Raw genomic sequence first — 47056 nt, 5'->3', positions numbered from 1 at the left:
TTTTACAAGCCCAAAATTCACACAGATTTTCTGGATGCAGGTTCTAAAATTAGTATGGATCACCGTGGGCGTGCCTACGATAATATATTCATAGAAAAGGCTCTGGCGAACCATAAAATATGAGGATATATATCCTAAGGCTTACGAGACACCAAAAGAAGCACGTATCGGAATTCATAACTATATAAAATTTTATAATCACGAGCGTCCACACTCACGCTTAAAATACCGCACACCGGAAGAAATATACCGGGATAGGTAATTATCCTGTTTCTCCCTCTTGTGTAGTATAAGTGCAGATATATGAGCTGTAAAGGGTTCCTTCGGAAGCTGCTTTGCAGCACACCCTTGACAGTTCATATATCCACACTTGGTGGGTAACTAAGGGAGAAAGGGATGGAATAATCTCTTCCGAAATCCAACTTAATTTTTTTGAAAAATTGTCTTGACAAATGGGTTCACTTTAATGTCTGGGGTAGACTTTTTCGATTTTTCTTAGTTTAACCAAAATCTAAACAGGAGGTATCTCTCTGCATCTTTGCTATTTCACCAACATATCAGGGTAAATGAATACTCGCAAAGAAAGGAAAGACTACTGATATAGCCTCTTTCATCCACCAAGTTCATCGGCACATATGACAATTATATCTTTAACTCTTTATTTAAGCTCAATGTAAATATCTTATAAACTTTAAAATATAGTAAAATCAGATTCTTTTTTATTTCTATTTATAATTTTTAAAGCATATTTTACAAATGGATTTTTAGCTTTAGTTATACGTGCATTGTTATGACATGCTTTTACACAAGCCATACAAACAATACACTCATCTTTATTGGTTTGAAGATCAGAATCTATACAGGCTTTCGGACATTTTTTTATACATATGCCGCATTGACTGCATAGTTCTTGTTTTGTTTGAGGAACGGTAAAAAATCTTTTTCCGGTATGTAAGGGTTTTTTATCAGCGATTTGATCAACAAACTTATCAAACAAACTTATATGTTGATTGCTTGGTACAATATCTATTGTATTCAGTTTGTTTCTAAGAGCTTTCCCAAATAAAATTGCTGTATTAAGATCATCTGCATTAGGCCTATTTATCGCAACAGGTATTTTTGTTGTTGAAAATGAATGTTCTCCAACAAAATTTCCATAACCTATAACTTTCCCGTTGTTTTTTCTTACTATAGAAATAATCTCCCGTTTTGCGAACAAAATAGCTGCATTTCCATATAATAAAGCTGTTGCGACAGGTTTATCATTGAAATCAATACATTTAATGTAATTTCTAAAATCTTTATATAAAAAACCTCCATAAACAGGGGCTCCTAAAATAATTAAATCATCTTCGTCAGTATTTACAGGTTCTTTTTTTAAAATTATATTACTTTTTGTTAAATCAATATAATCCACTTTTTTAGGTTCAATTCCTTTGACTATAGATTTAATTATTTTTTTAGTTGTTCCGGTAGGCGAGAAATAAATTGCTTTTATTTTTGGATAAAAATTCACTTGAGTATTTGATATATTGTTATTTAAAGAAATTTCTATGTTTTGAGTATTATTAAAGTGCTTAATATTATTCATATCCATTTGCTCCTTTTTCAGCAATTTAAAAAAGCTGCTATTTATATAATCAGGTAAATGTCTTATTCTATAACTTAGAAGATTAATTATTTTACATTAATAACTCCCTGCGTTAAACATGAATTATTTGTGAAAGAGTAGAAAAGAGCATATTTATCTGATACACTATATCATTATAGCCTTTACACGGCATGATTTACAAATTAAATCTTATCAATACGGATAAGGTCTTTTATATATGGAGGTATTTTTGTATGGACAGCAATATAAAAATACTCGTCGTAGATGACGAGGCGAAAATGAGAAAGCTGGTAAAAGATTTCCTTTCAATTAAAGGATTTACAGTAATTGAAGCTGCTGACGGAGAAGAGGCTCTTGAGATTTTTTATAAAGATAAAGACATAAAGCTTATTTTACTTGATGTAATGATGCCCAGAATGGACGGCTGGGAGACACTTAGAGCTATAAGGGAACATTCATCACTGCCGATTATCATGCTTACTGCAAGAAGTGAGGAAAGAGATGAGCTTTTAGGTTTTAATCTCGGAGTTGATGAGTATATAACTAAGCCCTTTAGTCCAAAGATACTTGTTGCAAGGGTTGAGGCGATACTTAGAAGAAGCAGTCTGGGACAGGAGGAAAAGATAGCCTCAGGCGGGATAGAAATTGATAAAACGGCACATCAGGTAACGATAGACGGTAAACCTGTGGATTTAAGCTATAAAGAGTTTGAACTCCTGACATATTTTATAGAGAATAAGGGAATAGCGCTTTCAAGAGAAAAGATACTTAATAATGTGTGGAACTATGATTATTTCGGAGATGCCAGAACCATAGATACTCATGTTAAAAAGTTAAGGTCTAAAATGGGAGAGAAAGGTGAGTATATAAGAACCATATGGGGAATGGGATATAAATTTGATCCTGATGCATAGCTATATGGATCTTAATATCCTAATTTTGGTTTTTTAGTAAAATATTATGCTTAAACATTCCATAAGATTCAAACTGACCGGGGTATTCTTTATAATTATAGTATTTATGCTGATTTCGATCTGTATCATAAATTCATTCGGGCTTGAGATGTTCTACAGAATGGAAAAGGTCAAGGAAATTCAGAATGCTTATGAGAGCATAAATACGGAGGTTATGGATATATTATATGGAAGAGACGGCAGTGATGCACAAAGCCGGGATTTAAAAAACAGTAAAGAGATATCAAAGAGTGTACAGGATGAGGATGAGGATGAACAGGAAACAAATCAGGACGAAAAAAATACTACTATCGTATATTCAAAAAAACTCAGCGAAATATTGGTTGAATACTCAAACAGGTACAATATAAGCATAATAGTAGTCGATCCTAACGACAAGACTCTTGTATCTACTGAAAGGTATGGAGAGCTTATAATGAAGAGGATCAAGGCGGATTTTATAGGCAATGGAGATAGTCCGGGTATTGAAAAAATCTGTGAAAATGAACGCTATGGAATTATACTTAACGATTCCGAGGAGAATAACTCATCATATATAGAGTTTCTCGGCTACTGTAGTGATGAAAACATACAAAGTGATGCAAGGATACAGGTTATGATGTCAACACCTATTGCAAACCTTAAGACAAGTGTGCTTCTTTCAAATAAATTTCTGCTTTATATAGGAATATTTGCTTCACTATACGGTATGGCGGCAGTATTTTTATTGATGAGGAGAGTTACAAAGCCCATACTTGAGCTGGCTGATATTTCAGAAAAGATATGTTTGCTTGATTTTAATGCAAGGTATGATGGCAGATATGAAGATGAGATAGGTATACTTGGCAGAAATATGAACCTTATGTCGGGAAAACTTAAACATACTATAGATGAGCTTATGCAGGCAAATGTAAGGCTTCAGGCAGAACTTGCACATAAGGAGCAGGTTGATGAGATGAGGCGGGATTTCATAGCAAATGTTTCACATGAGCTTAAAACTCCGATAGCTCTGATACAGGGATATGCAGAGGGGCTTAGTGTGGGGCTGTGTGAAGATGAGGAAAGCAGGAAGTATTACACTGATGTGATAATGGATGAAGCCTCAAAGATGAACCTTATGGTTAAACAACTCCTTACACTTAGTGCACTTGAATCAGGTACGGCAACTCCCGATATAACTGAATTTGATATGAATGAGCTTGTAGAGGGGGTTATGGCTTCAACGAAAATACTTCTCGGTGAAAAAAAGGTAAATATCAATATAATATATACAGGTAATGCATTTGTAAAAGCGGATGAATTTAAAATTGAAGAGGTGCTTACAAATTATGTCAGCAATGCGATAAATCATGTAGATGCCGGGGGATATATAGAAGTAAAAGTTGAAAAATTTCCGGGAAGAGTGAAGGTGTCTGTATTTAACACAGGCGGAAGTATACCTGAAGATGATATTGAACATATTTGGGAAAAATTTTACAAGGTTGATAAGGCACATTCAAGAGGATACGGCGGCAGCGGAATAGGACTTTCAATAGTAAAGGCGATAATAGAAGCACATGGCGGAAGCTATGGTGTAAGAAACAGAGATAATGGAGTCGAATTCTGGTTTGAGCTTGGGACTTTAGATTTAACAAAGCAATGATTAAGCATTTTGTATGTAAAATCACATGAATTTTAGAATATTGATATGTGATTTTTTGTATATAAATATAGAGTTGAAAATAATAACTAAATCAGCCTTTCCTTAAGAGTAAAAATAAGTAACAATGGTAATTATGCATATTTAAAAACGATAATTATTACTGAGATTATACATAAAGATGAATTTAACAAAATTTAAATTTAAAGCTTGCATATAGACGGATTATATGGTAAATTTTCTATGGTATAAAATTAAATTTTAAACAGTTTAAAAGCGTGAATGTTTTAATGCTTATACTGTTTTTATGCTAATTAATATATTAAATTTTATTTTAAAAGGAGAATTTGTTATGTCATTAATTAACAAAGAGGTTTCAGATTTTAAGGTACAGGCTTTCCATAACAACGGATTTAAAGAAGTATCAAAGGCTGATATTTTAGGAAAATGGAGCGTATTTTTCTTCTATCCCGCCGACTTTACATTTGTATGTCCTACGGAGCTTGAAGATCTCCAGAATATGTATGACGGTTTTAGTAAAGCCGGTTGTGAGGTGTTTGGAGTTTCATGTGATACACATTTTGTACATAAGGCATGGCATGATAACTCAGAGAGAATCGGAAAGATTACATATCCCCTTCTTGCTGATCCTACACATGTTCTTTCACGTGATTTTGAAGTATATATTGAACAGGCAGGTATGTCTGAAAGGGGAACATTTATAGTAAATCCTGAAGGAAAGATAGTTGCTTACGAGGTTACTGCCGGTAATGTAGGACGTAATGCAGAGGAGCTTTTCAGAAAACTTCAGGCATGTCAGTTTGTTCATGAACATGGTGATGAAGTATGCCCTGCAAAATGGACACCAGGTGCAAAGACACTTAAGCCAAGTCTTGACCTTGTAGGAAAACTTTAAAGAAAAAATGATTTAAGCGTTGTTTTATTTTTATAAGAGTATGTGTATGTATATGTACAAAACCGGATAGGAATAGTGCAGCGTATCTGAGATTTTCGTACGGGAAACACTGAGCAGTGTTTCCCTAAACTATAATATGAGCTTTATGCGAGTGATTATAAATCGGATTTTTTCTAATCCCGCATATTTAAATGATTTTATGGAGGTTTAATTTTAGGTGGAAAAGGACAAAACTCTTGATATTTTTTATGATGTAGTTATAATAGGCGGCGGTCCTGCCGGACTGACTGCTGCTATTTACCTTGCAAGGGCATGTTACAGAGTGCTTGTTGTAGAAAAGGAAAAATTTGGCGGTCAGATAACAATTACCTCTGAGGTTGTAAATTATCCGGGTATAGAGCATACAAACGGCAGTGAATTGACTGAGACCATGCGCCGTCAGGCTCAGAATTTCGGTGCGGAATTTAAACTGGCTGAGGTAATTTCGATAAATGCAAATGCTGATGTAAAGGAAGTTAAAACATCATCAGGAACCTTTAAATGTTTCGGTATACTTATTGCTACGGGCGCAAGACCCAGAATGCTCGGCTTTGAGGGAGAAGCACGGTTTAGAGGGCATGGTGTTGCGTATTGTGCAACATGTGATGGAGAGTTTTTTACAGGAAAAGATGTATTTGTGGTAGGTGGAGGATTTGCCGCTGCTGAGGAGGGGGTATTCCTTACAAAATATGCAAAACATGTATATATACTGGTAAGAAAGCCTGACTTTTCATGTGCCAAGGCTGTAGCGGATCATGCAAAAAATCATGAGAAAATTACGGTACTTACAAATACTGAGGTTGTAAGGGCAGAAGGAGACAGCCTTTTAAGAAGCATAACCTATAAAAACAATATAACCGGCGAGGAGACTGTATATAAGGCTGCTGATGGTGATACTTTCGGCATATTTGTATTTGCAGGATACGAGCCTGCGACTGAGCTTGTAAAAGATATTGTGGAGCTTGATAAAAGCGGTTATATAGTTACTGACAGAAATCAAAAGACAAGTACAGACGGAGTATATGCGGCAGGAGATGTCTGCATCAAAGCTTTAAGGCAGGTGGTTACAGCTGTCGGAGATGGCGCACTTGCTGCAACTGAACTTGAAAAATATGCTTCAAGGCTTCAGAAAGAAACGGGTATTTCTCCTATACGTCCTGTACAGTCAGATAAAAGCACACACGGCACCGTACCGTCAGAAAACAGTTCAAAAACCGATGCCGCTAATGGTAATTCAGGTTTATTCAGCCCCGATATGCTTGCACAGCTTGAGGCGGTGTTTGAAAAAATGTCAGGCAATGTAGTCCTTAGGCTTTGTCTTGATGAAAGACCTGTATCTTCCGAGCTTAAAGAATATATGGAAAGCCTCGCTGCATTGACTGATAAGATAAGTATAAGCTATGAGGATGAGGTTAAATCCGTTACAGATGCCGCTCCCTTTGTAAAAATAATCTCTCCGGACGGCTCTGACAGCGGACTTGCTTTTCATGGAGTTCCGGGAGGGCATGAGTTTACTTCATTTATACTTGGAATTTATAATGTTTCAGGACCTGGGCAGGCTGTTCCTGAAGATGTGCTCTTAAAAATCAAATCAATTAATAAAAAGACTGCTATAAAGATCATGGTATCACTTACATGTTCGGTTTGCCCCGACCTTGTTGTTGCCGCACAGAGGATAGCGGCTTTAAATCCCTTGATAAGTGCTGATATATATGACATAAATCATTTTGAGGAATTAAAAGATAAATATCAGATAATGAGCGTTCCGTGCATGGTAATAAACGACGGTGCTCCTGTGTTTGGAAAGAAGGATATACAGCAGATAATTGAGCTTATATAGCATATGTAAAAATTCCTGAATTTAAACAATTCCTATTCCGGAAATTGCCGGACCGGGAATTGTTTTTTTGTTTAAAATGGCATTAGTTTAAAACATAATATTATTAATAATTAATAAGCTGTAATTTACCTTTATATCGATATGATATTGTTTTTAATTATAGGTGTAAGTGTAACGATTTTCTTACGAAATTATAATAATAAAAGTAAATTTATTGAAGTTATTATTAATGAATGGTAAAATATATGCTATTAAGGTATAACATTTAAGCATAGTATTTATACCTTATGTTTAAATGTTTAAATATTCCGAAACCCGAAGCATTAACACAGCCGGGATAATATATGAAACTGCGCCTTTTTTATAATATAGTTAAAATAAGCTTAAAAAAACAGGCGGGATATTTAAATGCTATATTTATAACAAATTTATATTTTGGAGAATTACTGGATTTATGAATAATAAAAAATTTAAAAACAAAAAAAATACGAAGGTAAAAAATAAATTTATATTGAACAGGGCGGCATCATATGTACTTGCCTCGGCAATGGTTATAGTTTCGCAGCCTTTTATCCCGAGCGATCTGGTAAAAATATATGCGTATGCCGAAAAATCAGCTATTGTAAATGCAAGCTCGCTTAATATACGCTCTGAGGCTTCATCCTCAAGTTCAAAAGTTGCTTCACTGAGGGCGGGAACCGAAGTTATAATAACCGATGAAACTACAGGCTCTGACGGCAGCAAATGGTATAAGGTAAGATTTGGTGAAGGTGCTGAGGCAAAAACGGGATATGCACTGAGCACATATATAAATACGACATCTTCAAGTGCTTCATATACAAGGAGTGAAGATTTTGAAAAAGCCTTAGATGCACAGGGTTTTCCGGAGGATTATAAGGAAGCTCTCAGAAAATTGCATGCACAGTATCCTAACTGGGTATTTAAGGCACAGAAGGTAGATATAGACTGGCAGACTGCGGTTGAGAATGAAAGTGTGGTAGGAAGAAATCTTGTCAGTAAAAACAGTGTTTCTTCATGGAAATCAACTGCTGAGGGGGCATATAACTGGAGTAATTCCACATGGCCGGGATTTGACTCAAGTGCGTGGGTGGCTGCAAGCGGCGATATAATACGTTATTATATGGATCCCAGAAATTTCCTTGATCCTGTAAATGTATTTCAGTTTTTAAATCAGGGATATAATGAAAACAAGTATGATGTTGAGGGTATTGAAGCTATGGTCAGAGGAACTTATCTTGAAAGCCGTGCTTCAAACTCGCAGGTTCTTAATGCAAAACGTGATATATCATCTTCAGCTTCATCAGGCAGTCAGTCTCCTGCAGTAAATACGGAAAAAGAGAAGAAGGATTCCAACGTAAGCCTTACGGCGCCGGTTGCACAACAGCCTGAGAAAAAAGAGACTCCAAAGGCTGATAAATCCGTACAGTCTGAAAGCAGTTTTTCAGGCGTAAGTCTTACGCCGCCTACCGCTTCGGCATCAGGCAATACAGATGAACCGCAAAACGGAAGCGGCAGTGAAAAAACTGAAGAAACACAAAACGCTTCAACTGATGCAAATGATCCTGTATCTGAGAAATCTTCAAGTATTAAGCTTGAAGCACCTGCCAAAGATGCGGCATTACAGGAAAAATTGGGTTACGGTCCTATATCAGGCAGTCTTGCCGCAGGTGATACGGCAGGTCCGTCAAATGGTGAAAAAACATCATTTTCAGAAATTAACTCACAAAACGGTCCCGGAATATGGCTTGACAGTGAGAATGGAAACAATGCGAGATCTTCGGGGATAGACAAGAATGCAAAAAGTTCTGATAATAAAACCAATGAGGATACAAATTATACGCCTATAGAAGGCAATAAAACATATGTAGATATAATACTTGAGGCAGCGGTGGTATCGGGAGTAAATCCCTATGTACTTACTTCAATGCTTATACAGGAGCAGGGAAGAGAAGGCAAGAGCGGTCTGATAAGCGGAAATACCGAGCCTTATAAGGGGATATATAATTATTTTAATGTGCAGGCTTATGAGGCGGCAGGCATGTCTCCTACACAGCGTGGACTCTGGTGGGCTTCACAGTCGGGAAGCTATTCAAGACCTTGGAACAGCAGAGACAAGGCTATAATAGGAGGGGCGATATTTTATGGAGATAATTATGTAAAGGCAAATCAGGATACATTTTATTTAAAGAAATTTAATGTACTTGGAACAAACCTTTATAAACACCAGTATATGACTAATATTGAAGGCGGAGCTGATGAAGGTGCAAGGCTTTCACAGGCATATTCGGACAGTCTTAAAAACGGTGAACTTGTATTTTCAATACCGGTTTATAAAAATATGCCTTCTGAGAGGGCGAAGCTGCCAAATGGCGACGGCAGTCCGAACAATAAGCTGTCAAGCCTGAGTGTTGAAGGTTATAGTCTTACCCCTTCATTCAGCAAAGATATAGAAAAGTATGATATTATAGTTTCGCAGTCAATAACCTCGATTAATATAGGTGCTCAGGCGGTTGATGCAAAGGCTTCTATAAGCGGTACCGGAACGGTTGACTTAAGCGGCGGCAATAATTCATTTAATATAGAAGTCAAAGCTGAAAACGGAACTGTAAGAAATTATGTAATAAACGTTGTAAGACAAGGTGGAGGACAGGCTTCAAAAAGTACAGGTACGCAGGAAAACAGTCCTAAGAAGGGCTCAAATGATACTTCCCTTACTGCACCCAATTCAAACAATAGTACCGGCGATACAAAAAGTAAAAATTCCGCTTCTGTTGGTGAGGGGGTAGCACCTTCAGATTCAAAAGGGATATCAACAGACAGACCTAAGCTTGTATCACCGGGAGGAGATGGAAATTAATGATATTCTTAAAAGGTAGGCATAAATTAACAGGGCTGAGATGCTGTTTTTTAACTATTATGCTGGTTTTAGTATTCAGCATAGTAAAAACTGCCTCTATAGTTTCATATGCACTTGATACAAAAATTTCATTTTCGGACCCTTCGGCGGTTTTAGGCAATGAAATAAATGTAACTATGAAGGTAAGTGCGGTTGATGAGGGCGGAAAACTTGGGAAAGCGGACATAATGCTTTCTTATGATCCTGATTCAATTGAGTTTATAAGCGGAGATAATGCTCAGGGCGGTGCGGGGTCCGTAAAGGTGAGTGCGGCTTCTGCGAGCGGAAATGATTCGGAATGGGTATTTAATTTAAAATTTAAAACTTTAAAAGCAGGTGAATCTGATATAAAGATAAGCACATGGGAAATACAGGATCTTGATGCTAAACCTGCCAGTTTAAGCCATGAGGGAAGTGCAAAAGTTACGATTGCGGCTGCAGCGGAAAGCTCGGCAAATGCTGATCTGGCTTCTCTAGGTATATATCCCGGCATACTTTCACCTGCATTTTCACCTGAGATTACACAGTACAGTGCACAGGTGGGCGGTGAAGTTAATAATGTAGCGATAAGTGCACCTGCGGCAGATGCCAATGCAGTGATAAGTGTAAGCGGCGGTGATAACCTTGTACTTGGTGAAAATAAGATCGAATGTAAGGTTACTGCACAGGATGGCTCAACAGTAAAGGTTTATACAATAACCGTTACGAAGACAGAAGGTTTTTCAACACCTGTTGCCGACGGTCAGGGTAATGTTGGTGCGGAGCTTTCAAGTGAGAAGGCTGTGGTAGGAGGTCAGACTTACAGCGTAGCTTCTTCATTTGATGCCTCACTTTTACCTGAAGGCTATACGGTAGGCAGATATGTATATAATGGCAGAGATGTGGCAGCAGGCAGGACTGAAGTCAGTGATATAATAGTAATGTATCTTATAGCTGATGACGGTTCAGGAGGACTTTTTGCCTATGATGAAAAAAGTGGGAACTGGTCGCAATTTGCCGTTCTTACATCATCTGCAAAGAAAATAACTGTAGTACCTCTGCCTCAGGGAGTACAGGTACCTCAAGGATTTAAAGAGGTTTCCTTTGAAACCGGAGGTAATGATGCAAAAACAAAAATATCAGGATGGGTATGGGCAAGTTCAGCAGAGCCTGAATATTATATAGTATATGCAATGAACACTGACGGAGAAAAAAGCTTTTACAGATTTGATGTAAAAGAGAAAAATTTCCAGAGGTATTTCAGCGACCCTGCAATAGAAAATGCAGTACCTCAGAGTGAATATGACAGTATGGCAGGAAAATACAATGAACTGCTAAAAGACTATAATATAAGAGGAATTGCTTTAATAGCACTTATAATCCTGCTTGTAATTATTATAGTGGTGTTATTTATAAAAAGAAGGAAGTCTGTATCCGATAATGATTATACCCAAAATGCCGGCTCAGGTACCGGAGGCATGGCGGCAGCCGGAAATGTACAGACAAAGGGAAACATAAATTCCGATAAAGCTGACACTGCCGGAGCAGGGACTTCTAATCCGGATAAAGCGGGTACTGCCGGAGCAAAAGTACAAAATAATACTATGCAGACACAGAGCAGTGCGAGGGTTAAGGTTATAAAGAGAGAAGATATTGAAAGCAAGGCTCAGGATATGAAAGAGACAAAAGCTCCTTTGGATATACAAAATCAAAAAGATAATTGTAATAAAGAGAATATATCGGATAAAAGCTCTAAAGATATACTTAAAACTGCAGTAGAAAGTCGGGTAAACAGTGTTAAAGCTTCGGAATTATCTAAAAAGGCTGAGGCAGAAGTTATAGAAGTAACTGATTTTGAAGAAATAGAAGCTGAAAATGCGGATTCAGGCTCAAAGCCGGAAGCTAAGTCTAATACCGGAGATAATAAAGCGGCTGAAAGCAATGAAAAAAACAAAGCGGCAGGAAGTGATTCAGAAAATAAAGAGTCAGGCAGCGGCACAGAAAACAAAGCAGCAGGCAGTAATTCAGATAATAAAGAGGCAGGAAGCACCTCAGATAATAAAAATAAAGACGACATCGAGGTTGTAAACTCCCTGCCAAACCACAGGACTCAGCCTGATAAGCCTGGTCAGACAGTTATAGATACTGATTTTAATGAAGTATCATCAAAAGAGATGACTGATGAGGAACTGATTAATGAAAAACCAAAGCTGTAAAAAGTATATATTAAAGTTAAAATAAGATATTTGACAGGTAAAATTACATTTATAAAATATTAATTAATAATATATCAAGGTTAAAACTACCAAATATTTATCTTATAACCTGATAAAGTTTGTAAATTTAATTTTAAGCTTTACTAAGGAAAGAAAGCCGTTTATATGATACAATATAAACGGCTTTGTTAAAAACAAAGTAAATTTTAGGTTATGATTTATAGAGGAGGAAACATACATGTTTTGTGCAAAATGTGGTAATCAGATGCCTGAAAATTCAAAGATATGCAGTGCATGTGGTGCAGATTTAAGCGGTCAGTCAACACTATACTCCGGCAGCAATCAGTTTAATGCAGGGAGCAGTACAAACCAGGGTTATACAGGCAGTAATGCGAATATGGGGTATGCCGGCGGCAATGTAAATCAGAGCAGCGGAGGCTGGAATACTCAGCAGAATTATTATCAGGGAGGTTCGCAGCAAGGTGCCAACACGACCTCATCAGGCTATCAGCATCCATATCATAGTCTTGGAGGTTTGCTTGCATTTTTTACCTATATAGATTTACTATATGCAGGATTTCTGGTTATAGCAACGATTTTCCGTTTATTAGGCGGATTAGGTCTTGCATTTATTGAAGAGTATGATGGAACGGTAAATAATCTTATAAGAGCTATGATTAATACATTTTTAATAATTTTACATATAAGACTGTTTGTGGCTGTAATAAGGAAAGATCCTTCATTTCTTTCTATATATGAGATTTTGGCAGCCTGCAGTGTTGCACTGAATTTGATAGCGGTATTTTTTCATGGAAAAGGACTTGTGTCAACTATTATAGTTCTTGCTATAAGCTTTGGTATAATGTTTGCATATTATACGAAATCAGTGCGTGTGAGGACTTACTTCGGTACTGATGAATATCTCAGGAAAAGTCGTTTATTTAAAAATGCACCTTCTCCTACACCTGCTGACGGCTCTTTCGGAGGAGGGTATCACTAAAAAAGGATATTATGGAAAGTTATTAAAAGCTATTTTGCAGCCATCCGTACCGGAGTTCCGGTGGATGGCTGTTGACATATCAGTGCTATTTGGCTGTTATATGTATCAGATCGGCACTTTAAAAGAATACTTGTAATTTATATAAAATTATGTTATACTACTGCTATAACAGTTATAATAGAGGTAGAGTTATGGATTTTTATATTGATTTTAATAGTGATGAGGCTATATATATACAACTTTGCAACCAGATAATTATGAATATCGCAACTGATCAGATTAAAGAAGGAGACTCTCTTCCCTCAGTAAGGCAAATGGCAGATCTAGTGGGTATAAATATGCATACTGTAAATAAAGCTTATTCCATATTGAAACGAGAGGGATTCATTAAGCTTGACAGGAGAAAGGGTGCAATAATATGTATAGATGTTGATAAATTAAGTGTTCTTGCAGCCATGAAAAGGGAACTTGCAGTGGTTGTGGCAAGAGGCATATGCAACGGTGTATGCAGACAGGATGCACATAATCTTATTGATGAGCTGTATGACGGATTTTTACATCGGTAGAATATAAGAATAATTTTTAAATAGTACAGGAATTGTATTATTTAAAGCATAGAAACAAATATTTATCAGATAAACTTTAAGGAGGGATATTATATGCTATGTGAAAAATGTAAACTTAGAGAAGCTAATATAGTATTTTATGAAATTATAGATGGAACAAAAAGAGAATACAATCTATGCAGTCAATGTGCCGAGGGTATAGAATTTATGCATTATTCCTCAGTGTTTAATAAAGAATTTTCACTTTCAAAGTTGCTTTCAGGGCTTTTCGGAGAGCAGGAACCTGCAAACAAGACAGAAGATTACAGGCAGATTGTGTGCCCTAACTGTAAAACAAGCTATGACAGTTTTATAAATAATTCAAGATTCGGATGCAGTGAATGTTATGAAATCTTTGGACCGCTTATATCTGAAACGATAAAGCAGCTTCAGGGAAGTGATATTCATAAAGGTAAAGTACCGGCTACCGTTATGCTTCCTAAGTCCAGAACGGCAGATACACCGCATGGAGATGAGGATACCAAAGACGGTTCTAAAAATACAAAACAGGAGCCATTACAGGACGGTGAATCTGAAAAGAGGCGTATAGAGGAACTTGAACTTATGCTTAAGATGGCATTGGGAAATGAAGAATATGAGGCGGCTGCAAAATACAGAGATGAGATAAAGGTTTTGAAAAATGCCGTAAAGGGAAAAAATAATGGCTAAATGGTATGAAAATGTAAAACTCAGCACCGATTATAATTTTGTAAGCAGCAGGATAAGGCTTTCAAGGAACCTTGAGGGCTATGTATTTCCCGAAAGCACATCAGAAGAAGAGAATAAAATTCTTACAAGAGATATGCTTTCAGGACTTTCAGGTATAGGAGTGATTGATGCAAGAGACTGTATTAACAGAGAATTCTTTAAACTCGGTGATGTTGAAAAGCAGGCACTTAGGGAGAGGAGAGTTATAAATTCTGTTATAGCACATAGAAAAGAAGAAACAGGTCTTATTACAAGTGATACTGAAGAGATCAGCCTTGTGATAAACGGTGATGATCATATAAGGTTACAGCTTCTTTCAGGCGGACTTATGCTTGAGGAGCTTTGGAAGCGTGCTGATAGGCTTGATGATTATATAAATGAAAAATTCAGATATGCATTTGATGAAAAGTATGGCTATCTTACGGCATACCCTACTAATGTAGGTACAGGTATGAGAGCGAATATAGTGCTTCATATGCCGCTGCTTTCAAAAGGCAAAAGCTTTTCCAATCTGATACTTGGATTGAGCAGATTTGGTGTATCTATAAAAGGAGTATATGGTGAAGGACAGGAAAACTGCGGCTCCCTTTATGATATTTCAAATTCAAAAACACTTGGGCATAGTGAAAGAGAGATAATAGATCAGGTTACAAGGGTGGCAATGCAGCTTAATTCACAAGAAGCAAAAGTAAGGAGAATAGCACTTTCCGAGCATAGGATAGATATTGAAGATGAGGTATATAAGGCATATGGAGTGCTTAAATATGCAAGGAAGCTTACACTAAAAGATTCACTTAAATATTTAAGTATACTGCTTCAGGGAGCGGCTGATAATATAATAAAATTAAAAAATCCGCAGGAGATTTATTCTCTTATATTCGGTGTCCAGCCGGCACATCTGCTTAAGAGGGCACAGAAGCCTCTTGCCAAGGATGAGATGAATCAGGAAAGGGCTGCATTTTTAAGAAAAAATATTGAAAGAATCTCAGAATAAAACTTAGATTATTATTTTATAAAATATGATTATTATTTAATAAATTATAAATGAACGGCATTAATTTATACTTATATCACCATGGTTTATATAGATATAAATTATAAATTACAGAAAACAGCATTTTATGGAGGTATAATATTGGATAGATATACACAAAAAGCCGCTTTGGCACTTGAACTTGCAGAAAAAGCAGCTCGTGAACTTTCGCATGTTTCGGTAGGCACTGAACATATACTTCTCGGACTTTTGCAGGAAGGCAGCGGGGTTGCCGCAAAAATACTCATAGAAAACGGAGTTACCGAAGAAAAATTAAGGAGTCTTATAGATCAGCTTATATCATCAAATTATAATGTTGCTATGGATGGAAAACAAAACTATACACCTATGGCAGCTATTGTGCTTGATAACGCATATAAGGAGGCTGTAAGATTTAAAAAACCTCTTGTAGGGACTGAGCATATACTTATATCAATTATAAAAAATGTAAATTGTATAGCGGCAAAGCTTTTACATACAATGAGTGTTAATATACAAAAGTTATATGTTGATATACTTGGAAGTATGGGAGACGGTACACGACAGAGCGGACTTAAATACGGAACATCTGAAATACCTTATCAGCAGCCAAAGAAAAACGATTTTCAACAGACACAGTCTGATACACAGGTGCTTGATAAATATTCAAGGGATCTTACCGAACTTGCCAGAAAAGGCAGGCTTGATCCTGTTATAGGCAGACAAAATGAGATAAATAGGCTTATGCAGGTTCTGAGCAGGAGAACTAAAAATAATCCATGCCTTATAGGGGAACCCGGAGTCGGCAAAACGGCAGTGGTTGAAGGGCTTGCACAGAGTATTGTGGCAGAAGATGTACCTGAAAATATACTTGAAAAGAGAGTTGTAACCCTTGACCTTGCAGCTATGATAGCAGGTTCAAAATATAGGGGAGAATTTGAAGAGAGAATTAAAAAAGTAATAAATGAAGTTACATTTGCAAAAGATGTGATTTTATTTATAGATGAACTGCATACTATAATAGGTGCAGGTGGTGCTGAAGGAAGCATGGATGCCTCAAATATATTAAAACCTGCACTTGCAAGAGGTGAGATACAGCTTATAGGTGCAACCACACTTGAAGAATACAGAAAATATATTGAAAAGGATGCCGCACTTGAGAGACGTTTCCAGCCTATAACAGTGGATGAGCCAAATCAAGAGGAGGCATATCAGATACTTGTAGGGCTCAGACCTAAATATGAGGAGCACCATAAGCTCACTATAAGCAATGATGCACTTGAAGCGGCGGTTAAGCTGTCCTCAAGGTATGTATCGGACAGATTTTTGCCTGATAAAGCTATTGACCTTATAGATGAGGCTTCTTCAAGGGCAAGGCTTGAAAGCTATATGGAGCCTGAAGAAATTAAAAAGTTAAATTCTGAAATTTCTTTGCTTGAGGTTAAAAAAGAAGAGGCGGTAAAGGCTGAAAAGTATGAAAAAGCCGGTGAAATAAAGAAAAAACAGGAAAAAAAGCTTGAGAAGATAGAAAAACTGCGTGAAAAATGGGATAAAGATAAGAAAAACAGGAAGCTTGTAATTACAGAGTCTGATATAGCCGATGTAGTTGCATTATGGACAAAGATTCCTGTAAAGAAACTTGCTCAGGAGGAAACACAGAGGCTTAAGGAACTTGAAACTATGTTACATGCACGGGTTATAGGACAGGATGAGGCTGTAAATGCGGTATCAAAGGCTATAAGACGTGGCAGGGTGGGACTTAAGGATCCTAAAAGACCTATAGGTTCATTTTTATTCCTTGGACCTACAGGTGTAGGAAAGACTGAACTGAGCAAGGCACTTGCAGAATGTATGTTCGGGACTGAGAATGCGCTTATAAGAGTTGATATGAGCGAATACATGGAAAGACATTCCGTATCAAAGATGGTCGGTTCACCTCCGGGATATATAGGCTATGATGAGGGGGGACAGCTTTCTGAAAAAGTAAGAAGAAACCCTTACAGCGTTATATTATTTGACGAGGTTGAAAAGGCTCATCCTGATGTATTTAATGTGCTTTTACAGGTGCTTGATGATGGTCATATCACTGATGCACATGGCAGAAGAATTGATTTTAAAAATACTATAATAATAATGACGAGCAATGTAGGTGCAGAACGTATAGTATCACCTAAGCTTTTGGGATTTACCTCCGCCGTTGATGATGCAGCCGACCATAAGAAGATGAAGGAAGGTGTGCTTGAAGAGCTTGGCAGGCTTTTTAAGCCTGAATTTTTAAATCGTATAGATGAAACCATAGTATTTCATCAGCTTACAAAGGAAAATATGCATGAGATTCTTGAAATTCTTTTAAGAGATATAAATAAGAGAACAATTGAACAAATGGATATGAGACTGGAAGTGAGCGATGCCGCAAAAGACTTTTTAATTGATAAAGGTTATGATAAAAAGTACGGAGCAAGACCGTTAAAGAGAACACTTCAAAATTATCTTGAAGATAAGCTTGCAGAATCGGTTCTTGACGGCAGTATAAAAAATAAAGATACGGTGCTTGCGGATATAGCTGAAAATGATGGAGAAAAAAGCATAGTATTTATGCCGAAATCTTCTAATATCCCGGATATAAAGACAGAAGTACAGGTAGGAAATTAAAAAAGCTTTTCATTATAGTTTTAAATTAAAAGAAACAAACTAAGGCAGTATATTAAAAAATGCCAATAGATTGTTTCTTTTTTTTATATAAAACGTGGGAGTTTTATAATACTTTGTCAAAAGGCGGTATACAAGAAAATTTAAAAAGTAACAATTCACTATTTTTATTTCAATATTTTACGTTTTATCTCTATGTTATACAGGAATACCTTGACAATGACAAATTGCTGTGCTAGACTGCATTAAAGAGTAAGTATTATGATAATTTTGGAGTTAAAATTATGAAAAAGATAAAGGTAGAGTTTATTAATACTTGACCTTCATGTGATTCTATAGGACGATTGGTTCAATCGTCAGCTGAAAGATATGGAGATAAAATAGAGTTAAAAATGTATCGGACAGGAAAGGATATGGATTACATAAGAAAATATGGCATGATTTATGTCGGAACTATGATAATTAATGAAAAAATTTTTATTAAAAATTTAAACAGGAAAAGCATTGATAAGGCAATTGATGATGCAATTTACGAGCTTGATACGTAGGAGGATATGGAATGACAGAATATCTGTTTAATATCGTTCGTGCATCATTTAATTTAATAAATACGGCATCGGCGTGGATAGTTATAAGCTATATTATTGCCGGTGCATTACATGATTTAATCCCGGTTGAAAAACTTCACAAACATTTAGGAAATAAGAGCTTTTCGGCATTATTTAAAGTAATGGTTTCAGGTGTTATTTTACCCATTTGCAGTTGCGGAACAGTCCCCTTAGGTATAAGTATGTACTATGCAGGTGCATATGTAGGACCGGTACTTTGCTTTATGACGGCAACTCCTGTAATTAATCCGATAGCACTTATATTATCTTATGGACTACTAGGCAGAAAGATTACAATCATATATTTTATTATAGGGCTTACCTTTCCTGTTTTTATCGGTTGGATTGCAAACATGACAAGCGGCAGGGAGCTTTTTTATGCTCCTGCATACAGCGAGGACGGAGGGTTTAGAAGCGATATGAGGGAGGATAAGAGAAGCGTATCAGAAAAGCTTAGGTCCGGATTTAACTGGATGATTAATGATTTTGCATTAGTTATCAGCAAGTATGTGGTTACGGGTATGCTAATGGCAGGCTTTATTATGGTAAGTTTCCCTTCTTCCTTAATTCAGGAGTATTTGGGGAATCCAAGTGCATTATCTCTTATAAATATTGCCGTACTTGCTACCGTTATGTATGTTTGTGCAGTCGGTCATATCCCTTTTATTGCGGCACTTATTGCAGCAGGTGCTTCTCCCGGCTCGGCAGTTACATTTTTAATTGCAGGTGCATCAACCAATATTGCGGAGCTGCTTAGTATATATAGGATGATAGGTAAAAGGTCGGCAGTTATTTATGGTGTTCTGGTAACTGTTTGTGCAGTATTTTTAGGTTATATTACCAATCTTATTTTATTGCCTGATTATGAGCCTCAGATTAGTATTGACAGAATAGATTATTCAATAAAAAGTGCAAATCGTTTGATGATTATTTTTCCTAAAGAAGTGCAGTATTTATGTACGGGAATTATTTTGATTTTCTTTATAATTGCTATGTATTATAAGATTATGACTTGGAAAGAAATGAGGAAGGCATGAAAAAAACAGCAATTTGGGCAACGGCAGTTATTATTTTACTGGAAATCGGATTTATAATATATTCTAAAGATAAAAATATTCAGGCTGGCAGGGGAATAGGAGTAGATGTAAATCACCCTTTTTTAAAAAAGTATCAGAAGGAATTTGAAAATCAGACAATAATCCGTGCGGCACAGGAAGATGTTAATAATGACGGAAAAAAAGATTTGGTTGTAGTCTATAATCCAAAGGGCGATGAGAAAAATTACAGCATAGTACTTATATATAAAGATGAGAACGATTATATTCTTTCAAAAACCGCTGTTGCACCTAGAGAGAATGTAGAGATTAAGTTTAAAAATATTGATGATAAAGATAATATTGAATTTATAATTTCAGGATCAAAAAATGGCAATTACGGTTACGCAATCTATCGTTTGGAAGAAGACCTTGAAATAAGGGATTTGTTCAGCGAAGATATGGATAACTGTTGTTAAAAAAATAAAGAGGAGAATACTTTGATGAAAAAAAATTATGTTATGTGGGGTTTATTATTAATGTCTGTATTTACTGTATCAGGCTGTGCGAAATCCCAAACCTCTGAAACGGGGGGAAAAGGTGAATCCAAAGACTCTGTTACTGCAAGTAACTATGAGATCAATGTAGGTTATTATAACTGTGATCATATGGTAGCAGGACCCGTAGGAGAGGCGGCGGGCATATATAAGGCACATAATTTAAATGTCAAGCTTACAGGAAACGGGAAAGTACCTCAGGCAATGGCAGCAGGGCAGATGGATGCAGGTTATATAGGAGCAAGAGGTCTGGTGGCTGCAAATGGTGAAGGTTCACCTATAGTATATGCTGCCAACAATCATATAGGCGGATCTATGTATTTAGTTGTGGCAAATGATATTGAAAAACCTGAAGATCTTTACAGCCAGAAAGTGGCTATGCCTGATCCCTCAACTTCAGAAAGCTGGCTGGCAGGATATGCACAAACACTTAATCTGTCAGCAGACCCTGCAAAGTATGAACTTATACAGACCGGTTCAGACTCAGACAGCTATTTGGCACTTAGTACCGGACAGATAAAGGCATATACCTGCTGTGATCCATGGGGCTCTATGGCAGAGTTCAATAAAGTAGGAAAGATTATGGGAACCTACTATGAGATGGATGGTGCCATGGGAATTTGCTGCGGTTTTGCACTTAATAAAAATTTTATAAAAGAACATCGTGATTTGGCAGTTGAACTGCTTAAAGCACATCAGGACAGTATTAAGTACATATATGAGCATCCCAAAAAAGCGGCGGAAATCTTCTCTAAATACTATAATGTACCTTATGAAGTGTCTTTGATGACAATTTATAAAAAATGTATTGAAGAGGGAAGAACCCTCACATGGCAACTTAATGAGGAGGAATTTACTCATGCCTATGATGTATATAAAAAGTTTAATCTTATAAAAAACCTTCCGGATATGGAAGACGTTATTGAAAGGGATATTTACAACGAGGCGAACTTGGATAATTTTGAGGAATTTATTAAAAATAATGTAGATAAAAATTTTCCGGTTGGTATGACCTACGAGGAATTTGAAAAGAAAGCTAATGAAGTCGATCCGTAAAAGCTTTGCTTTTATGCCTGTTTTATGTATTGCTGCTTTTATAGTTATTTTTTGCTTTCACTATTATGAAAATAAAAAAAGTCAGGGTATAGGCATAGGTGCAGCTGATGATATGTCCGGATTTGTAATAGATTTTATAATCAGGGAAGAGAGCCTAGAGCCAAATAAGAAAATAAAGCCGTTTTTTATAAGAGACTGCTGAGCTAAAACTTCTCAATGGGCATTGAGTACGGAAGTTTATTCTATGGCTATACTTTGTAAGGATGCGGCTAAGACTCTGGTGGAGAATAATAAGGATTTGGAGATAGTTTGTCCTTTATTTCAAAATACTGATGTGATAGTTAAAAAAAATGAGCACATTAAAAAGATTGCTATACAGCAAAGTAAGTTCTTTCATGAAGAGTATTTACTAAGTATATATCCGGAAAGTTTAATTATTCAAACAAACAGAACGGCACTTGCATACGCTTATGAAAGTAAGCAGGTGGATGCTGTATTTATAGATATTGCAAAAAGCGGCGGTTTAGAAGGGATCAGAGAATATCCGGACCTTGGAGATACTTTTGTCCTTGTAGCAGTAAAGGGCTACAAGGACAGTTCGGATTTTAAAGCATTTGCAAAAGTTTACAATGAAGCGGTGGATATATTAAATGAAGACGTGGCAAAAAGGAATAGTCATATTGCAAGATATACTGATTTGAAGGAGGTTGACGGAGAAACTTGGAAGGTAAAACTACTGAAAATAAAAAAATAATAAAACTAAATATCAGCGATGGTTTTATAAAAATAGGGTTCTACTTATTGCTGCTTATCAGTTGGTATATTGCAGCCAGAAAGATTTCCATACCGCTGTTACTGCCTACTCCGCTTGCTACGGCAAAGGCTTTTGTAAGCAGTTTAGGAAATGCAAAGATTATGAGCAATGTATGGATTACTCTTATGCGTGTTATAAAAGGCTGGCTAATTGCACTGATTGTAGGAATTCCTATAGGTATAGCTATGGGACTGTCAAAGACATTCAACTATGTATTTGGAGGTCTGATGAATTCATTAAGACAGATTCCTATGATGGCATGGGTTCCTTTGACGATTATATGGCTTGGAATAGGAGAGGGACCTACTCTGTTTATGATAGCACTTAATGGATTGTTTCAAGTGATATTAAATACAAATCAAGGAGTGTTAGGGATATCCAAGGATTACTATAATGCTGCAAAAACCATGGGGGCGAATAAATGGAGTATTTTTTGTAATATAGTTATTCCGGGAGCATTGCCCGATATGCTTGTGGGTGCCAGACTTGCCATAGGAAGCGGCTGGATGTCGGTTATATGAGCGGAGTTTATTGCGACGAGTGCCGGTCTTGGTTACTCTATGGTTGAAGCACAATCTATGATGCAGACGGATGTATTGATTGCGCTGATGTTTATATCTGCAATAATCGGTTATATAATTGATATATTATTGCAGCTTCTTAACAGATACCTTACAAGATGGAGGTATATGTCATGAAGCTGCAGGTAAAAAATATTTGTAAAACATTTACAAATCAAAAACAAGAAAAAAAAGTTTTGGATAATATCAGTTTTAATGTGGAAGAGGGGGAATTCGTTACATTACTTGGTCCTTCCGGCTGCGGCAAGACGACCATGCTTTCAATAATTGCCGGTTTTGAAAAAAATGATTCAGGTGTTGTTGAACTTGATGGGGAAGTGGTAAACGGGGCAAATCCCGACAGAGCATTTGTATTTCAAAATTATGCTCTTTTCCCATGGATGAGTGTAAAAAACAATATTTTATTTCCGATGAAACAGCAAAAGATTCCTAAAGACGAGGAGAGTAAGAGGCTTGAACATTTACTTCAAATCTCTAAACTAAAAGGGTATGAAGATTTATATCCTCACCAAATATCAGGCGGTATGAAACAGAGGACGGCTTTGGTACGTGCACTTGCAGGAAAACCGAAAGTTTTATTGATGGATGAGCCGCTTGGAGCCCTGGATCTTATAATGAGGCGTTCTCTTCAGTCAGAAATTGGAAATATTTGCAGAGAAGAGAAAGTTACTGTGATTATGGTAACTCATGATGTGGATGAGGCAGTATATTTGAGTGATAAAGTTATTTTGATGTCTACAAATAAAGGGGAGATTGTACATGAGTTAATGAATGAGCTTCCCAGACCAAGAGACAGATATTGTGAAAAATACAAAGATTACTGCGAAATGCTGATTAAAAAAATATCGGAAAGAGGGGCAATATAATATTAAATGAATACTTTAATAGATTTGAATAAAGTAATAAATGTAGATGAAAAACTTGATGACAGAGAAAGTATGTTTAGAAAAAAAATGCTTGATAGAATGATTTCTACACAAGATCTTCTTCATCAAGATGATTTTGCAGGAGAAGAAAAAGAAATATTAAAATCACTGGTAGATAAAGATGTGCTGGTATTGGAAGAAGGACAGATAGTATTTGCTTATCCTGTTTCAAAAACGCCGACCAATCACCATGTAGAACTTGCAGATGGAAGGGAGTTTTTTTCAATGTGCGCCATTGACGCTTTAGGTTCTACTTTTGTTTTCGAACAGGATACTAAGATAAGCTCTATATGTCCGGTTTCAGGAGAAGAGATTCATGTAACTATTAAAAATAAAGAAATAGTGGAATACTCTCCTGAAAATATACATGTAATCCATGTAGACCTTGCAGCGGTAGAAAATTGGGCGGCAAACTGCTGAAATGTGATGAATTTCTTTAGTTCAAAAGAAAATATACAAATGTATTATGATAACAGTATTTCAGAGGATGATCAGAAAAATACTTATGCTTTGGCACTTGAGGATGCTTTTAAAGTGGCTGAGAGAACATTCAGTATAAGGTAAGAATCAGGCTGATTTAATATTTATTAAAAAATGATTCTGTCTTTAGAGGGCAGGATTATTTTTATTTTAAATTTAAATTTAATCCGGTCAATCACCGTACTTAACTATTGATTTAAATATATAATTGATTTAAAATTATAAGGAGATGCATTATAAGGCATTTCCTTAGTTCGATTTATGTTTAAGGAGGGGTTAATTATGTCTGTTGTAGAAGAGCTGATAAAAAATGAAGCTGACGGGGGCTTAAGTTTTGGAAATCATAGACTTAAAATAAAGAGTAAATTATCGGATTTTGCTCATAAGGGAGATCTTTACAAGGTAAAGACATACAGTGAGGTAACAAAACTTGAAAAAAACGGTAATTTTATATATGAATCAATTCCCGGAACGAGTGTGAATAATCTTAAGTTCTCAAATAATACTATAAGCTTTGTGGTAGAAGGAGTGGCTGATGCACAGATAACCTTAGGACTTGAGGAGGAAACCGATTATGAGGTTTTCATAGACAATTCTCCTATTGGCGTGATGAAAACCAATTTAAGCGGAAAGTTTGTAATAGGTGTTGAGCTTGATGACGGAAATGTATCTGAGATAAAGATTGTAAAGGCTGATAAACAGTAATAAATTCTAAGTAAATGATTATTAATTAATTGTTTCCGTTGTTTTTAATTTTAATATTATTAAAGAGGTAAATATGGCTAAATCAAGAGGCAGCGTATTTTTTTGTAATGAATGTGGTTTTGAATCGGCAAAATGGCTTGGTCAATGCCCTTCATGTAAGGTATGGAACAGCATGGAGGAAATGAAGTTTGGCAGTGAGGCGGCAAAACCGGGAAATACAATAAAAAAAATGCTGCCTCGTGCTGTTTGTATTGATGATATAGAGGCAGATGAAAATGTCAGATATACAAGCGGATTATCCGAACTTGACAGAGTGCTTGGCGGCGGTATAGTCGCAGGTTCTGTGGTTCTTATAGGAGGTGATCCCGGTATAGGAAAATCCACTATACTGCTTCAGGTATGCCGAAACCTTGCTGCAACAGGAGGGAGGATACTCTATATATCAGGTGAGGAGAGCCTTAAACAGATAAAGCTGCGTACAAAAAGAATAGGCGATATAAAAGGTGAGCTTAAATTTCTGTGTGAAACGGATACGGCAGTAATTGAGAATGTAATATTGTCTGAACAACCTCAGGTTGTTGTAATTGATTCAATACAGACCATGTATAAACCGGATGTTTCGTCTTCTTCGGGAAGTATCACACAGGTAAGGGAGTGTACTTCTCAGCTGATGAGGATGGCAAAATCAAATTCAATAGCAGTATTTTTAGTGGGTCATGTTACAAAGGAAGGACAGATTGCAGGACCTAGAGTGCTTGAGCATATGGTTGATTCGGTGCTGTATTTTGAGGGAGAACGCTTTGCCTCCTATCGTATACTGAGGGGAGTAAAGAATCGCTTCGGCTCTACAAATGAAATAGGTGTTTTTGAGATGTATAATGACGGTCTTAAAGAGGTGGCAAATCCCTCTGAATATATGCTTTCAGGAAGACCTGAGGGGGCATCAGGTGCGGCAGTTGCCTGTCTTATGGAGGGAAGCCGGCCTATACTTCTTGAAACCCAGGCTCTTGTAACTCCTACTTTATTTGGTATGCCCAGGCGTACTTCAGTAGGTACTGATGTAAATAGAGTGAATCTGCTTATGGCAGTGATTGAAAAAAGGTGCCGTCTTCAGATGAGCAGGTATGATGCTTACATAAATATAGCAGGCGGCATGAAGATGAATGAACCTGCACTTGATCTGCCTATTGTTATGGCACTGGTATCAAGCCTTAAGGATAGAAGTATTGATGATGATACAGTCATATTCGGTGAAGTGGGTCTTGCCGGTGAAGTAAGAGCTGTAAATATGGCACAGCTTCGCATAAAGGAGGCAAAAAAGCTCGGCTTTAAAACCTGTATACTGCCTGCCGGTTTGCTTAATAAGGTTTCAGGATTATCCGATATGAATCTGATAGGCGTCAGAAGTATAAGAGAAGCGATAGATTTGATAAAATAAATATATAAAAAACCATGCCTGGGAGATGTATTGTAAGGCATGGTTTTTTGCTGTATTATTTGTTTTTAATAATTTGTTGTTAAATTATTTTTTTAGCAGGGGAAGAGGGACTCGAACCCCCATTTGCGGTTTTGGAGACCGCTGCTCTAGCCATTGAACTATTCCCCTATATAAATTTAAAATGCCTCAACTACATAGTATAAAAGGTTTATGCACTTATCTATACTATTGCCCGGCACCATGCTATACTACCATACTGTATGATATATGTCAATTAAAAAATCCTGATAAATTGTGTCAAAGAATTTATAGTATTTCCTACCCGAAAAAACTTGAAGTATGAATATTATTATTTTTTTTGATTATATCTGTTATATTTAATAGAATTATGATATAGTAATGGCGGATTATAATTTTATTTCAAAATTAATATACACTTATAAAAAGTTTAAATATAAAGGTATATAATCAATACAAAAGGAAAGTATATATATTATGCGAAGACGCAATGTTGTACTTAATATAGACAAAAAACATTTTTCATATAATCAGAGATTTATTTTGATATCAATGATACCGGTTTATTTTATGCTTATAGGGTTTTTAATACAGACCCCGGCGCAGATTTTTAAAGGACTTATAGCTATAATAACCGGAACGGATATACTTATAACGGATTACTTTGAAGTCGGAGGTCCGGGTGCGGCTTTTGTAAATGCCGGTTTTATTACATTGTTTTTAATAGCGATACATTATTTTGGAAAGGTAGATTTTAACGGGCATGCCGTAACGTCATGCTGTATGATGTTCGGGTTTTCATTATTCGGGAAAAATATACTCAATATATGGCTTATACTTATGGGAATATTGCTTTATGCAATACTGCATGGTGTGTCAATGAAAAAATATCTGTATGTGGGCTGTTACGGGACCTGCCTGTCTCCTATAATTACACAGGTAATGCATGCCGGGAATATGAGGGCATGGCAACAAATTGCATTAAGTATATTTACAGGACTGGTGATAGGTTATGTACTGTTGCCCATAGCTATACATACACTTGCGGTACACAAAGGTTTTTCATTGTATAACGTAGGCTTTGCAGCCGGAATCATAGCTACTATAGTAGCTTCAATATTTAAATCTTTTGGTATTGGTATAGAATCAAGACTTTTGTGGTCAACTCAGTATAATAGTATATTTATATATGCACTGCCATTATTTTTTATAATGATGATGTTATTTGCAATTTATACAGGGAAAAATAAACTTATGCATGAATATATGCTTTTGCTTAAACACAGCGGATTAAAAAGCCCTGATTTTGTAGATAAATTCAGTGATTTTACGGTTATTTTTAATATGGGTGTAAACGGTCTTTTTGCCACACTGTTTGTAATATTTATAAAAGGTGATTTAAACGGTCCTATAATAGGTTCGATATTTACAATAGTGGGCTTTTCAGCAACAGGAAAACATATAAGAAATATCGCTCCGGTAATGTTTGGAGTTTTTATAGCTTCTGCTATGAAGCTGTGGGTGATAACAGATCCGGCACCGCTTATGACACTTATACTTTCAACCACACTTGCTCCGATTGCGGGAGAATTTGGTGTATTTGCAGGTATACTTGCAGGCTTTTTGCACTCTTCGGTTGCACTGAATGTAGGTGTAGTTTACAGCGGTATGAATCTTTATAATAACGGATTTGCCGGTGGTATAGTGGCACTGTTTATGGTTCCTGTAATTGAAGCGGTCATAGAAAGAAGAAAGATATTAAAGTCAAATGCTGCAGATTGAATTACCTGATTTTTATAGAACTTTTTTACTTATCTTTTCCGCTTTATAAGTGTAAGACTAAAATCCGCTTTGCCCCTTTCATGTGGAAATAAACTTTTGCTCCGCTCTCTATAAGCGTTTTGTATAATCGCTTTACAGTATAAGCATATTAATGTATAATACTTCAAGAGTTTTTGGCTGCCTTTTGCGGCAGTTATAAAAGGTATATTACATATTTTAGGGATACACCGGTTAAAGTGTTTCCCGTGATAAAATCGCATGTACTTTATATCGTTCCTATGTGATTTTAGGCACATCCATATACAGCTATATTTAGAGAAAATGATAAAATCATCATTTCTTTAAAATAAAAAGCTTAAGGATGTCGGTATTTGCCGGGAAAAACCGGTTGCTTTTTAATAAAGGGGCTGTAAAAGACATCTTCTGATGTCTTTTTTTACAGGGTTAAAAACCTGTCATACCTGTAACTCTATTATATTAAAACTGATGCCCGGTTTTAATATAATAGTATAAAACATAAGAGAAAACGAAAGGCTTAAATAATATGAAGGCATATCTGATACTTGAAGACAAAACTATATTTTCAGGGATGGGTATAGGCTCTGATAAAGAGATTGTAAGCGAGTTGGTTTTTAACACATCTATGACAGGCTATACTGAGATTTTAACGGATCCGTCATATGCAGGTCAGGCGGTTGTCATGACTTATCCGATCATAGGCAGTTATGGAGTATCTTATGAAGATATGGAATCGGTAAGACCATGTGCACAGGCACTGATAGTAAGGGAGCTTTCAGATATATCAAGTAATTTCAGAAGCAGGACGGGGCTTGAAGAATTTATGTTTAAATATGATATTCCGGGTATATCCGGGATTGACACAAGGCATCTTACTAAAAAATTAAGAGACTACGGGACCATGAATGCAATGGTAACAAGGAAGCTGCCTCAGGGTTCTGATTTTGATAAAGTAATTGAACGTATAAGGGCATATAGGGTAAAAGGAGTGGTTGAGGCGGTTACATGTAAAAAAAGTTATACTCTTCCGGGGAACGGCATGAAAGTTGCACTGCTTGACTGCGGAGCAAAAGATAATATAGCAAAGTCGCTTCACAAAAGGGGGTGCCATGTAACGGTATGGCCGGCATTTACAGAAGCACAAACGATAATAGATTCAAAGCCTGACGGCATAATGCTGAGTAACGGTCCGGGAGACCCTAAAGAAAATACTCAAATTATAAAACAGATAAAAAAGCTTTATGATTCAGATATACCTATATTTGCAATATGTCTGGGACATCAGCTTATGGCACTTGCACTGGGCGGAGATACTTATAAGCTTAAATACGGTCATAGGGGAGGCAATCATCCCGTAAAGGATCATGAAACAGGCAGAACTTATATAACTTCACAGAACCACGGTTATGCAGTTGACGAAAAAAGTCTTGATAAAAGTGTGGCACAAGCGGCATTTACAAATGTAAACGATGGGACAAATGAGGGCCTTAGATATATAGGAAAAAATATATTTACAGTGCAGTACCATCCCGAGGCATGCCCTGGACCGCATGACAGTGATTATTTATTTGACAAATTTATAAAGATGATGGAGGACAACAGATAATATGCCAAGAAATCATGATATAAAAAAGGTGCTTGTGATAGGTTCAGGTCCTATAATAATAGGGCAGGCGGCTGAATTTGACTATGCCGGAACCCAGGCATGCCGTTCATTAAGAGAAGAAGGCGTAGAAGTGGTATTATTAAACTCAAATCCTGCCACCATAATGACTGACAAGGATATTGCCGATAGAGTATATATAGAACCACTGACTCCTGCTGTCCTTGAAGGTGTTATAATAAAAGAAATGCCGGATTCGCTGCTGCCTACACTTGGAGGACAGGCGGGGCTCAATCTGGCAATGGAGCTTGAAGAAAGCGGTGTACTTAAAAAATACGGGGTAAGACTTATAGGTACAACCGCTCTTACTATTAAAAAAGCCGAGGATCGTGAAACATTCAAAGAGACCATGGAAAAAATAGGAGAACCTATAGCAGCCTCTATGGTAGTTGAGGATATAGAAACAGGAGTTAATTATGCACAGGAGATAGGATATCCTGTGGTATTAAGACCTGCATATACGCTCGGAGGTTCAGGAGGAGGTATAGTAAACAACAGGCAGGAGCTTGAAGTTACGCTTGAAAACGGACTAAGACTTTCAAGGGTGGGACAGGTACTTGTTGAAAGGTGCATATCGGGCTGGAAAGAGATTGAATATGAGGTAATGCGTGATAATATAGGCAATGTAATTACAGTCTGCAATATGGAAAATATAGATCCAGTGGGCATACATACCGGAGATTCGGCAGTAGTTGCACCCAGTCAGACATTAGGCGACAAGGAATATCAGATGCTGAGAAGCTCGGCACTTAGGATAATAACTGAACTTGGAATAACCGGCGGTTGTAATGTACAATATGCACTGAATCCTGAAAGTTTTGAATACTGTGTTATAGAGGTAAATCCGAGAGTAAGCCGTTCTTCGGCATTGGCAAGCAAGGCGACGGGTTATCCTATTGCAAAAGTGGCGGCAAAGATAGCACTTGGATATAATCTTGATGAGATAAAAAATTCGGTTACAGGAAGCACTTATGCCTCTTTTGAACCTATGCTTGATTATGTGGTTGTAAAACTGCCCAGACTGCCGTTTGATAAGTTTATAGCCGCAAAAAGAGTGCTCGGTACACAGATGAAAGCAACCGGCGAGGTTATGAGCATATGTACTAATTTTGAGGGTGCACTTATGAAAGCCATACGCTCACTTGAACAGAATGTCGATTCACTTTTAAGCTATGATTACAGTTCATACGACATGGAAGAACTTAAGGAAATGCTTAAGAAAACCGACGACAGGAGAATGTGGATTGTTGCACAGGCACTGCGAAAGGGTATATCTTATAGTGAAATACATGATATAACTATGATAGATCTCTGGTTTATAAAAAAGGTAGATAATATTGTAAAATTAGAAAACAGGCTGAAGGAAGAAAAACTTGATCGTGAGCTTTTGCTTAAAGCAAAGTGCATGGAATTTACCGATAAGCTGATATCACAGCTTACGCCTGATAATAAAATAAAATGTGAGTCCGATGTAAAAAGGCTTCGTATCAAATATGGCATACATGCCGCTTATAAGATGGTTGATACCTGTGCAGGTGAGTTTGAATCTCAAACGCCGTATTATTATTCATGCTACGGCAGTGAGAATGAAGTTATTATTTCTGAAAATGCAAAAGATAAAAAGAAAAAAGTCCTTGTTATAGGTTCAGGTCCTATAAGGATAGGACAGGGTGTTGAATTTGATTTTTGTTCAGTGCACTGTACATGGAGTTTTGCAAAGGAAGGCTATGAGACTATTATAATAAATAATAATCCGGAAACAGTAAGTACTGATTTTGACATAGCAGATAAGCTGTATTTTGAGCCGCTTACATCTGAAGATGTAGAGTCTGTTGTAAGACTTGAAAAACCTGATGCCGCAGTAGTACAGTTTGGCGGTCAGACTGCTATAAAACTTACCAAAGATCTTCTTGAGATGGGAGTTAATATACTTGGTACTTCACCTGAGGATGTAGATGCGGCAGAGGATCGTGAAAAATTTGATGAGATACTTGAAAGCTGCCATATCCCAAGACCTGAAGGAAGGACGGTATTTACTGCCGAAGAGGCAAAGGCGGCTGCACATGCTTTGGATTATCCGGTTCTTGTACGTCCGTCATATGTACTTGGCGGTCAGGGCATGCAGATAGCGGTAAATGATAATGATATAGATGAGTTTATAGGTATAATAAATCGTATAGCACAGGAACATCCTATATTGGTTGATAAATATATAGTAGGAAAAGAAATAGAGGTTGATGCGGTATGTGATGGTACGGATATTTTAATTCCCGGTATAATGGAGCATATAGAAAGGTCAGGTGTTCATTCAGGAGACTCAATAAGTGTATATCCCGCAGTGAGTATATCAGATAAAGTAAAAAGTAAGATAGTTGACTATACAAAGAAACTTGCTACGGCACTTAATGTGCTTGGTATGATAAATATACAGTTTATAGCCGATAAAGAGGATGTATATGTGATTGAGGTAAATCCCAGATCTTCAAGGACAGTTCCGTATATAAGCAAGGTTACCGGCATACCTGTTGTTGAGATTGCCGTAAAAGTAATATGCGGCAAAAAACTTAAGGATCTTGGTATAACTGACGGGCTTCAGGAAGAGTCTGATTTAACTGCTATAAAAATGCCTGTATTTTCATTTGAAAAAATCAGAGGTGCCGACATATCACTTGGACCTGAGATGAAATCCACGGGTGAGTGTCTGGGAATAGCTAAAAACTTTAATGAGGCATTGTATAAAGCTTTTGAGGGAGCGGGAATTAAACTGCCGAAATATAAAAATATGATAATGACTGTAAAGGATTCCGATAAAGAAGAGGCGGTAGGCATAGCAAAGAGATTTGAGGCACTCGGATACAGAATATTTGCAACCAGGGGCACAGCGGATGCACTTGAATCCGGCGGTGTGAAGAGAGTGCGCAGAATTAATAAAATAGAGCAGGAAAGTCCAAATCTTCTGGATCTTATACTCGGACATGAGATAGATTTTGTTATAGATACTCCTGCACAGGGGGCAAAAAGAAGTCATGACGGTTTTATAATAAGGAGAAATGCTGTAGAAACAGGAGTCAGCGTGCTTACATCACTTGATACGGCTTCGGCACTTGCAGCCTCAATGGAAAATCGTTCAGATCATATTGAACTTGTAGATATAGCTAAAATAAAAACAAGGTGTACATTTTAAAATGTACACCTTGTTTTTAATAAGGACTGTTTAAATTATATCCCTATTAAAATAAATAAAATATAAATATAATAAAAACCGTATAATTGCTTACATAGTTTATTCACAAAATATTAAGAAAAACTTAATTTTACATTGCATACAATTTAATTTATTATTATTGATATCATATAAAAATATAATAAAGGAGATAAAAAATATGTTTGCCGGTGAGAAAATCCTCATCAGCACTGTGTTTATAGCAGGCTTTGCTTCATTTTTTCTGCCATGTACTTTCCCGGTAATACCGGTATATCTGGGAATACTGACTGATGCCGATGGTGAATACAAAAAGCTTAAGCTTGGCAGACTTACTTTAAACACAGGTGCAATTTTAAAAACGGCAACCTTTGTACTCGGACTTGCTGCAAGTTTTGTAGCTTTGGGTATAGGTGCAGGCTTTTTAGGAAAGCTTTTAACCAACAGATGGCTTTATGTAATTGCAGGACTAATAATTATAGTGCTTGGAATCCACCAGATGGATTTGATACATATAAAAAAGCTTGATGATATAAGTGGTGTAAAAATCCAAAATGATAAAGCGGGTGCACTTGGAACTTTCCTTATGGGAGTTTCATTTAGCATAGGATGGACGCCATGTGTCGGTCCTATACTTGGAGCTGTGATAACGGCTGCATCAACTCAGGGAACTGCATTGTATGGTGCATTTTTAATGCTTGTATATACACTTGGGCTTATGGTACCGTTTATAATAATGGTGGCGGCATCAGATTTTGCCATGTCAAAATTTGATGTTTTAAAGAAAAATATAATGACATTTAAACGTATAGGCGGAGGATTTATAGTAATTATGGGAGTTATGGTTATGTTCAGGCAGATTGGTGCAATTACGGCATTTTTTGAAAGGCTGTTTTAAAGATAAGATATGACTATATAATCTTATATAAGATATTTACTGTTTATACAGAATATAATTAAAATACAAAATAGAAAGGATTATTTACAATATGAAAAAAATAAAGTTATTAAAACCGGCACTTACAGCTATTATGCTTACTGCGGCAATTATGGCATCAGGATGTTCACAGCAGGGAGCAGGCAAGGAGAATAATACTGAAAGTGTTAATAAAAGCACAGATGCAAAAAGTGCCGGTGAAAATAAGGATATGGAAGTGAAAAATGCAAATATAGATGAAAAAACAAAAAATGACGAAAGCACGGCTGAGGCTAACAAAGGGGATATAGCACCTGATTTTGACCTTGTTGATATGGATGGCAACGAGTTTAAATTAAGTGAACAGAAAGGGAAAAAAGTTTATGTTAAATTCTGGGCTTCATGGTGCAGCGCCTGTCTTGCAGGTATGGATGAGTTAAATAAAATGTCAGGTGAGGACAATGACTTTGAAGTGGTTACAATAGTAACTCCTGGAGTTAACGGTGAGATGGGGAAAGAAGATTTTATAAAATGGTTTAAATCTCAAAACTACTCAAATATAAGAGTTTTGTTTGATGAAAGCGGAAAGAGTTTAGAGGACTATCAGGTAAGGGCATTTCCGACTGCCGCATACATAGGTTCAGACGGGGTTCTTGTAACAACTCAGCTTGGAAACAGTTCATCAGCTAAAATCAGGGATGCATTTGCAAAACATGTAAAATAATAAATAATACAGCTTAAGAAATTTGCAGGCTAAGATTTTTATATTACGATGTCTGCAAAATCACAAGCTAATTCAGTATATATAGGAAACCGTCATAGTTTAAAGCCTTATAAAGTAAAGCTTTAAACTATGACGGTTGTTTCTATATTATAACTGGGAATAAAAGAATAATTTTTATATTTGATATGTAGCTTAAATTATTATGCAACTGCTGTTACTATTACAGCTGCAAGCTCCGCCATCTGTAAAAAAAATCCTGCAAGGTCTCCGGTAACTCCACCGAATTCACCACATATAAACAGTCTGAAATAAAAAAAGCATATAAAAACAGTGATTGAAACTGCTATGCCTGCACGTGGAAAATAAAGTGAGGAGAGAATTTTTGCAGCCGCTATAAAGCTTATAAGCAAAATTCTTGTAAATAAAAGATCACTTGCTTTTGTAAATGTCATGGCAAGCCCGGAGCCTCTTGCATTTTTAAAACATACAAGTGAAAGTGCACTGTAAGCTCTTATCATAAAAAAGGAGAAGGCTATTATAACAACCTGTCTAAGCCTTGTAATACTTAGTATGGTAAATGCATAGAACATTATATATACAAGTCCGGATATGACAGCACCTGCACCTATATGGCTGTCTTTAAGTATATCAAGCTTTTTTTCACGGCTTTGATGAGAACCGAGGGCATCTGAGGTATCAAGAAAGCCGTCCATATGTATGCCGCCGGTGTATAACATTGGAAACGCCGTTAATACTGCTGCGGTTATATAAGGCGATAGTTTTATAAATATCATAAACTTCCATAAAAATACATATATAATACCTTCTACAAGTCCTACTATAGGAAAGAGTGAAAGCACGTATTTCATATATTTCTCATTCCAGGCAGTTTGCGGCATGGGAATTTTAGTATACATATTAAAGGTCATTATAAGTGATTTTAAAAAAATCATAAATTGCCTCCGGTTAAAATCTTTTCTGTACAGTATGTCGGTATGCCGCATATTATTTCAATTGCTTTATCTGCGTGTTTTATAAGCTTATTTTGAAGATATAAAAGAGCTTTCATATATAATAGTACAGCCTTAGAAAATCCGTATGTTTGTGCAAATATATCATTTCCTACTACTATAAGCTCACGGCATTTCATATTTAATTCAAGAATATTATCATATAGCTTGTCGGCTTTTTCAGTAAAAACTGCATCAGATATATCATCTTCGTTTTGGCAGGTGGGACTGAAAATCTCATTGGCAAGCAGATTTGAAAGACATTCAAGAAGAACCGCCTCATTATACTCTACATATATTTTTTGTATATTATAAGGACATTCAATCGTTCTAAATCCCTTGCCTGAACGCATTCTTTGATGTGCTTTAACTTTTGCCCTGTCAGTATTATCATATATTTTCATGGTTGCAAGGTATACTCTTTTATCATAGTTAAGAGCCAGGTTTTCGGCATATTCCGATTTACCGCATGAAGCACCGCCGTAAACAAATATCAATCCTCTTTCCTCCAGATAGTAAAATTAAATACAGTATGCATTATAACATAAATATATAATAATTGGTAAATTATATGCAATAGAGCGGCTACTTACATTTTTCGGCAGGATAATTTTTTTAATGTAGCGATTTATAGGGTTTTTCTTCAATAATTCATTTGAATGTTTAAAATAAAACATACTCTTTTCTAAGCAACAAGTTTTTTATTTTACTTGTATACCGGAAAAGAGTATATTAGCCATTACTGTGGTAAATTTATTATAGCATTATATAGTTAAATGTCGTATAAGAAATGATATTCTGTATTATTTATAGAAATAGAAAACGGCATGAGGAAGCTTTTACTGTAATATACAGTATTATAAAAGTGAGTGTATAACTCCATCACGGCACTGATTAGGGCTTATAATATAGGGCAAATTTTTACTTCCCATCATATTGCGTGCTCCTATGACTCCGCCGGGTTCATAAGGAAACATGGCAGTATCATACATATTACCCAGACCTGAAACTATCTTTACTAAAATTATCTTTGGTTTGTCAGGGCGCATAATATCATAAAATTCTTCACGTTTATAAGCCATATTTTCAAGATTTGCAAGGCATCTGCGTATATCGCCTGCGATACGGTCGGCTATTCTGTGTGCTGCATATATACCTTCTGAAGTTCGCCCTTCACCTTCATTAAAGAGTATGTCAACATGAAGTATATAGTCGTTTGAAGCTGCGGTGCCTGCCATATCAGGAGTAAAACGGTTTTTTAGTATGCCTTCTGAAGAACCTATATTTGAAGGCTGGAAACCGCTTTTATCCTCAACTCCGTTAAGCATAAGAGTAACTCCGGTAATCAGATGGGTAGTTCCTTCTCCAAGCTCACCGTTTATTTTACAGGCGATAGGAGAAAAATCAAGATTTGAGTTTACAAATCTGTCATAATCACCGGGAGGTATTATATCAACTGAAATATTTTTAATTCGGGGTTCCTCAGCAAGATATTTTTCTGCGATATTTTTTTCTATAAAAAGCTTTCCGTTTGAAATATATGTTTTGTCTGAAAAACTGACTTCATTTATAGTAAAAACTTTTCTGACAAGTTTTGAGAGACGTTTTTCCTTGGTATTATTTGATATTGTGTGAGAATCGTGTGATTTTTTGGGAGCTAGCTTTCCTGCTTTCCTGAGTTTATTTTTTAAAAGTCCAAGCGCCTTAAAAGCATCGTAATCAGTGAGATTATTTTGTCCAACAACACATGATTCATAGCCGGATTCATTTTTATTGAAATCAATTATGCAGTCAACAAAACTATTGGTGCATACAAGCCGCCCTTGAAGTCCTATATAACTTAAACCTACACTTGGTATTTGCCGTATTCCAAGCTGTTCTATAATATTTACAAAATCAATATGGTGGTTTCCCCATCCGTCTATAGCAACCAAGGCTCCATCGGCACGGACACTGCGTGCTATATCTCCAACACGTTTTGCAGTATATATCTTGTCATCACAGTTCTCAGATACACCGTCAACTATAATACCTGTAAATTCTATATCACTATCTTCTGAAAGTATATGTGTAACAGGGCATCTAAAGTGATGAAGTGTAGTCATTTTAATACTTGGTCCAAGTCCCATATTATTAACCTCCCATACTTAAAATTAATCCTTTATTTTAAAGTAGTATTTATATAGATTAGAATTATAAAATGCCGGCTAATAGCATAATGATATACTAAGTCCGGCATTTTTTTAAAAACTAATTAATTATTATTTGAATTACCTGCTGTAGAATATGCGGGTACAATAGCTAGGATGCTTTGACTTTTACATATCCTTTATATAAGTATAAGTTGTAATAAATCTTATGAGATATAAAACTGTATTACACAAATATTATACATTGTGGCGGTATTCATAAGGAAGTATTTTTGTAGCATTGAAGCTCGGACAGTCCCGTACCCATTCAAGAGATTCCTTTATAATTGCAGTCTGCTGCGGTATATTATGCGGTTCACCTGCGTTTGAACCTATCGGGACATGAGGAGCTGTAATTCTTGGTGCACCCTGCTGCCTTGCTATTGGAGGAAGTGCAGCTATAACACAGCAGCTCATACCTGCTTCTTCACAGCATCTTGTAACGATGGTAGCTGAACGATGGCATGTTCCGCATCCGCCTGTACATAAAACTATATCAACATCCTGTGCTTTTAATTTTTTTGCAATTTCCGGACCTGTTTCATTTAAAAACTTCTCAACATTTCCGCCGCCGCCCATGAATGTGTAGGTCTCTGCCGGGAGTGATCCTATAAAGCCTTCTTTAACAAGCTCATGAAGACGATCAATTGGAAACATTGCGTTTACATCCTTGTTGATATCTGAGTTATCAAATCCTCCGTGTGTAACCATAAGCTGATCTGAAGGTGTATCAAAAGGAATTGTACGATATGAGAAATCTCCTGAAGTATTGAAAGGAGTCTGATCTTTTTTGTGAATTCCTCCTGCTGTAATAAATGCTACTTTACATTTATTTAAAGGCTTCTTCAGTTCAGTAAATACAGGTTTTGGTGTAACCGGAACAAAAATTTCCGACTGCATGCCCTGCTTTGTTGTTAATTTCATTATTTTTCCTCCTCAACTAATATCTAGTTTCTAAGTTTCATTTTAGGTTTATCTGGATGTATATTTATAGACTGCTTATATAAGCATGGCTATGATATTTTGGCAGTCTGGAGTATCTGCATACGGCTTAGATAAAACTCTACATCAAGATCATTTGAAAGTGAAATTTCAGTAAATACCCAACGCCGTGGGACTCTTACAACAATAGAAAGCTCCTTTACAGATACCTCAATGGCAGTATCATTAAATTCTGTTATCTTCCCACCTAGAAGGCAGGGAATTATATTATGTTCACGTACTATTTCATCAAAATCATAATCACAGGTGTTTTTAACAACTTCAATATAGCTGAAGTAAAAACTTATACTATCACCAATCTTTGGAGAAGGAGAGGAGATGAGAAATTTGGGAGTTTCTATAACTCCAAGCCGTCCCCTAAGATTTATTTTGACTGTATCACCTGTAATTTTACTTATGATTCCGCCCATAAGTACAGGGTTGATTACATAGTTCATTAGTGGAGCGTTCCGCTTTCAACAAGCTTTGTTTCAGGAAGTCCAAGGAGTTTATTGTTTGTATTTATAACATCATTACTCCATTTCTTTTCAGCCGGTTTAATTTCGACACCTGACATAACATTTTTAAGCATCTGAATTGCTCTTGCAGCAACCTCGACAGTTACACATGAACATCCTGCTATATCATTTTCAAATCCGCCTGCATCCATATTTTCCTCAACCATTGCCTTAGCATATTCATTGCCGACAACAAGCTGTCCCTGATATGCACAGAATGAAACTCCAACAACTGGGATTCCTCTCTTTCCTGCCTGTCCTATATGCTGTATAAAGTCAATATGGTTGTTTCCAAATCCCTCTGTTGTGATTATAATTCCGTCAAGATCAAGTGATTCAAGCATTGATCCAAGTCTTTCTGATACCCAGAGTTTTTCATCATTAACCTGAGGAGAACCTACAAATACAACACCTATAAGATCAAGTTCTGTATCTGCAGCAAGTCCTTCAACGAGCGGTTCTCTGATATAATGGCGTGTCATTTCCTTTGTTGCAGGTCCTATACAGGTAAGAGCATGTATTGAACCGTCTCTTACCTGGTTGGGTGTAAGCATTATAGGTACATTGCCGCAGTCTACATTTTTCTGTCCTCCGAGTATGCCGCATGGCTCAGTCGGGCAGAGTACATTGTCATGCATAGCTCCTTGTCCCATGATCTCTTTAACAAGTACTACTCTTGGGTTACCGCTTCTTCTTACATCCTCGCACACTTCTTCACGTACAACTTCTCCATTGTATTCTTTAAGTTGATCACGAACCGCCTGTATAATATAGTCCTGACATTTATGTGCAGCAAAAGGACCGGGTCTTGTCATACCGGAGAGTCTTTTGATTACAGCATGGCAGCGAATTATTATATCATCTTTATCTGCACATCCCGGATGTCCGAAATACATCTTTTCATCAAGATAGCCTTCTGATGAACCGAATTCATGAACTTGAACGCCATCTTCATCAACACCTGTAAGCATAAATACTACACCGTCAGCAACCTTTGTGATTCCTTCGCCGATTTCTCCCTCAACTTTTGTAGCAATAGGGCATACATCCATGATAGTTTCTGTATAGATATGCCTCTTGTCAGGATAAATCACTTCAAGCTCAAGGCTTTTGCAAAGTTCATCTTCTTTAACCGCCTTATTAACTATGCTCTTGTCAATAGTTATAACTCCGTCTTTAATGGATGTTTTGCTTCCGAGCTTTACATCAGTAATTTTAATGTGTTTTTTGAGAAGCCTGCGTATAACTTTCTTCTCTCCATGTTTTTCTTCTAAAGCCTGTGAAGTCTGTACAGCTTGTGCTGCCGGTGCTGCACCGCCTGAAATTACAGGTACATCAAGCTTTAAACCTTCAAATTTTTCTGCCTTTCCAATTTCAATATGAATCATACCGTCTCCTCCTGTTCTTGCAGCTGATGATGAAAATACCGGTGCAGCCGATACTGCTACTTCTGAAATCTCTGCCTTGCTTTCTGCCGGTGCAGAAGCATTGTCATCTTCTGTTTTGTTTACTGAATCAAGTACATCTTTTGTAATTGATGTAAGCGCTTCAGTGTCCTGAAGCAGAGTGCGTCCTATAACCTGCTCTATACGCAAGCCGTCAGGACTCAGAGTTAAAAGTCCTGCTTCCTGCATATCATCAAAAAGTCCCGGGTCTTCAAGGTCGGCAGCACTTATTACTGTACCTTTGTCCCTTCTGCAGCACAGAATTGCCGGATCTTTGAGATGTTTCTGCAGTGTTTCCTGTGTAATTGACATGTTCTGGTTCCTCCTTAAATAATTAGTTTTTAAATTTCCTTATCATCTTGTAGTTGACTGAGCGCAGTGCTCCGTCAGTACAATGATAAACTGGCAGTTTTAATTGTGGTGCACATGACATTACAGTATTTGTACAGTCAGTACAGTTGCTTATAAGTACTGCCTGTGCTCCTGCTTTTTTTAATGCCATTACTTTCTCCACCTGACCGGGACATTTGCCCGGATTTTCACATTTAAGGCTGTTTTTAACTTGTTTTGCCTGTTTGCAATATTCCACTCCCACCACTTCAGAGCCCATGCTTGCAGCCTGTTCCTCAAGCCTTTCTTTATCTGCACCGCAGGCACATACTAAAAGACCTATTTTTTGAGGTCCTGGCATAAAGTTTTCTGCGGCTATAATACCTCCGGTAGTTTTTACTATCGGAACATCGAGAGTGGTTCTTTTTCCTGTAAAGGGTCCGCCCATTATGATTTCACCGTATTCAGTTCCAAGTCCTCCTGCTGTATCTATAACTTCACCAACACTCTTACCTAATGGGATGTCTTGTAATATATGTATGCTGGCGTTTTCTTTGAGTTTTCCTGCAACAGTAATATCCTTGTCAATAAGAGGTTTTTTTTCAACAACTGCTTCACGGAGTCTAAATACTGTTTCAGCATTTATTACTATAGCATCCGCTGCCAGAGGGAGGAGTTCAGGGTCAAGTAATACTCCGAGAGCATCTCTCACTATAGCCCTTTCTTCACCTACAGGATATATATTCTCTAATTCAAATATACTTATATTTGGATCTTTTATTGCGTTTTTAAGGATTTTAATTGCTTCGGTATGTATACCTTTTAAGCATATAATTCCTTTCCCGGCATTTGTAATCTCAAGTACGATTTTTAAGCCGTCTATAAGTTTTTGAGGTTCTTTTTCAATGCGATATATATTGTGCGACAATATAGGTTCACATTCAGCCGCATTTACTGCTATAACCCCACCGCTTTCAAATTTTTTTCCAAGCTTTACATATGTAGGGAACCCGGCACCGCCAAGCCCTACAAGCCCTGATTCTTCAACAAGCTTTATAGGATCCGTTTCCTTAAGTGATTCATATTTTGAAAAATCAGTATTTTCTTCATTAATGATTATCTCTGTTTCACTAACTGAATCGACAGTACCGTCAACACTTGAAAAAATATTAGCTCCAAGTGAAGTTTCAGGTCTTTTTGCGATGAGCTGTCCTCTATGTACATGCTCTTTCGGCACAACAATAGACTCTGAAGCTGCACCTATATGCTGTTTCAGTGGAAAAACAAATTTCATATGTGAATTTCCTCCTCTTAATAGTGAATGTTTGTTTTTTAACTTTTGATAGTTAAAATTCATCACACTCAAAATAAAATCCCATTTATGTAGATTTTTGAAAAAAAAAGTAGTTACAAGTAAAATTCTACTTACTTTTGAGCTGTTTGCTATTGCATTGTAGTCGAAAATATGGTATTAGTAAAGTGAGAATACTTAATTGACAATATGACAAAATTTCATATTAAAAAACATGAAAGGAGGTATTATGGATATTAGCAAACTTCAACTTTTTTCAGATATTGCTGATACTAAAAATCTATCCGAAAGTGCAAAGAGACTTGGGTATACGCAGTCAGGCGTAAGCCATGCTGTAAGTAAACTTGAACTTGAGATAGGTGTGCCGCTTCTAAAAAGGACAAAACATGGCGTGTGTTTGACAAATGATGCAAAGCTTCTGCTTCCTAAGGTACATTCTATACTTGCAAATTACAACAAACTTATAGAGAATGTTAATTCTATAAGAGGACTTAAAAAAGGATCGGTGAGTATAGGGAGCTATTCGAGTATAGCAAGGCAGTGGTTGCCGGCAGTAATAAAAAAATTTCAGGAACTTTATCCGAATATCAACCTTGTTATACATGAAGGCGGTATTGAAGCCATTGAGGGCTGGATAAACGAAGGAACCGTAGATATTGGTTTTTTAAGCTGGAGAAAAAAACAGAGTTTTAAGTTTATCACTCTTGCAAGAGACAATCTTTATGCGGTAACTTCAAAAAGTTTAGAGCTGCCTTATGAATACGAGCAAAGCTTTCCGCTTAAGGCTTTTGAAAATTATCCTTTTATAGCCTCAAAAAGCGGTGTTGACAGCGATGTTGTAAATACTTTTGAGACAGCGGGCATAAAACCGAATATACGGTTTTCATGCGATGATGAGCATACCATTATATCAATGGTTGCCAATAATCTAGGTATCAGCCTTTTACCAAGTATGTTTCTTGAAGGGCATGAAGATAAAGTTAATATAATTCCGGTTTTACCATGTTCAGTAAGAACCCTTGGTATAGGTTTAGCTTTACAAAAAAATGTGCCGGCTGCAGCCGCATTTATAAATACTGCAAAGACTGTTGTTAAACAATTTATTTGAAAATACTTATTAAGGCAAGTTTGTCTTAAGCGTAGATGTACTGATTGTATTAGACGGTTTTACCTGAAATATAGCTGCACTGATTGTACGGAACGGTTTTACCCAGATATTGAGGATAATGACAGGCGTTTATTTAAAATAAATATGAGTGGTGTTTGTTTTAGATTTGATACAGGCTTAGGCAGAAAAAATTGTATTAAATTAAGTATTCTTTATATATATAGGTATTTTGCATTTAAAATATGGCAGTACGACTTAGGTTATTTTAACTATTTAAGTCGCACTGCTGTTTTATATTTATTTTAGGTATTATTTGAGCGTATGAGAGTACGTGAAAATATGTAAAAAAGTTTATCTTTCCGACATATATTTTTTTATTTCGTCAGAAGTTAATTTCCTGACTTGTGTACCGGTATATTCTTTATATTCTTTAACAATAAAAACAGGCTCCATTTTATTACAGGTCTTTCCTTTGTTCTTTTTTAGATATAACTGCAAGTCGCTTCTATCTGTAAATATTTTATATGAGATTCTTCCATTTGTGCTTTTTATCTCATAAATACCGCAAGGTTTTTTTATACTATAATCTGCAGTGCGCAAATACAATTTTGCAATTTCCAGGGATTTAAAAGGGAAATTCCAACGTTGCAATCTACGCTTTGGATCATGTTCAATGCAAATACATCGTCCGCAGCTTCCACAGATATATTGTGTGTGATTCTCCAAACAATCCAATGGATTTAGAAGTGGGGTTATTCTGTTTTTATCAACATAACATTCTGTACACATTTTATTTACCCTCCTTATTGTATTAAAAATGCATTTTACTGCTATTTTTTTAAAACAACATTTATTTATTCTATAATTTATCTATTCTAAATCTATCACTTTTCTTTAAAACAAATCCTTTTGCCCTTCAATAGGTTCAGTATCAAAGAAGTCTTTTATCGTTGATTGATTTTTAATATTTTGTAAACATGTTTTATTCTCAAGGTTATCGTCAATATCAAAGGAATGCCATTTATTCGTCTCTAAACCGCCCCAGCAAATATCAGCTTTTCCGAGAGTAAGATTAAACACGATACTTTTGATTGTTCCAAAGCGATCTTCATAAAATGGAAGCATTAGACCATTCGGATAAGGAGTTAAGAGGAGTTTTTTTATTTTTTTCTCATCTATATCAGAGTTTTGTGTAATCCACTGTTTTAAGCATCTATACCTTATTACAGAGTTTTTCATTGCATAGGGCTCAATGCTTACCATGTTTGAGATATGAATATGGTTTGTAGCAATAAGATAATCTACTTTCATATTTTCTTGAATAAGCTTCACTTCTTTTCTTCCATCCATAATTTCAATCAGTGCGGCCTCGCCACTTTTATCTGCAACCATTAAGTTTATATTACAGGCTATGGGCATATCAGATACAGTGCTTAAAGCCTCTTTGACATTTTTACAGTTTTCCAATAAAGTTCTTACCACAGCCCAAAATTGCAAGCCAACAACCTTAGGGGTTTTTCCTGCTTGATAATTATTGACAGGTCTGCCACAGGCACTTTGGGATACGGCTAAACCACATTCATTCATACCTTCTCCTCTGCCAAATTGTATAATATTACTGCCGATATGCGAGTATTTACCTGTAACGGTCGTTTTACTCAAACAGAAATCATCCATTTGCTCCGAATAATCATAGTTTCTTGCCAGAATTGTATGATGGTTTTTTGTTTTAGCGGGCAGAATAATTATTTGACTACATGCAGGAGCTAAATAGGTTAACGGGACAAATATAAGTCTGCTCTTTTCAACTCCTAAAATATCTGCAAAGCCCTGCAACTCCTCATTTAGCCCGGGGCAATATTTGTCGAATAGCTCATAAATATATTTATAATTTTCCGGGATGGTTTTAGAGGATGATAAAAAAATTTCTTTTAAGTATGGATTATTTAAAACCATATAGCCTAATTGCTGTCCTATTTTATAATTTGTACCTTTAAGCTCAAAAAAATTTGCATTTACAGTTTTCATTTTATTAATCCCTCGTATTTCATTTAATTTTTATGAATAAATTACTTGCATCAATCAGACTTTCATTTTTACATTTTGGGCAAAATATAGGAAAGTTCTTTAATACAGTATCCTTTCGTAGCTTGTTATTTGTCTTATTTCCACAAACAGGACAATTTATCCATTTTGAATTGATGTTTTCATAATTTTGTATTTCCTCTTGTTTTGTGTCATATAAATATCTTACTCCTTGATAAACATCGGACATATAATTGCTAATTGTTTCATCGTCCAGATTTATATAAGAAGTTGCAAGCATTGTAGCTATACCATGACCAAATAACCACATTTCCATGTGTATTTTAGAGGCTGTTTTATAATCCATTTTATTGTTATCCATTAGAAGAAAAAGCATTTCGTTAAATTCTCGATCTTTTTCTTTTGAGCGATCACACATAAATAAAAACTGAAAAAGTTCTTTTTCTTTTTTAGCAAAATGGACATAACTCATGCCATAGGATTTATAGGGTGGGTATTCGGACCTGCTCATTTCTTCTGAAATAAACTTTTGATAAATTTTAATAGCTTCTTGAAATAAAGATATTTTTAATTCGTCCATTCCCGAAAAAGAAAGATATATTGGCTGTGTTGAACATTTTAGTTTTTCTGCAACATTTCGTGCGTTGAGAGCATTTACTCCATTTTGACGTATAATATCTATGGCTGCTTCTAAAATATTTTCTTTTGAAATTTGTTTTTTTGCAGGCACTGTAGCCCCTCCTTCATATAAAATAACAAATGTTATTAATAACTAAAGTTATTTTATATTATTTTTCTTAAAAAATCAACCTGTTAAAAAAAATAAAATAAAAAATAAAAAACTTTATTTTATTATTGACATGTAATATGGCGTTGTGATATAGTATATGGGCTGCCCAAAAGGCAGAGAACCTTGAAAACCAAAGATTAAACAGTACACACAACCCTGAAATTTCTTAAAAACAATAAGAAATGCAGCATGTATAAATTTATTTATATATATATTGTATATATATATTGTATATATATGTATACTTATGTATATTATTTATAAACTAAAATTTAAGTTTATAAATGCTGCACCTTGCCGCAAAGAAGCGGCAGGTTTCAAGGAACGAAAACCTAAAAAACCAAGTAAAAAAGGAAACAAATGCCGGCAGGCATAATGAGAGAATCAAACAGAGAGTTTGATCCTGGCTCAGGATGAACGCTGGCGGCGTGCTTAACACATGCAAGTCGAACGGAGACTTTTTCAGTGCAACCTTCGGGGAGCAAGAGAAAGTCTTAGTGGCGGACGGGTGAGTAACGCGTGGGCAACCTGCCTCGCACCGTGGGATAACAGGGGGAAGCTCCTGCTAATACCGCATAAAGTATATAGACGCATGTCAATATACAAAAAGGGATACCGGTGAGAGATGGGCCCGCGTCCGATTAGATAGTTGGCAGGATAGCAGCCTACCAAGTCAACGATCGGTAGCCGGCTTGAGAGAGTGGACGGCCACACTGGGAC

At 36.4% G+C, this 47056-nt stretch carries 38 protein-coding genes, 1 tRNA gene, 1 rRNA gene and 1 pseudogene; 29 read left to right on the top strand and 12 right to left on the bottom strand.

The genetic code is table 11. From position 1 onward, the window contains the following. Positions 1-109: 109 nt before the first annotated feature. Positions 110-262: pseudogene (locus HMPREF9333_RS13700) on the top strand (integrase core domain-containing protein); the annotation flags it as partial. Between the two features lie 429 nt (positions 263-691). Here HMPREF9333_RS13700 and HMPREF9333_RS11195 read toward each other — a convergent pair. Beyond that, the gene (locus HMPREF9333_RS11195; protein ID WP_005542156.1) at positions 692-1591 is read right to left on the bottom strand and encodes a flavodoxin domain-containing protein; all 900 of its coding nucleotides are present in this window, start codon (positions 1589-1591) and stop codon (positions 692-694) included. A gap of 254 nt (positions 1592-1845) precedes the next feature. On the opposite strand from HMPREF9333_RS11195, the gene HMPREF9333_RS11190 reads away from it, so the two are divergent. The 21 genes from HMPREF9333_RS11190 (at position 1846) to radA (ending at position 26284) form a co-directional block, all read left to right on the top strand. Further along, entirely contained in the window at positions 1846-2526 is a 681-nt protein-coding gene (locus tag HMPREF9333_RS11190; protein WP_005542155.1) for a response regulator transcription factor, read from the top strand. Between the two features lie 160 nt (positions 2527-2686). Then, positions 2687-4207: a sensor histidine kinase gene (locus HMPREF9333_RS11185; RefSeq protein WP_005542153.1), complete on the top strand. Its 1521-nt coding sequence runs from the start codon at positions 2687-2689 to the stop codon at positions 4205-4207. A gap of 349 nt (positions 4208-4556) precedes the next feature. Continuing rightward, entirely contained in the window at positions 4557-5120 is a 564-nt protein-coding gene (gene ahpC / locus HMPREF9333_RS11180; protein WP_005542152.1) for an alkyl hydroperoxide reductase subunit C, read from the top strand. 217 nt (positions 5121-5337) lie between these two features. Then, positions 5338-6999 carry an FAD-dependent oxidoreductase gene (locus HMPREF9333_RS11175; protein WP_005542150.1) on the top strand — a complete coding sequence of 554 codons (1662 nt, stop codon included), beginning with the start codon at positions 5338-5340 and terminating at the stop codon, positions 6997-6999. Positions 7000-7453: 454 nt separating this feature from the next. Then, positions 7454-9877, top strand: coding sequence for an SH3 domain-containing protein (locus HMPREF9333_RS11170; protein ID WP_005542148.1), 2424 nt, complete (start codon positions 7454-7456; stop codon positions 9875-9877). Continuing rightward, entirely contained in the window at positions 9877-12111 is a 2235-nt protein-coding gene (locus tag HMPREF9333_RS12365) for a cadherin-like beta sandwich domain-containing protein (RefSeq protein ID WP_050798146.1), read from the top strand. The genes HMPREF9333_RS11170 and HMPREF9333_RS12365 overlap by 1 nt, the downstream gene beginning before the upstream one ends. 238 nt (positions 12112-12349) lie before the next feature. Beyond that, positions 12350-13111, top strand: a complete 762-nt coding sequence (locus tag HMPREF9333_RS11160) for a zinc ribbon domain-containing protein (RefSeq protein ID WP_005542145.1) — start codon at positions 12350-12352, stop codon at positions 13109-13111. 191 nt (positions 13112-13302) lie between these two features. Beyond that, a complete protein-coding gene (locus tag HMPREF9333_RS11155; RefSeq protein ID WP_005542143.1) occupies positions 13303-13677 on the top strand; it encodes a GntR family transcriptional regulator in 375 nt (124 codons plus the stop codon). A gap of 93 nt (positions 13678-13770) precedes the next feature. Further along, positions 13771-14385: a UvrB/UvrC motif-containing protein gene (locus HMPREF9333_RS11150; protein ID WP_005542141.1), complete on the top strand. Its 615-nt coding sequence runs from the start codon at positions 13771-13773 to the stop codon at positions 14383-14385. Continuing rightward, positions 14378-15418 carry an ATP--guanido phosphotransferase gene (locus HMPREF9333_RS11145; protein ID WP_005542138.1) on the top strand — a complete coding sequence of 347 codons (1041 nt, stop codon included), beginning with the start codon at positions 14378-14380 and terminating at the stop codon, positions 15416-15418. The genes HMPREF9333_RS11150 and HMPREF9333_RS11145 overlap by 8 nt, the downstream gene beginning before the upstream one ends. A 138-nt stretch (positions 15419-15556) precedes the next feature. Next, positions 15557-18088: an ATP-dependent Clp protease ATP-binding subunit gene (locus tag HMPREF9333_RS11140; protein WP_040883045.1), complete on the top strand. Its 2532-nt coding sequence runs from the start codon at positions 15557-15559 to the stop codon at positions 18086-18088. 281 nt (positions 18089-18369) lie between these two features. Beyond that, a complete protein-coding gene (gene saoT / locus HMPREF9333_RS13395) occupies positions 18370-18633 on the top strand; it encodes a thioredoxin-like (seleno)protein SaoT (protein WP_330370773.1) in 264 nt (87 codons plus the stop codon). An 11-nt stretch (positions 18634-18644) separates the two neighbouring features. After that, positions 18645-19730, top strand: a complete 1086-nt coding sequence (gene saoE / locus HMPREF9333_RS11130; protein WP_005542133.1) for an efflux transporter SaoE — start codon at positions 18645-18647, stop codon at positions 19728-19730. Then, entirely contained in the window at positions 19727-20206 is a 480-nt protein-coding gene (gene saoC, locus HMPREF9333_RS11125) for a Cys-Cys-COOH (seleno)protein SaoC (RefSeq protein WP_005542132.1), read from the top strand. The genes saoE and saoC overlap by 4 nt, the downstream gene beginning before the upstream one ends. Before the next feature lie 24 nt (positions 20207-20230). Beyond that, on the top strand, positions 20231-21340 hold the full coding sequence (saoX, locus tag HMPREF9333_RS11120) for an ABC transporter substrate-binding subunit SaoX (protein WP_005542131.1): 1110 nt from the start codon (positions 20231-20233) through the stop codon (positions 21338-21340). Further along, positions 21309-22094, top strand: a complete 786-nt coding sequence (gene saoB / locus HMPREF9333_RS13390) for an ABC transporter substrate-binding (seleno)protein SaoB (RefSeq protein WP_239591065.1) — start codon at positions 21309-21311, stop codon at positions 22092-22094. The genes saoX and saoB overlap by 32 nt, the downstream gene beginning before the upstream one ends. Then, on the top strand, positions 22061-22852 hold the full coding sequence (saoP, locus tag HMPREF9333_RS11105; protein WP_408611234.1) for an ABC transporter permease subunit SaoP: 792 nt from the start codon (positions 22061-22063) through the stop codon (positions 22850-22852). Before saoB ends, saoP begins: the two co-directional genes overlap by 34 nt. Further along, positions 22849-23601, top strand: a complete 753-nt coding sequence (gene saoA, locus HMPREF9333_RS11095) for an ABC transporter ATP-binding protein SaoA (RefSeq protein WP_005542128.1) — start codon at positions 22849-22851, stop codon at positions 23599-23601. Before saoP ends, saoA begins: the two co-directional genes overlap by 4 nt. 6 nt (positions 23602-23607) lie before the next feature. Next, complete coding sequence (gene saoL, locus HMPREF9333_RS11090; RefSeq protein ID WP_350297497.1) at positions 23608-24225, top strand: MerB-like organometallic lyase SaoL; 618 nt, start codon at positions 23608-23610, stop codon at positions 24223-24225. A gap of 198 nt (positions 24226-24423) precedes the next feature. Further along, positions 24424-24846, top strand: coding sequence for a hypothetical protein (locus HMPREF9333_RS11085; RefSeq protein ID WP_005542124.1), 423 nt, complete (start codon positions 24424-24426; stop codon positions 24844-24846). A gap of 73 nt (positions 24847-24919) precedes the next feature. After that, the gene (radA, locus tag HMPREF9333_RS11080; protein WP_005542122.1) at positions 24920-26284 is read left to right on the top strand and encodes a DNA repair protein RadA; all 1365 of its coding nucleotides are present in this window, start codon (positions 24920-24922) and stop codon (positions 26282-26284) included. A 96-nt stretch (positions 26285-26380) separates the two neighbouring features. Here the strand turns inward: radA and HMPREF9333_RS11075 are convergent. Continuing rightward, a tRNA-Trp gene (locus HMPREF9333_RS11075) sits at positions 26381-26452 on the bottom strand. Positions 26453-26779: 327 nt separating this feature from the next. Between HMPREF9333_RS11075 and HMPREF9333_RS11070 the strand changes: the two genes are divergently transcribed. The 5 genes from HMPREF9333_RS11070 to HMPREF9333_RS11050 all read left to right on the top strand — a co-directional run bounded on the left by HMPREF9333_RS11070 (position 26780) and on the right by HMPREF9333_RS11050 (position 34607). Next, entirely contained in the window at positions 26780-28084 is a 1305-nt protein-coding gene (locus HMPREF9333_RS11070; protein ID WP_005542120.1) for a DUF1576 domain-containing protein, read from the top strand. Between the two features lie 544 nt (positions 28085-28628). Further along, positions 28629-29708 (top strand): carbamoyl phosphate synthase small subunit, encoded by a 1080-nt coding sequence (locus HMPREF9333_RS11065; protein WP_005542118.1) that lies wholly within the window; start codon positions 28629-28631, stop codon positions 29706-29708. A 1-nt stretch (position 29709) separates the two neighbouring features. Beyond that, the gene (gene carB / locus HMPREF9333_RS11060; protein ID WP_005542116.1) at positions 29710-32949 is read left to right on the top strand and encodes a carbamoyl-phosphate synthase large subunit; all 3240 of its coding nucleotides are present in this window, start codon (positions 29710-29712) and stop codon (positions 32947-32949) included. Between the two features lie 199 nt (positions 32950-33148). Continuing rightward, positions 33149-33865, top strand: a complete 717-nt coding sequence (locus HMPREF9333_RS11055; protein ID WP_005542114.1) for a cytochrome c biogenesis CcdA family protein — start codon at positions 33149-33151, stop codon at positions 33863-33865. Between the two features lie 91 nt (positions 33866-33956). Next, entirely contained in the window at positions 33957-34607 is a 651-nt protein-coding gene (locus HMPREF9333_RS11050; RefSeq protein ID WP_005542111.1) for a TlpA family protein disulfide reductase, read from the top strand. 200 nt (positions 34608-34807) lie between these two features. Here HMPREF9333_RS11050 and HMPREF9333_RS11045 read toward each other — a convergent pair whose 3' ends face one another. The 7 genes from HMPREF9333_RS11045 to prdC form a co-directional block, all read right to left on the bottom strand. Beyond that, the gene (locus HMPREF9333_RS11045) at positions 34808-35560 is read right to left on the bottom strand and encodes an adenosylcobinamide-GDP ribazoletransferase (RefSeq protein WP_005542109.1); all 753 of its coding nucleotides are present in this window, start codon (positions 35558-35560) and stop codon (positions 34808-34810) included. After that, complete coding sequence (locus tag HMPREF9333_RS11040; RefSeq protein WP_005542107.1) at positions 35557-36114, bottom strand: bifunctional adenosylcobinamide kinase/adenosylcobinamide-phosphate guanylyltransferase; 558 nt, start codon at positions 36112-36114, stop codon at positions 35557-35559. The genes HMPREF9333_RS11045 and HMPREF9333_RS11040 overlap by 4 nt, the downstream gene beginning before the upstream one ends. Before the next feature lie 360 nt (positions 36115-36474). Then, on the bottom strand, positions 36475-37746 hold the full coding sequence (locus tag HMPREF9333_RS11035) for a glycine/sarcosine/betaine reductase component B subunit (protein ID WP_005542105.1): 1272 nt from the start codon (positions 37744-37746) through the stop codon (positions 36475-36477). Between the two features lie 258 nt (positions 37747-38004). Continuing rightward, positions 38005-38730: a D-proline reductase (dithiol) protein PrdB gene (prdB, locus tag HMPREF9333_RS11030; RefSeq protein ID WP_005542103.1), complete on the bottom strand. Its 726-nt coding sequence runs from the start codon at positions 38728-38730 to the stop codon at positions 38005-38007. Positions 38731-38819: 89 nt separating this feature from the next. Further along, positions 38820-39245, bottom strand: coding sequence for a CBO2463/CBO2479 domain-containing protein (locus tag HMPREF9333_RS11025; protein WP_005542101.1), 426 nt, complete (start codon positions 39243-39245; stop codon positions 38820-38822). Then, positions 39245-41062 carry a D-proline reductase (dithiol) proprotein PrdA gene (gene prdA, locus HMPREF9333_RS11020; RefSeq protein ID WP_005542099.1) on the bottom strand — a complete coding sequence of 606 codons (1818 nt, stop codon included), beginning with the start codon at positions 41060-41062 and terminating at the stop codon, positions 39245-39247. The genes HMPREF9333_RS11025 and prdA overlap by 1 nt, the downstream gene beginning before the upstream one ends. Before the next feature lie 22 nt (positions 41063-41084). After that, positions 41085-42437, bottom strand: coding sequence for a proline reductase-associated electron transfer protein PrdC (gene prdC, locus HMPREF9333_RS11015; protein WP_083816637.1), 1353 nt, complete (start codon positions 42435-42437; stop codon positions 41085-41087). A gap of 184 nt (positions 42438-42621) precedes the next feature. Here prdC and HMPREF9333_RS11010 point away from each other — a divergent pair, with 184 nt between their 5' ends. Then, positions 42622-43500 carry a LysR family transcriptional regulator gene (locus HMPREF9333_RS11010; protein WP_005542096.1) on the top strand — a complete coding sequence of 293 codons (879 nt, stop codon included), beginning with the start codon at positions 42622-42624 and terminating at the stop codon, positions 43498-43500. Between the two features lie 351 nt (positions 43501-43851). On the opposite strand, the gene HMPREF9333_RS11005 is transcribed toward HMPREF9333_RS11010, so the two are convergent. The 3 genes from HMPREF9333_RS11005 to HMPREF9333_RS13775 all read right to left on the bottom strand — a co-directional run bounded on the left by HMPREF9333_RS11005 (position 43852) and on the right by HMPREF9333_RS13775 (position 46276). Further along, entirely contained in the window at positions 43852-44289 is a 438-nt protein-coding gene (locus tag HMPREF9333_RS11005) for a hypothetical protein (RefSeq protein ID WP_005542094.1), read from the bottom strand. A gap of 105 nt (positions 44290-44394) precedes the next feature. After that, positions 44395-45528: a C45 family autoproteolytic acyltransferase/hydolase gene (locus HMPREF9333_RS11000; RefSeq protein ID WP_005542093.1), complete on the bottom strand. Its 1134-nt coding sequence runs from the start codon at positions 45526-45528 to the stop codon at positions 44395-44397. A gap of 19 nt (positions 45529-45547) precedes the next feature. Beyond that, a complete protein-coding gene (locus HMPREF9333_RS13775) occupies positions 45548-46276 on the bottom strand; it encodes a cysteine-rich KTR domain-containing protein (RefSeq protein WP_005542092.1) in 729 nt (242 codons plus the stop codon). A 445-nt stretch (positions 46277-46721) separates the two neighbouring features. On the opposite strand from HMPREF9333_RS13775, the gene HMPREF9333_RS10990 reads away from it, so the two are divergent. Beyond that, positions 46722-47056, top strand: a 16S ribosomal RNA gene (locus HMPREF9333_RS10990); the annotation flags it as partial.

The organism is Johnsonella ignava ATCC 51276, from assembly GCF_000235445.1.
GTDB lineage: Bacteria > Bacillota > Clostridia > Lachnospirales > Lachnospiraceae > Johnsonella > Johnsonella ignava.
This window is presented reverse-complemented; position numbering and strand designations above follow the sequence as displayed.

Bases quoted from the DNA above. Each gene is read 5' to 3' on its own strand.
- HMPREF9333_RS11145 (WP_005542138.1), top strand. From the start codon at position 14,378: ATGGCTAAATGGTATGAAAATGTAAAACTCAGCACCGATTATAATTTT.
- HMPREF9333_RS11045 (WP_005542109.1), bottom strand. From the start codon at position 35,560: ATGATTTTTTTAAAATCACTTATAATGACCTTTAATATGTATACTAAA.
- HMPREF9333_RS11005 (WP_005542094.1), bottom strand. From the start codon at position 44,289: ATGTGTACAGAATGTTATGTTGATAAAAACAGAATAACCCCACTTCTA.
- HMPREF9333_RS11155 (WP_005542143.1), top strand. From the start codon at position 13,303: ATGGATTTTTATATTGATTTTAATAGTGATGAGGCTATATATATACAA.
- HMPREF9333_RS11010 (WP_005542096.1), top strand. From the start codon at position 42,622: ATGGATATTAGCAAACTTCAACTTTTTTCAGATATTGCTGATACTAAA.
- HMPREF9333_RS12365 (WP_050798146.1), top strand. From the start codon at position 9,877: ATGATATTCTTAAAAGGTAGGCATAAATTAACAGGGCTGAGATGCTGT.
- prdA (WP_005542099.1), bottom strand. From the start codon at position 41,062: ATGTCAATTACACAGGAAACACTGCAGAAACATCTCAAAGATCCGGCA.
- HMPREF9333_RS11190 (WP_005542155.1), top strand. From the start codon at position 1,846: ATGGACAGCAATATAAAAATACTCGTCGTAGATGACGAGGCGAAAATG.
- HMPREF9333_RS11055 (WP_005542114.1), top strand. From the start codon at position 33,149: ATGTTTGCCGGTGAGAAAATCCTCATCAGCACTGTGTTTATAGCAGGC.
- HMPREF9333_RS11085 (WP_005542124.1), top strand. From the start codon at position 24,424: ATGTCTGTTGTAGAAGAGCTGATAAAAAATGAAGCTGACGGGGGCTTA.
- HMPREF9333_RS11070 (WP_005542120.1), top strand. From the start codon at position 26,780: ATGCGAAGACGCAATGTTGTACTTAATATAGACAAAAAACATTTTTCA.
- HMPREF9333_RS11050 (WP_005542111.1), top strand. From the start codon at position 33,957: ATGAAAAAAATAAAGTTATTAAAACCGGCACTTACAGCTATTATGCTT.
- saoA (WP_005542128.1), top strand. From the start codon at position 22,849: ATGAAGCTGCAGGTAAAAAATATTTGTAAAACATTTACAAATCAAAAA.
- carB (WP_005542116.1), top strand. From the start codon at position 29,710: ATGCCAAGAAATCATGATATAAAAAAGGTGCTTGTGATAGGTTCAGGT.
- prdC (WP_083816637.1), bottom strand. From the start codon at position 42,437: ATGAATTTTAACTATCAAAAGTTAAAAAACAAACATTCACTATTAAGA.
- HMPREF9333_RS11000 (WP_005542093.1), bottom strand. From the start codon at position 45,528: ATGAAAACTGTAAATGCAAATTTTTTTGAGCTTAAAGGTACAAATTAT.
- ahpC (WP_005542152.1), top strand. From the start codon at position 4,557: ATGTCATTAATTAACAAAGAGGTTTCAGATTTTAAGGTACAGGCTTTC.
- HMPREF9333_RS11195 (WP_005542156.1), bottom strand. From the start codon at position 1,591: ATGAATAATATTAAGCACTTTAATAATACTCAAAACATAGAAATTTCT.
- saoC (WP_005542132.1), top strand. From the start codon at position 19,727: ATGAAAAAAACAGCAATTTGGGCAACGGCAGTTATTATTTTACTGGAA.
- HMPREF9333_RS11035 (WP_005542105.1), bottom strand. From the start codon at position 37,746: ATGGGACTTGGACCAAGTATTAAAATGACTACACTTCATCACTTTAGA.
- HMPREF9333_RS11170 (WP_005542148.1), top strand. From the start codon at position 7,454: ATGAATAATAAAAAATTTAAAAACAAAAAAAATACGAAGGTAAAAAAT.
- saoE (WP_005542133.1), top strand. From the start codon at position 18,645: ATGACAGAATATCTGTTTAATATCGTTCGTGCATCATTTAATTTAATA.
- saoX (WP_005542131.1), top strand. From the start codon at position 20,231: ATGAAAAAAAATTATGTTATGTGGGGTTTATTATTAATGTCTGTATTT.
- prdB (WP_005542103.1), bottom strand. From the start codon at position 38,730: ATGAAATTAACAACAAAGCAGGGCATGCAGTCGGAAATTTTTGTTCCG.
- radA (WP_005542122.1), top strand. From the start codon at position 24,920: ATGGCTAAATCAAGAGGCAGCGTATTTTTTTGTAATGAATGTGGTTTT.
- HMPREF9333_RS11065 (WP_005542118.1), top strand. From the start codon at position 28,629: ATGAAGGCATATCTGATACTTGAAGACAAAACTATATTTTCAGGGATG.
- HMPREF9333_RS11185 (WP_005542153.1), top strand. From the start codon at position 2,687: ATGGAAAAGGTCAAGGAAATTCAGAATGCTTATGAGAGCATAAATACG.
- HMPREF9333_RS11160 (WP_005542145.1), top strand. From the start codon at position 12,350: ATGTTTTGTGCAAAATGTGGTAATCAGATGCCTGAAAATTCAAAGATA.
- HMPREF9333_RS11025 (WP_005542101.1), bottom strand. From the start codon at position 39,245: ATGAACTATGTAATCAACCCTGTACTTATGGGCGGAATCATAAGTAAA.
- HMPREF9333_RS11150 (WP_005542141.1), top strand. From the start codon at position 13,771: ATGCTATGTGAAAAATGTAAACTTAGAGAAGCTAATATAGTATTTTAT.